The organism is Deltaproteobacteria bacterium HGW-Deltaproteobacteria-18 (assembly GCA_002841885.1).
GTDB lineage: Bacteria > Desulfobacterota > Desulfovibrionia > Desulfovibrionales > Desulfomicrobiaceae > Desulfomicrobium.
On record PHBE01000008.1, the window covers coordinates 1 to 57,671 of the forward strand.

The window sequence follows — 57,671 nt, forward strand, 5'->3', positions numbered from 1 at the left end:
AGGAAGGAATTGTGCTGTCCGATGAAGTCCTGCAGGTAGACCATGAGGGTCTGGGTCTTGCTGCCGATCTGTTCCTGGTAGTTGGTCAGGGATTTGAGGGTGTAGTCCCATTCGTCCTTGCCCAGGATGTAGTCCTTGTCCGAATTCGGGTAGCTGAGATTGCGCTCGTCCATGAAGTCCACGAGTTTCTGGGGCATGGGGTAGCAGTCCTTCCCCTTGGTGGTCGTGCCGCTGATGCTTTTGATGCCGACGCCTTCTCCGTTCTTGCCTTTGTTCTGAAGGTCCCGGGCAGTAGCGATCAAGTCGGCGCAGGCCTTCTGCTCGGCCTGGATGTCCTGGATCTGTTTCATGTAGTCGTTGGCTTGATTCTTACATATCTGAGACTGGGCCATCTGCAGCTTGGCGAACATCATCTGGATGCCGCCGGCCGGACCGAGGTCGATATCCGCCATTATCTGGGACAGGCCTTGAGGACCTGTGACTTGTGACATGTGCGTATCCTTGCTGATATGTGGTTCGATGAATGCGAATGATACCACAATGCCATCAGAGCCGGACAACCCCGCGCCGTCCGGTTCCGGGAGCCTTCGCGCCAGTGACCGGAGCGGGAGCGCTCTGTGCGGAGCGGGCGGCGCCTTCACGCTTGGCCTTGTCCTGGGCTTCGGACATCATTTTTTGTAATTCCGGAGGCTGGTCCGCATCCAGTGCCGCCAGCAGATCGTCTTCCGAGATGCCGAGTCCTTTGAGTTGCGCATCGAACTGCGTGTTGAGCCTGGAAAGTTCTTCCTTCAATATCTGGATTTGCTGCTCTTGTGCATGGAGATCCTTGTCTGAAAAAGCCATGTCGTCCTCCTGTTTTTGTTCGTCGAATAGCAGATGGCGTGCCAAAGTCATGTTTAAGCCGTGAGAGCTGGTCTATAGTAAAGTTAAGGCGTTTTTTTCGTAAACGCCGTGGTCATCTGCGCTGTAAAATGTTTTCCAAAGCGGGTGTTATGTTGGCGGCAACTTTGTAGGCGTTTTTTGCTTATTCAAAGTACTCCAGTTCCTTGATGGAAGCAAGCATTCATCTGTGTTCTTGCGGCATTACGACTCCTGTGATACATTATCAAGCTATTGGCGCGAATATTGGTAGGAGCGCGGAGAGACCCGTTTTCCATCGCAGAAGGAGAGGATCATGAGCGTTGATTTTTCCATCAACACCCAGTTCGCGCGGCAAGGCCAGGACGCCGGAGTCGCTTCCGCCGGATCGGCCATGACCGGGACGTTCATGGGCCGTCAGGCCGCAGCCGTGACTTCGCCCATGTCCCTGCTGGCCGACGCCGCCGAGGAGATGACTTTCGCCGCGGACACGACGGACGAGTTCGAACTGGCCGACCGCAAGGAGCGCAAGAAGACCTCCGAATCCCTGATCGAGCGGGTGCAGATGTATCAGGAAATGATGCACGAGGCCGGCAAGACGCAGGACATGGACGAACTGACCCGCCGATTGCGCCATGGCGGAGGCAAGGATCAGGCCTTGCGTGAGGCTCGCGAGCAATTCCCTGACCCGTCGGACGCCTGGGCGGCCCTGGCCGGGGCCCTGGATACGCTGGAGAGGGAAGGAGTTGACGCGTCGGTGTGCGACGGCATTCGGGCCGCCATGGACGAGTTGCGGGCGCAGGAGGGGCCGGCCATCCACGCCGGCATCCAGGGGGCCCTGGCTGCCAGGGAGTTCGACGGCCTCGGCTCCTCGGACGATCTGCGGGGCATGTATCGTCAGACCGTGCTTGATTTCGGGACCGTCAACGACGTTCTGGCCCATGTTCTCGAACGCCACGGCGACGTCGGCTTCGACAAGGCCATGGATTTTTTGTTCCGTGCCCTGGGCAACGATCTGGCCGCGGACATCCCCAGCATGGACAAGACGCATCTGGAAAGCGTGCACGCAAACCTGGGCCAGGTGCGGCTGCTGCAAAGCGCCCATACGCTGTGCGACAAGATGCTTGAGCGCTGGGAGAACGTGCATGGCGTGCAGGGGGTGCGTGACGGATCCCTGCGGCCCATGGACCTTTTGGGAGAGATCGTGGGGCTGCGCAACGAACGCTTCCTCGGAGCCATGCATATCGATCGGATCACAGTTCGGGCGCAGGCCCCGGACATCGAACACGAGGTTCTTTTTCTGCAGGAAATGCTCAACATGACACGAAGTTTCCCGTCGCAACTCTTCGAAGGCGACCAGGAGCGCATGAAAGTGCTCGATGCCGTACAGGAGCGCGTCGATAACGCCATTGCCCGCGAGGACGATTTTCTCGCGGCCCAGGAAGAGGGCTGACCATGCTTGATCGTGAAATCGCTGAATTCGGTCGCCGAATGGGCATGCCGGGCTTCGCCCTCGTCGGCGGCGATGTCGCCGCCCTGGATGTCGAGAGTCTCGGTCGCGTGTATTTTGAAAGGGGCGAGGGGGAGCTTCTCGTTTACCTCGCGTTCCCGATCCCGGCGCATGATGCAAAAGCCCCGCAACGGGTGCTGGAGCTGTGTGGATATCGCCATGCCCATCCCATGCCCCTTTGCGGCGGAGTGCACGCGGGCAATGCCGTGCTCCTGACCCGGATGGACGAGCGCACCGTTACGGCCGCCATGCTTGAGAACGCCATTGCATTTCTTGGAAAGATGCAGGAACGCATCGCATAATTTCTCTAATTTTTCATTTTCATACCACAAATTTCGATGCCATGAGGAGACGCCATGGAAACGCAGGTCTTTATCGATGCGCTGAGTCAGGCCTTGGGACAGCAAGTGGAAAAGGACGGGGAGGGGGCTTATGCCTTTCTGCTCGACGGCGTGCCGGTGCTGCTGCATTACAGGCCGTCGGATTCATCCTTTTTGCTGCACATGGAGATCGGGTATCCGACAGGTCTGGGCGGACGGATTCATGCCCGCTTGCTCGGAGCGAATTTTCTGCTCTCCGAGACCCATGGTGCAGCCATCAGCCTGGATGAGCGTACGGGCCTGGCCTTTATGGAGTTGGCCTTGAAGCTGAACGGTCTTGACGGGGCCGGTTTTGTGGCCCGGATCGAGGGATTTGTCGCCCTGGCCGATGAGTGGACCAGACGTTTGCAGGAATGGAACGATGAAATCGAATCCCAGACTGGGGGCCGGGTCGAGACCTTTCTACGCGAGTTGGAAAGTGGAGTTCCGGAAGATCAGATCGACGAAGCCAAAGCAGCGGTAATGCCCATGATCCGGGTGTGAGTCGGCGGTTGCCATATTTCAAACTGATTCACGATCATTCGGAGGGTTCATGGCACTGAGCATTGATAATTTTTTCCGTCAGACCGAAGTCGGGGCAACGCAGAACGATCAGAAAGTTTATGTGCGCCAGGACGAAAAACTGGCCAAGAAGTCGGCTTTTTCCGTTTTTCAGGGGCACGCCCGGGCCAGGGAAAACGATACGACGGCCAAGGCCTTTCTTGACACCATCCGCCGCGACCCAGTTTACAGTAAGTATATCGACATTGCCAAAGGAGTGCTCGATGCCAATCGGCAGGAAGGCAAACCCCTGCGCACACGCCATATTTCCATGGTCAGGGAGCAGGTGGATCGCCAATTGTCCCTCGATTTGGGCCAGGCCATCGCTTTCGGCCAGCAGTTGGCCAAAGACGGCGTGATTCCCGATGGATTCGGGACTTCTTTTGGCCAGTTTTGCATGACACATGCCCTGGGCGGCCAGGCTCTTAATGGAGGAGCCCTGCCCGGTGAACTGCTGCGGGACTTTCTCCAGGCCGAAGTGGCGGATCAGCATGTGGCCAAACTCTGCCGGGACAGGGGCATGGGCGATGTCTCAATGCCGGTGACTGCGATTTTAAGCGGTGCGGGACTTGTCTCCGAGGGGATGAACCGCGCCTTCGAAGGTCCAAATCTGGACGCGCGGGCCTTGCGTTTCACGGATGTCATGGGCGTGCTTGAAGGCACTCTGTCCAAGGCTTTCGATGTGTTGCAGGAGTTGCGGGATGACAAGAAGCTTCTGGAGGGATTCACGGAGCGTGAGGACATGCCGCAGCGATTGCAGACCATGATTCAGGCCGTGGACAGCCATGCCATAAGCCGGGATGAACTGGGATCCTTTTATTTCACGGTGAGCACAGCAGAACTGGATGTGCGCACCTCCCTCGGACAGAGCAAGGCCGTGCGTTCTTTTCAGCTCGCCAATCTTGGGACGACCATTTGTGAGAATCTCTTGGCCGAGTTGGGCTTGCCGACGAATCTTGGATCGCCTCTGGCGCATCATCCGGACGTGCAGTCCGAGGCGCGCAAAAATTTGGACAATCTGGTCCCTCCGCCGGCCATGCCTGCCGAGGACCAGGCCAGGACCGCACTGGAAGGGGCGTTGCGGGCATTCATGGATAAAAAATTGCCTGCGGTCAGGGAGTTTGTGGCCATGTCAGCCAACCCTCCTGTTGAAATCAAACCCAAGGCCTTGTCACCCGCGACCCTGCCCAGATTCATAAATGTCCTGTTGGAAGAGGACGCCTTGCTTGATCCTCTCCTGGGAGGAAACATGCCGCCGGACTTTCTGCAGCGGGTGGAACGGCAATGTAATGCTGCTAAATCGTGCGCCCACGGCATGAGTGATTTCGGCGCTGACGATTTTGCGAATGTTCAGAAGGGAGCCATCCACCTGATGCTGGCGAAGCGAGGCGTGGAAGCCGGGCAATACAAGGCATTGCTGCAAGCCACGGTCGACAGATTCGGCCCGTTGGCTTCGGAGTTGGCCAACGTCAGCCAGGCATGCATCGAAGGAAAGCTGGGAGGCCTGGAAAGCGGTTTGCGTGAGACCTCGCAGTGGTTATTCAGCACCCTGAATTCGTATTTTGCCGCTATCATTGCTTTCGTCCCCGAGGACGCATTGGACGACATGGGCGTGCCGGGTGCGAACTTCTTCGAACGCGTCGGCAATCTTTGGAAAGAGAGTTTTGATCGCGAACTGTCTCTGGAGGAATTGTCCGATCCGGTCTGGGCTTTTGTCCGGGAGCAGGAATTGAAAGCGACCCTGGGCGGCATAGACGATCTGCCCGAACCGCAGCGCAAAGCCCCGATTCCCGGTGCCTTCACGCCAGAGCAGAAGGGCGTGATGAAGGACATGGCCATTTCAACGGGACTGCGAGACATAAGTCTGATTACGCGGCTGGCCGATATGGCTCGGAGTAATGTTTCGAGCATTGGGCACATGTGCCGTGATCAGAACACGGTCGCCAACATTGCGGACGCCGTTCTGTACATGACCAGGGAGCTTGAACCGTTGTTCCGCGAGATGAAGGATCATCCCGTGGCCAACCAGGAAGACGCTCTGGTTGGCGTGCTGACGATGGCCATTGGTTTTTCCGGGCAAGAGCCGGCCGAGTTGCGCAACATGTTCGAGAGTCTCAGCGGGGAGCTTGGGCAACAGGTGTCCGGAGCCTTCATGCACGTTGCCGAAATGGACGTTAAGAATCAGCCGCGCATGCTCAGCGCCACCCGGATGATGGAGGAATTGCGTCTGCAAAGTGGCGCCAGGCTTGGCATCAATGTGGAACGCGACCCCTTGCATTTCACACGGAACGTATCCGAAAGGCACCAGATTCCTGGCTTGCTCATGGAGAGAATCAGGACCTATGCTTCAACGGCATTTTCGGACCTGGACATCAGGCTCGGACAGGTCGTGCCACCTCTCGGCCCGACTCAACTGGAGGCACTGCACTCCATCGCCGGTCGGCTTGAAGCGTCGGTGCCGCCACCTCAGCGCGCACTGATTTCGGGGTTGCTGCAGGGTAATGCCCGAAACCTGCTCGCCGCCCAGGAGTCCAATGGGGAGCAGCCGTTATCCGCGTCCCAGATCTGGCAGGTCGTGACAAAACACGCAGTGCCGGAGAACCTTGAGGAAAACGTTTTGGGAGGACGTTTGCTCGATCATGTGGTTTCAACGTACGACCAGGCCCTGCAGATCGCCTGCCCGGACTTGTTCGAGGGACAACGGGAAGCCACGGTTTTCAGCGCGTTCTTTCTCGGTCTGTCGTTTCCCAAGCTCATGGAGCTGACGCTTCCGGGCGCGCGGCTGACGCAGGATGACGTGTGCGTGGATTTGGGCATGTCCAGCCTGCGGGATTACACTCGGGAAAATGCCTACGGCCTGACCACGGACTTCAGGCGTCGCGGTCGGAACACGGTCATGCGCTTTGAGTCCTCGGATGGGCGGGTGCTCAAGACCTCCCCCTTTGGCATCACGGACGCCGAAAACGTGCCCAGTCATCCTCACTTCCGGAAAATAATGGCTCATGCCCAGAGCATGAGCGCATCGCCGGCCCAGAAGGCCAGGATGCTGCAGGCTTTCAGCCAGGCCGCGCTGGTCATGTCCCGGTTGTTGAGCACGACTTTTCCGGGCATCGAGTTCAGCGAGCACGGCAATTTCTCGGTGACAGCCACGCAACGCGACGATACCACCGTCGTGATCAATATCGATTCCGATCCTGGATTGCCGTTGCGCTTTCATCAGCAATACATCATTGAACCCAACGGTGATCACCGCTGTACGGAATTTGTGATGGAGCGCAGGTAGAGACGACTGGGGATTATCCTTCGTCTTTGTGGCGGTTAATGACTTTTGCAAATCGGAGTTTTCATGGTTTCATCCATCAATAATCTGCTCGATCCGTCCCTGGGGATTCAGGATATCCTGGACCCGGGACTTTCCGCCGACGGACAACTGCCCCAGGCCAGGCCGCTGGCTGCCAACGTGCTGCGCGAGGCCGGCCTGGAGGAACTGTATTCGCCCCTCAACGCCGCCAGGCTTGTGGAGCAGGCGCTGTGTCCGGACGTGGGCGACGGCGAGTTGCTGCGGCCCGAGGTTTTCGCCGCCAACCTGCGCGAAAGCTTCGAGGCCTTGAAGGACAGCCAGAATCCTGAAGTGCGGGATTTTCTGAACACGGATCTGCGCCTGTTGCTGGAGAATCGGGACCTTCTGCAGGCCTACACCGGTCTGATGATCGGAGGCTAGCTTGAATCTGCAGCGACAGCACCGCGAGACCCTGCTCATTCTTGGATACATGTATTTGCGCATGGGCGAACTGGAGCGGGCAGGCCGCCTTTTCGCCGCCCTCATCGCCGTGTCCGGGGAACGGACCGGGAGCTCCGGCACGCCGGCCCTGGATTTTCTTGACCGCTTGGCCCACGCCAGCATGGCGATGGTGGATCTGGAGCGCGACGATCCGGGAGCGGCCCTGGACAACCTGCACAAGGCCATGGACGGTCGCGTCCTCTCCTCCCGCGAGGCCGCCCTGCACCTGCTGCGTGCCCGGGCCCTGTGGCGGCAGGATCGGCGCGAGGAGGCCAGGCAGGCGGTGGACGCCTTCATCGGACTGGGCGGACGCCTTGACGGCGGCCAGTCCGACGGGGATGCAAAGTCGGCCCGATCAGATAAAAGCGGGACCAGAGCATGAACGCATTCGCCATAGCCCGCTCGGCCGTGGGCATGATCACAAGGCACAACGACCTGTCCATCGTCGCCCTGCTGGTCATCGTGGTGGGGCTCATGATTCTGCCCCTGCCCACCCCCTTGGTGGATGCCTTCATCGGCCTGAACATGGCCTTGTCTTTCATCATGCTCATGATGTCCATGTACGTGCGCACGGCCTTGGACTTTTCAGTCTTTCCGACCATGCTGCTTTTCACCACCCTGTTCCGGGTGGGTCTCAACATCACCACCACTCGCCTCATCCTCCTTCAGGCCGACGCGGGCGAGATCATCTTCACCTTCGGTGACTTTGCCCTGGGCGGGAATTTCGTTGTCGGTGCCGTGGTATTCCTCATTTTGACCATCGTGCAGTTCCTGGTCATCGCCAAGGGCGCCGAGCGAGTGGCCGAGGTCGGGGCCCGCTTCACCCTGGACGCCATGCCGGGCAAGCAGATGTCCATTGACGCGGACATGCGCGCCGGGGTCATCGATATGACCGAGGCCCAGTCCCGTCGCCAGCGCGTGAGCCAGGAAAGCCAGATGTACGGCGCCATGGACGGAGCCATGAAATTCGTCAAGGGCGACAGCATCGCAGGCATGATCATCGCCGTGGTCAACATCGTCGGTGGGACCATCATCGGCATTTCCCAAAATGGAATGACGGCCGGAGAGGCATTGCACGTCTATGGCATCCTGACCATCGGCGACGGCCTGGTCTCCCAGATTCCGTCCCTGCTGGTGTCCATCTCGGCCGGCGTCCTCATCACCCGCACCGGCGACTCCGAAGTCAACGTCGGCACTCAGATCGGCGAGCAGCTCTTCAACCAGCCCAAGGCCCTGCTTATGGCCGGAGGCCTGGTATTCCTTTTTGGCCTTATTCCCGGGTTTCCAAAACCACAGCTTTTCGCCCTGGCCGCGTGTCTGGGGGGGCTTGGCTACGTGCTGCGCCGCATCAGCCTGCTGCCTCAGACCCATGACGCCCGCGCCGAGCTGACCAGGTCGCTCAAGCCTTCGGCTACGCCCAGAAAGTCGGGCAAGCCCTTGCCGGGCGGACAGCGCGACGAGTTCGCACCGACAGTGCCCATCATCCTCGACATCTCCGAGGACATGGGTGACAGCCTCGACTACGACTCCCTCAACGAGGAGCTGGCGACCCTGCGTCGGGCCCTGTATTTTGACCTGGGCGTGCCCTTTCCGGGCATCAACATTCGCCCCAACCCCGGCCTGGAAGATCTGAGCTATTCCCTGCACGTCAACGAGATCCCCATGTCGCGGGGGAAGCTGGAAAGGGGCATGGTTCTGGTCCGGGATACGCGCGAGAATCTGCGGATGCTTGGCGTGGACGTGAAGGAGGGCGAGCGCTTCCTGCCCGACGTGGAGCCTCTGTGGGTGCCTGCGGCCCAGAGTCCGAGCCTGGCCCGCGTGGGCATCTCCTGCATGAGCCATCCGCGTATTCTGGCCTACCACCTGTCCCTGATCCTTTCGCGCCACGCGTCTTCCTTCCTGGGCCTTCAGGAGACCAAGTACCTCCTGGACCGCATGGAGGAACGCGCTCCGGATCTGGTGCGCGAGGCCACTCGCCTCATGCCTACCCAGCGCATCGCCGAGATATTCCAGCGCCTGGTGCAGGAACAGGTCTCCATCCGCGACCTGCGCGGCATCCTGGAGGCACTGGTGGAATGGAGCCCCAAGGAGAAGGACGCGGTCATGCTCGCGGAGTACGTGCGCACGGCCCTCAAACGCCAGATCAGCTATATGTACTCAAAAGGGCAGAACATGCTGCCGGCCATTCTCATGGAGCCTGCAGTGGAGGAGACTATCCGCAAAGCCATCCGGCAGACATCCGCAGGCGCGTTTTTGGCCCTGGACCCGGAGACCACCCAGCGTTTCATGAAGGCCGTGGGCGAGGCCGCCGGCAGGTACAAGACCAGCACCCAGAAGCCCGTTCTGGTGGTCTCCATGGACATCCGCCGGTATGTGCGTCGGCTCATCGAGGGGGAACACTACGGCTTGGCAGTGGTGTCGTACCAGGAGATCACGCCGGAGATTTCGGTCCAGCCCGTGAACAGGATACGCCTGTAGGGCAAGGCCCCGGGGCCGTCGTCAACTTCCAAAGGAGAGGTGATGGAAGTCACTGCCATTAACTATGCCGTTCAGGCCCTGTACCTGGTGCTCATGCTCTCGTTGCCGCCCATCGTGGTCGCCTCGGTCGTGGGCATCATCTTCAGCCTGATCCAGGCCATCACCCAGCTTCAGGAGCAGACCCTGTCTTTTGGCGTCAAGCTCATCGCGGTCATCGCGACCTTGTTCGTGATGGGTGGCTGGCTGAGTGGTCAGATTTTGCGATACGCTACTGAAATCTTTAATAATTTTTATCTGTTGTGATGGGTAAAAGGGGGGGCGGATGAATCTGGAATCCCTCTTTCAGGAACTCCGCGTCATGGACCATCTGCTGGCTGTGCTTCTGGGCATGCCGCGCCTGTTCATGATCATACAGACGGTTCCGTTCCTGGGCGGCTCCATTGTCACCGGCCAGATCCGCGTGGCCGTTGCCTTTGCCTGCTATATGTTCATCCATCCCATGGTTCTTGATCAGCTTGATGTGCCCCAGGTCCTGACCATGGGCGTCATGGGACAATTGACCCTTGTTTTGCTCAAGGAGAGCCTGATCGGTTTCCTCCTGGGTTTTCTAGCCGGGATGCTGTTTTGGGCCGTGCAATGCGCGGGCTTCTTCATCGACAACCAGCGAGGTGCGTCCATGGCCTCGGGCGCCGACCCCCTGTCCGGGGAGGAGACCTCTCCGCTGGGTTCTCTGCTTTTTCAGTGCGCGGTATATCTGTTTTTTTCCGGCGGCGCCTTCCTGACCTTTCTCTCTCTGGTCTACTCCAGCTACGAGATTTGGCCGGTGGCCTCACTGCTGCCCGCCGGTTTGTTCGAGCGCGGCGCGGATGTACCCCTGTTCTTCGCCGGCCGTGTGGCTTGGCTCATGAGCACCATGATTCTGCTCTCGGCTCCTATCGTTGCCGCCTGCCTGCTCACGGACATGTCTTTGGGCCTCATCAACCGCTTCGCGGCGCAGCTCAACGTGTATATTCTGGGAATGCCCATCAAGAGCGCCTTGGCGGCCTTTCTCCTGTTCGTGTCCTTTGGGCTTCTCATGTCCCAGATCGGAGGGCTTTTCGCCACCATTGGCAACGACCTGGCAATGCTGCGGATTTTGTTCCATGAGTGAGAAGACCGAACAACCCACGGCAAAGCGCCTGCGGGAAGCACGGGAAAAGGGCGACGTCTGCAAGAGCCAGGACGTGCCGGCGGCCATGTCCGTGCTTGCCATCGCCGTGTATCTTTCGGCCATGAGCGACTCCATCTACGAGACCCTCTCGACCATGACGGAGGTGCCCATGATCGTCATGAGCCTGCCCTTCGAGCAGGCCCTGCCCCTGGCCGCCGACGTCACGGTGGCGTGCTTCCTGAAGCTGGTTCTGCCCCTCATAGGCTTGGTCATGGCTACCTCCATCGCGTCCAACCTGGCGCAGGTAGGTGTCCTTTTCGCTTTCAAGGGCGCCATGCCCAAGCTTGAGAACATCAGTCCCTCCAAGTGGTTCCAGAAGGTTTTTTCCATCAAGAACGCCGTGGAGTTCCTCAAGAACATACTTAAAGTCGTGGTTCTGTCCTGGGTGGTCTGGTTGATCATGTCCGAGCACCTGAAGACCCTCTTCACCATCCCCAACGGCAACATCGGGCACCTTTGGTCGGTGCTGGGCGCGGCCATGCACGACCTGCTCTACGCCGCTGCCGGTGCTTTCTGCGTCATTGCCGCCGTGGACTACCTCTTCCAGCGCTGGCAGTACAACAAACAGCACATGATGAGTAAAGACGAGGTCAAACGTGAGTACAAAGAGATGGAGGGCGATCCCATGATCAAGGGCAAGCGCAAGCAACTGCATCAGGAGCTGCTTGCGCAGAACACCTTGGGCAACGTGCGCAAGGCCAAGGTGCTCGTGACCAACCCGACCCATTTTGCAGTGGCCCTTGATTACGAGAAGGACAAGACGCCCCTGCCGATCATTCTGGCCAAGGGTGAGGGCCTGCTGGCCCAGCGCATGATAGAGATCGCCCAGGAGGAGGGCATTCCGATCATGCAGAACGTTCCCCTGGCGCGCGCCCTCTTTGAGACGGGCACGGAAAACGCCTACATCCCCAAGGACCTTATCGGGCCCGTGGCCGAGGTGCTGCGCTGGGTGCAGAGTCTCGGAGCCGGCGGTGCTCGCAGCAGATAACTTAAGGTAGCATTAATGATTTACGAGAAAAAATTTTTGAATACGCTCATTTCCCTTTGCGACGACCTGGCCTGGGGCCGCCCGGCCAGCGAGGAGCAACTCTTCGACCTGACCCGTCCGGGGGCTGGCCCCGAGGACTACGTTCGCCTGGCCGAGGCCTTCGGCATGATGCTCGTCAAGGTCGAGGGGCGGGAATTTCACCGCGACGAACTCATTTCCGAACTCAAGGCCCGTAACGCGGAGCTGGAGGAGACCCGGGCCCTGCTGGCACAGCGCAACCGGCACCTCATGCAGACCGTGCAGGACGCCTACCAGCCCCGGCGGATCATCGGCAGTTCCGAGGGTATGCGCCGTGTCGTGGAGCTGGCCCTGTCCATCGCCAGACGGCCCATCAACACCGTGATCCTTGGCCCCACGGGTGCGGGCAAGGAGGTCGTCGCAAAGATGGTGCACTACAATTCGCCGCGTCGTGAGGGGCCCTTTGTGGCCGTTAACTGTTCGGCCATCCCCGAGAATCTTTTCGAAAGCGAGATGTTCGGCATTGAGAAGGGGGCGGCTTCGGGCGTGGGGTTCAGGCGCGGTCTGGTGGAGGAGGCCAGCGGCGGCACACTTTTCCTGGACGAGGTCGGCGAGATGAGCCTGGCACATCAGGCAAAATTTCTGCGCGTGCTGGAGGAGCAGGAGGTGCAACGCGTGGGGCGCAACAAACCGCTCCCCGTGGATATCAAGGTCATCGCTGCGACCAACGCCAGCCTGGAGGAGGCTGTTCGTGAGGGGCGTTTCAGGTCGGATTTGTACTACCGAATCAGCGTGGCGGAGATTCGTTTGCCTCCCTTGTGCGAGCGCGGCGACGACATACTGCTCCTGGCCCAGCATTTCCTGGAGGAGCATTGTGCGCGTATGGGCCGTCACCGCCTGATCCTGGCCGCAGGAACCCGGGAGGCGCTTCTGGCCTATTCCTGGCCCGGCAACGTGCGCGAACTGGGCAATGAAATGGAACGGGCCGCCTCCCTCACTGTGGGCGACCGTGTTGAAGCGGCGGATCTATCATCCCGCATTACGGCTACGGTTCCTCGCCGTGTTGCTGTGACCTCGCTTACGGCAAACATTTCTGCGGCGGAAAACCCTGCCTGCGGCGCAGTGGCCTTCAGCGACAATGATCCGGCTCCGGCCCAAGGACCGTTCGAAAAAGGCACGGCGGACCTCAACCTGCAACTTGTCGAGCGCTGGGTGGTCACCGAAGCCCTGAACCGTTGCGCGGGCAACAAGACCAGGGCCGCCGAACTGCTCGGCATCACCCGTGAGGGTCTGCGCAAAAAACTGCAGCGCATCGGGATGACGGAGCAGCCATGATCCTGTCCCTGCGCACCAAGCTCTTTTCCCTGGTAGTTGCGGCCATCGCCTTGGCGGCGGTGCCTATCATCCTGCTGACCTTCCGTGAGATCAACGACATGAGCCTGAGGCGCGAGCGGGAGTCCTTCGGCAACGCGGTGGTCCTGGTCGAAGACAACATCGGCTCCCGCTACTTGAGCCTGCTGGCCAATAATATTCTGGGCGTGATGCAGCACAAGAACCAGTTGCGGCAAATGGCCATCCTGACCCGGACCACCTGGCTCGACATGGAAGGCTTGCCCGACGGGGCGGGGGAACGGGTCATCGGCAGTTGGGCTCGTCCCTTGCTCGGTTTCGGCCTGCATCTCGACCTGTTCGAGGCGTCGGGGGCGCGCATCCTAGGCAGCCCCCTGATCCGAGAACTGGCCATGGATCCCGAACGTACGGATCTCAAGGGCCGCCCTATCGCGACCATGATGCGTCATGATCGGTTGCCTGCCGACGGGATGTTCGCTGTTTTTGGCCTGGATCAGGATTTGACGGGCGTGCTGCCAGGCGCTCCCGGCCCGCTGCTCGTCTATTTTCTCCCCGTGCCCGAACGCGAGGCCGTCATCGCGCTGGCCATGCAGCTTTCGGATATGCAAAAAGAGGCGGCCGGCACGGAGCGGCAGATCGCCGACAGCACCCAGGAGAAGTTCGATTCCCTGGAATTGCACGAGAACGGCTTTTTGGCCCTGATTTCCGGCGATAGCCGGATTCTTGCCTTCAAGGGCAATCCCATGGGTCGCGAAGAAGGGTTCATCCCCCGCGAGGGCCTGGATCAGGCCCGGGAGAAGGGGTTTGTGGATTTTACGGATCAGGGGGCGGGGGACGGTTCGCGGGTCTTCCGCATTGCCCACTTCAAAGCCCTGGACTGGTACATTGTGGCTGCCGTGCCCCGGGACGAGATGGAAGCGCCGGCCAGGACTCTGTTGCGTCGCATGGTCGCCTTCGCCATGGGCTCGGCGGTGCTGAGCGTATTGGGCATGCTTTTGGTCACTGCCCGGCTCATCAAGCCATTGCGCACTCTGACTGGCCAGGCCAAGGTCCTGGCCGGCATCGACCTTACCCAGGCCACTTCTGTCCGCGATGCCGGAGATTCACCTCTTCTCGCCCTGGCGCGGGAACTGCCCGTGGGACAGCGCGATGAGGTCGGTACCCTGGCTGCGGCATTTGGGGATATGGGTCGGGCCCTGGATCAGAACATCCGTACTCTCATGGAGACCACCACGATCAAACAGCGCATGGAGGGTGAACTGAACGCCGCCCGCGACATACAGATGGGCATCCTGCCCGCTGCAGATGCACCGGCCCATCCCGATTGCCTGGTGGCCTCGTTTCTGGAACCGGCAAAGGAGGTCGGTGGGGATCTGTTCGATTTTTTCCAGGTGTCGGACGGCAGGCAAGCCATCATCATCGGCGACGTATCCGACAAAGGCGTCCCGGCGGCCCTGTTCATGTCCATGACCGTGACCCTGGTCCGCTTCGCCCTGGCCCAGATCTCGGACCCGGCCGAGGTCATGACCCGCATCAACGACAGATTGAGTGAGAATAATCCGGGCTGTATGTTCGTGACGCTTTTTATCGGTATCTTCGACCCGGCCACGGGTGAGTTGGAATATGCCAACGGCGGGCACTGCCAGCCTCTGGTCACAGGCCAGGACGGATCCGTGCGCGCCATCGAGGGCATGAGCGGGCCCGTGGTGGGCGCCATGGGCGGCCTCCCCTATGAACTGCACCGGACTGTGCTGGGCGCGGGGGAGACCTGTTTGTTGTACTCCGACGGAGTGTCCGAGGCCATGGATGAGGAGCGGCGTCTGTTCGGGGAGGATCGTGTCGAAGCATTGCTCGCAGCGCACGCCGGCGACACCCCGGAAAAGATCCTGCGGCATGTGTACGAGGCCATTGAGGCTCATCGCGGGAATGCAGCCCAGTCCGACGACATCACCATGCTCTGCTTTACCCGCAGAAACTAAAAAGGTTCTGGGACGATCAGGATTGGGGCTTCACTGTCACCCCGTTCCAGCGCGAGGCGAAGCGTTCCAGGGCTGACTCCCAGCCTGGTGTACGTTCCCCGAAGGGGATGTAGTCCTGATACCATGAGGCCAGGCTCAGGGGCAGGACATCGGCCAGGGTCAGCTGCGAGATGCGGTTCAGATGCGCGCGGGTGAGGCCTCCGGCGGCGGCCAGTTCCACGCTGCCGGCCGGGCGGAGGCCCATGTCCTCGATCTGCACGGTCAGGGGCAGAGCCGCCAGGCACCGATCTGGGAGGTGGACGCGCAGGGGCGACCCGGCTACCTCCATGGCCGACGCCACGCCCCGGATCATGGCCGGGAGGTATTCCGCCAGAAAGATGCCTCCGAAGCAGCGCAGCCCATGGTCCAGGGTCAGGCTCATGTACGAAGTGAAAAGGCTCGGCACGATGCTTCCGGCGGCCAGGGCGTCGCGCAGGGCCGCAGGCCGCAGGGGAATGCACGTGTCCCCGAATCCGAGGCCGGCTTTGCCCGAAGGCGTCGCGCACAGACGCAGGGGGCAGCGTCGGCCTTTTTCGTCGGCCATCCAGAAGAAAACCGTGCCGGCCCTGCCCGTGCGCCCAAGGGCCAGACCGTTGATGGCCTCGGTTCGCCAGCATCCGCGCACCCCGGCCAGCGTGCCGAGAATCAGGGTGCGTACCTGCGGGTCGAAAAGAATCCGGTGCATCACCGATCCCTCATCCTCCAGATCCTGCCCGAGCAGCCTTGTCACCAGGGCTTCCATCTCCAGATAGATCACCTTGGCGTGCCTGGCCTGGCTGTAGCGCTCTGCGCATAGCGATGCGTTCACGCTGGCGACCTGTGCGCTGAACGTAGGCTGGTCCAGCACGTCGGGGCGCAGTACGTGCCCGTCCATGATGGCGTCCACGGCTTCACGCTCCCAGTGCAGCAGCGGAGGTCGCCCTTTATGCAGCCACAGGGCGCGCATGGCGCGCAGCTGCTTCATCGTCAGGGCGGGTGAACGGCTGGCCATCACGTCCTGCAGGGCACTGGGAAAGAAGGGCAGGTGTACGTGTGCTATACCCTCGGCGTCCCGGCGCGAGAGCATGAGTCCCCGTGGGTAGGTCTGGCTCTGCAGGGAAACGCTGGAGCAGGACAGGACAGGAACGACCGGTCCGATATCTGCTTCCACCGGCTCGGAAGCGAGATCCCCCAGTGCGAAGAAATGGATGGCCTGGACCATCTCCGGAAAGCACTCCACCCCGTGGTAATTGGCGGCCAGTATCGACGAGTTGGCTGAAAGCCGCTGGGCCAGAGCTCCTGCAGCCGCGTCGCCGAGCACCGGAGCGGTCATGGATCGCGCCGCCGCGAGCAGGGCGCTGGAGACGGTTTGCTGCCCAGCTTGGCCGGACGGGTTTTCTGCAAAGCTGGCTGCGATCTGGCCCAGCGGGGCATCGCCCCACTGGCGCAGCAGGGGGGGCAGGTGCGGGAGCTTGGCCCACAGCGGGGCCATCAGGGGAAGGGAGATAAGTTCGTTCATGGCCGTGCGCCCAGTTCCGCGTTCCTTGACGGCTGATGACGGCTGGCCACGGCGAAGGCCAGGCTCATGGCGGCCAGTCCAATGGCCATGACGCCCAGGCCCGCGTTGCGGCCCCAGACGGCAATGATGATACCGAGGCTCACGGGCCCCAAGACCTGTCCGAGCCGTTCGACGACGTTGTATAAGCCCATGGCCCGGGCCGCGCCGTAGCGCTCCGTGGCGGGCAATTCCAAGGCGTAGGCGCCCTGGGCGTTGGAAAGGATGGCGTTGGACAGGCCGAGCAGCGTGACAGCGAGGGTCGCGGCGGCGATGCCGTCCAAAGCCATGAGAGCCCCTACGCTCACGGCTGCGACGAGCCCGGCCAGGGCCAGGTGACGGTATTTGCGGTCCGAACGGTCCACGATGCGACCGAAAAGAGGGCCGAGATAGACGATGACCAGGGGGAAGATCATGGTCACGCGGCCGATGTCGGCCGGACTGGCCCCGCCCTGGTTCAGGGACACGGGCACGAAGAACTGGAAGAGGCACACGGTGACGAACGCGCCAGGTACGATGTTGAGGAACAGCAGCGCGGCCATGCGCGGATCGGTGATGAAGGAGAGGGTCTCGCGCAGTCCCGGCCCGGAATGCGTCAGGGCTGGGCCCTTGCGCTGGGGAGCGTGCTCCCGGGGCAGGGTGCGCCAGAGGACGATGCCGGTCAGAAACATGAGGGCGGCCGCAACCTGGAAGGCCCCCGCATACCCCAGGCGGTCGGCGATGAGGCCGCCGCTGGCGCTGCCGCACAGGGCTCCGGCAAAGAGCCCGGCGAAGACTGCGGCCAGGTTGCCGGCCCGCTGGTCCGGGCGGGAGTGGGCCAGGACAAAGAGTTGGGCGGAGAGATTGAGCAGACCGTATCCGGATCCGGCCAAGCCGCGCGAAGCGATGTAGAGAAAGGGATCCGCGCTCAGGCCGCTGGCCAGATTGCCCAGAGTGACCAAGGATACGCCTGTGAGCAGCAAAGGCCGCCAGCCCGAACGCTCGCTCCAGAAACCGCCGAGCATGATGGCCAGTCCGACCATGAACATCTCAAAAGAGACGGGCAGGCTCATGACCACGTCCGGAGGCAAGCCCAGCAGATCCGGGCTGAGTTCCCCAAGGCGCAGGGGCACGAAGGACAAGGACAGGTCGATGGCGAACATGCAGACGAAGATGATGGGACGCATGAACCCGGCCGAGGTGGACAGGGGCCTGGGGTCATCGAGTCTTCGACGCTCTTCGCGCATGACCAGAAGGTTGACCAGCTCCATCAGGAAGAGAATGGCGACCACGGTCATGGTCAGGGTGTCCAGCGTGATGGCCCTGATGTTCGCGGCCACGGATTTCGAGGACATGAGCACGCGCACAACGCCCGCCTTGAAGGGGACGTCGGTGGTCAGGGCTGTTTCTTCCACGCGCAGCCAGTCCGCGTCATTCATGCCGCCCCGGGCATCGGCCGCATGGAGGCGGGTTTTGTCCGCGTTGAGGATGGCCAGCCCCTGGGCTTCGGGCAGAAGTCGCTGCAGGCTTGCCAGGTGCTCCGTGATAGGGGGAAGCTGGTTCAGGCTCAGGCCCAGGTCCAGCAGGTGATCGAGTTCACCTCCAAGATGTCGTCCCAGCTGTTCCGCAACGTTGTCCAGGTGGCTCTCGTTCATGTCTCGCAGCGGGGCCAGCATGGCTGCGGCGAAAAGGAGCTGCCCCGCCACCAGAGGCAGGACGAGGCTCGCGTAGATGCGTTTTTTCGGGAAGGCGCCTCCCGGCAAGGGCGCAGTCCGAACCGTCAGGGCCAGGACGGTCAGGAGCAGGGCCGCCGCAGCGGTAATGCCGCCCAGGAGGCGGACATTGTCCCGCAGCACACTCCAGACCTGTTCCGAGCGCCGCTGGTCATCCATGCCCAGGACTACGTGACCCACGGCGCGTCCTTCACGGTCTTTCAGTGGACTGGCCAGCCAGAGGCTTCCGTCTTTTGAGAATTCGACGATGTCGCCGCGCACGGTGTCATGTTCCGCCGGAAGATGGAAAACGCTGTTTCGGGGGCGTCCCCATCCTTCCAGTACTCGACCGCCGGCCCCCAGAACGAGCAGGGTGTCCGAGGCCGTATCCTTATAGGCGGTCAGAATCTGGCCGAGGCGCTGGACGCGCTCCGGTGTCTTGCCCAGGCGGGTCATGAGTCCGAGGCGGTGTCCCAGCTCTTCGCATGTCAGGGCCTGCACGGCCAGCATGGGTTTGACGTATTGTTTGTGCAAGGCCGAGAGGACCAGCACGCCGTATAGCACTTGGGCGCACAGCAGCGCGGCCAGGCCGCCGAGCAAAAATGGCAGCCGACTCCGACGTTGTGCGATGGAGCCGGGTCTGGGACCGGGGGCTGTGCTCATCGGGCCAGGTCAGGGATCTGCTGATGGATTTCGTCGACGGCGGCCAGGATTTCGAAGGGCGGATTCCAGCCGATGAGCATGGCCATCTTCAGATTGATGGCCAGACCCAGCGGGCCTTCGAAGATCTGGTTCACATCGCGCGGCTTGGTGCCGTCAAGAACTTTGGCCACGGCATTGGCCTCAAAGAGCCCCACGTCGTCGAAGTTCGTCTGGGCCAGGCTCATGAGCACGCCGAGTCTGGTCTCGCCTGGCCCGCTTTGGGAAAAGGAGGGGATGCCGGCGGCGATGATGGGCTGCAGCAGTTCTCTGATGCGGTGGCCTTGCATGCCCGTGTTGACGGTCAGGTAGATGGCGTCGCACCGTGTGCTCAGGCTCTCCACGCAGCTCCGCAGGTTTTCAAAGGACTGGTCCAGATCCGGGAGGTTCAGCGTGGTGGTACAGGATACCAGTTCGATGCCCAGTTCCCGCGCGGCTTTCTCCACGGCGGGAATCCCGCTGGAACTGCGGCCGTCGGGGGTGTCCTCGTAGACCACGCCCATGCGCCGGAACTTGAACACGTCGTGGAAAATGGCCACCTGCCGTTCGTAGCGCCCCGGTTCGACCTGGGCGTGGACGTGGTCCAGCCCCGAATCTTCGGCCGAAGCGACGATGCCGGCGTCTACGGCGTCGGTCACGGACATGGAGAAGGTCGGCACCGAGTGTTCGCCTGTGGCCATGTCCTGCCCGGCCCATGTCCCAAAGGCCAAGATGATGTCCACATCACCGCGCTCGTGGATGCGGCGCAGGATGTCGGCCTTGTAGGACGCGCGCAGCTTTTCGTCCCAGTTGGCGCTGTAGTAGCCGTCGGCCAGGAATTCCAGCCTGTCGCCGCCGGCGTTGGCGCACAGCCAATCCCACATTTCCCGCGTGCTTTCGGAGTTTGCGGGTACGGGGACGTCGCCGTTCGCGATGAGCCCCAGCTTGGCCAGTCCATGCACTGTGCCGGCGAATATCTGCTGGTAGTCGGTGTAAGGGCCTCCCTCGACATAGATGACGCGCCATTTTTTCTGGGGATTGGTGGATGCGTCAGCGGACTGCTCGGCCCACGCACGCACAAAGCTCCCTGTCATCAGGATGAAGACCGCGCTCAGCAGAAGGACAGCGGCAAATCCGAAAAGTCGCGGCCAGGGTGATTTTTGACTCGTGGCGACAGACACGGTTGTCTTGGACAGAGAGGGCAGGGGCATGTCTGTTTCCTGGGTTGCATGTGACATGAGCGAAATGCGCTTGAACGAACGGGTCTATGGAGTGCGTCCTGACTACGGGGCTGTCTACGGCAACCTGGGGCCGGGGATCAAGCAGCTTTCCTTGATAAAATCGGAAAGTCCCGGCAAAGCGGGACTTTCCGAGGAGTCTGATGGGCCCGATCAGTTCGGACAGGAGCTGAAGAGTGCGTCCCAGTCGTCGAGTCTGACCACAGGATCGTCGCTGCCGGCACCCTGAATCGTGAAGTCGAGGGACAGGTTGCTCCCAACCTGCTCATTTCCGTCAACGTCGTTGACTTTTTGCGTATTGGTTTCGCAGTGCACGGCCACGCTGTCGCCATGGGTTATTACGGAGAGCATCATTGATGCAGGCTGGCCGGTGTCCGGAGAAACCGCGTTTTGCACATTGCCCCCATGCATGCTGAAGTCCATGAACAGCGGGCTCAGGCCCGGATCCCTCATGCAAGCCTGGCTCATCATGCCCATGAGGCCCTGGTGAGCCACGCGGGCGATCTGCTGAGCCGTGGACAACCCTCCTGCTGCGTCGATGAAGGCCTGGAGGGCCTCACGCTTGGCAGTTTCGGAAATGCCGGTGCCCTGACCCCCGAAGCGTTGACCGTTGACCGAGATGCTGTTTCGGAAAAAATCCTTCACGAACTGTTCATCCAGTCCGGCCGGCTCGCCTTTTCGTGGCGTGCGGACGTCATGGCCCAGTTCCGTGGCGAAGAATCGGCTGATCTGTTCGTGATCGACCTGGCCGCGCGCAATGCCCTGCATGTGGTCGCCCAGGGCGACAATACCCTGGCCGATGAGTGGGCGTATTGTATCAAGGCGCATCAGTCCGACTTGTTGCCCGCCTTGCAGGATTTGCCGGGCATGCTCCTGGTTTGCGCTTGTTTGCGCGGTGCTCAGAAACGCGTCGCTACCGGCCCTGATCAGGATTGGTTTGATCAGAATCATGGCCTGTTGGGTCGCTCGGGGAAGATTTTCATCGGGCAACCCTACTTGACCGCATAGTCCTAGATAGGCGTGGTTGATTTTATGGGCGATCTGCGAGGCGGAGTTGCGGGCGGTTGGGTTCATGGGGCCGAGATTCTCTCCACCAAAGGCCATGACATCGTTGATTGCGGCCATGGCCTCCCTGCATTGGGGTGCGGTCAGAAGATCCCGCAATTGCGCACGCTGGTCGGGAGTGAGGCTCGCGGTAACCTGCTCCAGGGCCGTTCTGATCATGGCGCTGGTTTCATCTCCGCCTCCGGCCCGATCCAGTCGAGTTCCGATCTTGCCGAGCTGCTGGACAAAGGACTCGACCTTGTCCGGAGTGAAATGATCCCGGTCGGGTATTGTCAACAGGGAATTCACCGCCGCGCGCATGGCTCCGTTGATGGCCTGTTGCGGGGCTGGTCCTGCCAGTTCGTCCTGGCTCAATACGATTTCGTTGCCGATGCGCACGTCGAGGTGATCGAAACGCGTGCTCAGTTCGTTGCTCAGGCGTTGCATGGTTTCGCGCGTGGGCTGGTCCAGATCCTGCCTGGCCAGGGCCTCGTTCAGATTGGCGACCATGACTCGAATACCCTGGGAAGTGGCCAGAGGGTCATTTTGGCGCAGGATGCCGGCGATTTCTGCTTTCCCCGACCTGTCCAGGCCTTTCAGGATGGCCTTGAAATCCTTGGCCACGTCGCCGGGGATGCGTTCCTTGCGGGAATCCTTGGCATTGGGAAACAGGAGGCCCCCGGAAATGCCACGCAGCACGGTGCGGAAAAAGCCCGTGGCATGGCCCAGAAACTGGCCGATGTCGCCAAAACGCGCAGGCCTGTCGGGGCGCATGTTCGGATCGCGGTTGGGTGTCCAGCGCGAGGACAGGCGGCAGCCGTGCTCCTCGGTCTTGAGAAAGAGACGGTCTTCGCCCATGCCTTGCACTCCGGCGTTGATGCCGCCATAGAGCAGGGTGGCCTTGCCGTAGGGCAGCGTCACGTTGCCGCGCACGTCTATGCCGCGATGGCTGCCTCCGGGGGCCTGCTGGAAGCCCTCTATGTGAGATGAAGGCCGCTGATAGACTTCGGGGCTGGAATCCAGAAAATCGCGCAGGCGATGGTTGGGGTCGGAAATATTGAATGCGCCTTCGCTGAAACCGTCGCCTTTCTCCATGCCCTTGGCCAGGAGAAAGGTCATGAGGTCGCGCACGTCTTCCATGCTGGCCGGCCCCTGGAGCGTGCCGTTGCTCACGCCCGCCCAGACCCGGTGCCCGCTGTCGACCCGTTCCTGCAGGACACGCGGCATGTCGCGCACCGCGTCCCGGCGTTGATTTTTGGGCAGGGCGTTGATTTCATGCTCGACCATCTTGCCGTCAAGCTGAACGGTCTGTCCGCTGGGGGGGATGGTCACGCCAATGGTTTTCGGCATGCTGCCCTGAGGGGGCAGGGTGCGCTGCCATTGCGCGGTTGCTTGCTGTAGCGCCTGGGTCGAGGTTGATATGGTGGGGCCAAGGGATCTCAAGGGCTGCTGTCCGGTGACCTGGCGTCCCTGCTGCTGTGTCTGGGCGATCTGGGCCGGCTGGACGCCTTGGGGGGCATGTGCGGCTTGCGGCACGCCCTGGCCGGTTTGCTGTAGCTGATCAGGGCCCTGATTGATGGGTTGGGTCTGGGATCCAACGACAAAATGTGACATACTAAGCTCCTTTCTGTTCACGCCAGCTTGGCCGATGGATCAAACGCGAAGCATCGCTTCGGCCGCGGACACGTGGGCTGTCTCGCCAACTCCTGATACAGATGCGGAGAGCTTGTCCCGCCAGTAACGGGCCGCGCCGATGAGGGCGGACAGAGGTTCCTCGATCCAGGCCGGCTCGTCCACAGGCAGGGGGAAATGCTGGTGCAGGGCGACCAGCCCCTCTTCCGAGTCAATGCCGAGGGTGCCGCCGGCGGTGTAGGCCCCCATGTAATTCCCGCACATCATCTCATACAGCAGATTGGAGTCTGACTGATTTATGCGGCCGAGGTAGAGGGTGACAACCAGCATCTTTTCAGCCTCGAGCACACAGAAGAGGCAGACGATGTCATCTTCAATGGTGAGGGATGCCACTCCGTTTTCATCGAGCTTGAGTCCGTCGCCGCTGATGGCCGTGTTGATGTAGTCCATGATGGCCTGTGCGTTGTGCATGATATCCATGTGCGCCTCTCGTTTTTGTCTGTTAAAATTTGTGAGTGATTATATTATTTTTTTGTTTAGCAAATGTCGCTCCACATTGCACTATTCGCAATGGCTCTATTTTTCATTCTTTTTTTTTTCGAAGCTATGCTGGCGCCAATTTATTTGGCGCTGGATGCATGGTTTGTAGGTAACTTAGTAGTCAATTTCAACGCGTGTTGCCTACAAAGTTTTCGGAATAATCAAGATGGTCCTTCCGGGATAACTGTGGGGAATTGACTTCAATAATCCCTAGACGTAAATTTGCACCGAATCGTTGAGTTCCGCCGATGGCGGAAGCGGGGGACCCAATTCATTGGGGCGAATCGCAAACGCGTAGGGCACCTTTCGGCCCGAGCCCGTCAGCTAACCTCGTAAACGTCGAAGGGAGACCTCCATCAGAATGGGGCCTTCCCGTCCCCGCATGTCTGACGCTATTTGGAGGTCTGCTTTATGCATTGTAGCGCTTTAAAAGAGTGCTTCGAATCTGTTGTTCATCGCGACACAGGTTCAATCTCAACAAAATCCCAAACCGCTTCGCTTGCTCTTGCCGCTTTAGGGATCGTCTATGGCGACATTGGCACAAGTCCCCTTTATACAATCAAGGAATGTTTCCACGGCATACATGCTGTTGACGTCACGCAGACCAACGTTCTTGGTGTGCTGTCCATGGTTTTCTGGTCGCTCATGATCGTGGTCAGCCTCAAGTACGTGGTTTTCATCCTGCGTGCCGACAACAAGGGCGAGGGGGGGATATTTGCCTTGCTGGCAATGCTGCGTTCCAGTCCTGCGAGCGCTGGAGGCTACTGGCAGATTACGTTGCTCATGGCTGCTTTCGGGGCCGCTCTTCTTTACAGCGACGGTGTAATAACTCCTGCCATCTCTGTGCTTTCCGCCATTGAAGGACTGGAGGTGGCGACAGCCGCAGCCGAAGATTATGTCGCACCCATGACCTGCGTGGTGATGTTTGGACTCTTCATATCCCAGAAGCACGGCACGGCTGCCATCGGCCGGGTGTTCGGTCCGGTGATGATTTTATGGTTTCTGGTGATCGGGTGCCTTGGCTTCAAGGAAATAATCTCCGAGCCAATGATCCTCTCTGCGCTCAATCCTGTCTGGGCTGTGCGTTTTTTTTCCATTAATCACTTGCATGGAATTGTGGTGCTCGGGTCTGTGGTCCTGTGCATCACAGGAGGCGAAGCACTCTACGCGGACATGGGACATTTCGGTCGTCTTCCCATACGAATTTCTTGGTACTGCGTAGTGCTGCCGGGGCTTGTGCTCAACTACTTCGGGCAGGGGGCGCTCCTCCTGGATCACCCTGAAATGGCCTTCACTCCCTTCTACGCCCTCGTACCCAAGAGTATGCTGTATCCGATGGTCATCCTGTCCACGGCGGCCACCATCATAGCCTCTCAGGCCATGATCTCCGGAGTCTATTCATTGACGCAGCAGGCTATGCAGCTTGGTTTCACGCCGCGTATGCGTATCGTACACACATCATGTCACGCCAAAGGTCAAATCTACCTGCCCACTATCAATTGGATGCTTATGCTGGCTTGCATCGGATTGGTACTTGTCTTTCAAGAATCGAGCAGACTTGCGGCCGCATACGGCATCGCCGTCACCGCCACCATGGCGATCACATCCATTCTCTATTTTGAAGTGTCGCGCATCAAATGGAGGTGGACAATCTGGAAGGCGCTACCGCTTCTGATGCTTTTTTTATTTTTTGACGTCGCATTTCTCAGCGCGAACCTCTTAAAGGTCGTGGACGGTGGCTGGTTCACTTTGAGTCTGGCACTGGCCATTCTGCTTGTAATGGTCACTTGGCGCGACGGGCGAGCCATACTGGCCAAATATTACGGTCATATGCGCATACCAATTCTTATCTTTTTAAGCGATATTGCCGAGTACAATCCTAATCGCATCTCTGGAACCGCGGTGTTCATGTCCATCTCGCCTGAGGGCGTGCCGCATACGTTGCTGCATTACTTTAAACACAATGAAGCACTGCATGAATGCATTGTGATGCTTTCCATTTTGGCGGACGAATCTCCGTTTGTATCCCCAGAAGATAGAATGACCATCGAGGATCTGGGTCAGGGCTTCCATAGGGTTGTCGCCCGTTATGGCTATATGGAATCTCCGCACGTTCCGAATGTTCTGGGACTTGTCACAGAAAAAGGACTGCCTGTGGATGTGTACTCCGTCTCATTCTTCCTTGGCCGTGAGACACTTCTGGCCACTGGGGATGCTCCCATGGCCCGATGGAGGAAGGTGCTCTTCGCCTTTATGTCGCGCAACGCCTGGAACGCCACATCGTTCTTCAATATTCCTCCCGAACGCGTAATTGAATTGGGAAAGCAGGTCGAACTATGAAAAAAGATTTCATAATCGATTCAAAATGAAAACAGTCAAGTATTGCCGATTTAGCGCTGCATTGCCATTTTGGATTGCTTCCATTTCTCGTAACTTAGCTAGAATGGCCGAATTCGTTCAGTCCAGATTTCAAACAAGCAGCATACTATAAACAGTATGGATTTTTGGCAGTGACAAAGCAAATCGCCATTTGGGAGTGGCCTGCTATCCTTTTTTATTGCAAAACGACAGCACCACCGCCGGGAGGACGATCATATCCCCAATCCAGGCCGTTATCATGATCGCCGCACTTAAAAACCCGAAGCTCATGGTCGGCACGAAATTGCTGAACATGAGCACGCTGAATCCGATGAAGAGGATTACCGAGGATGAACAAATACCCAGGCCTTTGTCCATGGTGACGCGTCTCAATGTTTCTGCGATTGGCATTTTCTCGGCACGTCTCAGGTTGTACTCGGTGAGGAAATGAATGGTGTCATCCACAGCGATACCCAGGCCGATCACGGAAATCAGGGCGGTGGATGTATTTAAAGGGATTCCCAAGGCGCCCATTATCCCAAAGTTCAAGATAATTGGAACCATGTTCGGGATAAGGCTCAGAAAACCTATGGCAAGCGAACGCATAGCGAGAAACATGATCAGCGAAATCACCCCTGCGGCCATTGTCAGGCTCTGTATCTGCCCCTGGACCAGGGCGTCGATGGTGTTCACATCCTGGACGGCCCTGCCAGTGACCCTAATCTGCAGGCCATTGTTTTCGTTTTGTTCGATGAAAGTTCGCAGTGCTGTGATGATTCTGGCTTGGCCTGCGGAATTGTGTTCGGAAATGCGGATCAAAATCCGGGCATGGTTGAAATCCGTGGTGACAAAATCATTCAGATCATCGGAGTCATAGAGCAGCAGGTATTGGGAGATCAGTTCCCGGCTGTCGGGGATGCGGTAGAATTCCTGATTTTCATCATGAAAGGATTTGTTCATGTCCTTCAAAAAATCCACAACGGATATGGACCTGTCCACGCTTGGCAGGGTCTTGGCAAATGATTGCACGCGTTCGATAACGGCGAGATTCGCCGGGTCGCGGAAAGCGTCCCGTTCCTGGGTTTTGAGGGATACGTCCACAGTGCCCACGCCGCTCAGTCGCGATTCAACGTGTTCCAATTCACGCCGAAGTGAACTGGAAGGTTTGAAGTATTCAAGGAGGTTGGTTTCCACTTTAATCGTGGATGCGGCCCCCAGTGCACCCAAGAGCAACAATGCGGTAACTATGGAAATACGCCGTGGATAGCTGTGCACAAAATTTGAGAGACCTTTCAGAAAAGCGTTCAAACTCTGCCCCTGGCTGTCATGTATGAAGATTTTTTCGGGCTTGCACAGGAGCAGCAGGGGCGGCAGCAGCATGAAGGAGAAAAAGAACTCGAAGACCATTCCCAGCGAAGCCACATAGCCAAATTCCTTGATTGGCGGAATATCACTCACAACAAGGGACACAAAGCCCACTGCGGTCGTCAGGCTGGTCAGGAAACAAGGGACGAGCACCCGTTTCAGAACAGCCTGCAATGCTTCGGCGGGACTTTGGGTTTGAGCAAGCAGGTTTTTTTCCAGGTGGGAGAAAATGTGGACAGTGTCGGTGAGTGCCAGGGCCATGACCAGGGGTGGGACGATTGCGGTCACGTTGTTCAGGGTGGTGCCAAGCAAAGGGAACAGCCCCATCGTCGTGCCGGTGCAGATGGAAATGTTGACCAGGGCCAGCAGCGTCAGGCGCTGGTTGCGAAAGGTCAGCCAGATGGTCAGGATGATGAACAGGTACGTCAAGGGAATGAACGTGGCCACATCCGAGTTCATGAACTGGCTGAGGCTGAAATTGGTCATTGTCCAACCGGCCAGATGGAATTGATCGACAAAGTCCTTGTGAATGTGCAGCACCGTCTTGGTTTGCTCCAAAAGACGCTTGCGAAAGCTTACGTCCTCGGTCCCGTGCGTTTTGGGAGAGACCACGATGGCCGCGGTGTTCCCATCCGCTGAGATGAGGTTGCCGACATACAGGGGATTGCTCACGGCCTGTTGCCTGAGGACTTTCAATTCAGTGTCATTATCGGGGATGTGTTCGAGAAAAGGCCGCACCTCGAAATATTCCTCGGCGCCGTGAATGTAATCCACATTGGCGAGGCTCTGCACTTCCTCGACTTCTGGAATGGCTTCCAGTTCTTTCGTGATGGTTGCAATCATGCGCAAGACGGGAGGCGTGAACATCTCCGGGCTGGAAAAAGCGATCACAAAGAACTCATCGTCCCCGAAGGTGTCCTTGATGGTTTTGTAAAAGGCGACATCAGGATCGTCTTCGATGGTGAAATAGTCCACATTGTCCACGGTTTGGACATAAGGCAATTGGAGCAGAAACGGAAAGGACAACAACCAGGAGAGGGCCAGACACAAGTGATGGCGACGGGTGACGAGGTGTGAAATACTGAAAATCATGGGTGGTAATCCATCGATTTCAACGGTTCTCGCGGAGCGTTTGTCAGAACCTGATAGAGAGATCCGGGGTATTTTTTTGCTACAATGACAAATTGGCAAAAAATACCAGTTTTGCACAGAAAAATAATCGGATGTCCTCAACATCCATGGTTGGTGTTTATCATGGCAAATCTTTTCATCGCGCCGGAAATCAGGCCTTACAGTCAGTGGACTGTAAGGCCTTTACATTTTGTTTGGGGTTGCTAAACCAATCAAAAGACCTGGTGTCCCATGTAAAAATCGTGTTTAAAAAAAATCATAAGTAAATTACTGTTTAATAAATTATTCAAAAAGCGTCACTAAATCGATATGAGCAATTTTGAATAATTTTATAATAAAATTATTTCGCCACTATATTTTGCATTATCGTTACGAATAATAACAAAAACAAATTATATTATTAATTTTTCATTTTGTTCGTTTTTTCTACAATATCAGCTGGCTTTTCCTCGTTCGATGATGCATCGCTTATGCCTTTTTTGAAATTTATAATAGCTCTTCCCATATTAGATCCGATCTGTGGAAGGTTTTTTCCTCCGAATACAATAAGTGCAATTACAAGCACTACAAGCATTTCTTGAACACCGATTCCAAACATAATATCTCCTTTTAAATACAAAGACATGATTTTTTGAAAATAAACGCTCAATTTAATGTTTAAACATGAAGTTTAGTCCATCAGGATTGTCATCATAAGAACTTCTGCCTTGCTAAGGCATCAGTGCTTTGCCTGCCTGCATGGCCAATTCGTAAACAGGGGTCGGGAGAATACCGAGCAACAGGATTATGGCCGCGAATATCGTGCCCAGAACCAGGCCGCCTTCCTTGGCCGGAGTGGGCGTGGGCGGCGCTTCGTGGGTGTACGCGTGACGCACCAGACTGAGATAAAAGTAGATGGAGATGGCGGTGTTCAACGCCGCGATGATGACCAGCCAGTCATAGCCGTGTCCCCAGGCCGAGGTCAGCAGGAAGAGCTTGCCCATGAATCCGGCCGTTGGCGGCAAGCCGACCAGCGAAAAGGCGGCCACGGCCAAAACGAACGCCAAGACCGGGCTGCGTTGATGCAGCCCGTCCAGGTCCGAGTACAGCATGTTCCGGCCATCCCTGGACAGGTGGCAGACCACCCAGAAGCATGTCAGGTTCATGAGGACATAAACTAGTGCATAAAACGTTGCCGAGGCCAGTCCTGCCGCCGTACCCGCGACCAGACCGATGACGACGTATCCGGCATGGGCGATGGAGGAATAGCCGAGCATGCGTTTCACGTCATCCTGGACAAGGGCCGACAGGTTTCCAAAGGTCATGGATACGGCGGCGAGGATGGCCAGGATGGTCATGCCCGGTTGTCCGGGTACCAACAGGGAGGCCAACCGGACCAAGATGACCACGGCTCCGAGCTTGGGCAGGGTCGCGGCGTATGCGGCTGTCTCGTTGCTTGCGCCCTGGTACACGTCTGGACACCAGAAGTGGAAAGGAAACAGGGCCAATTTGTACATGAACCCGGCCAGGAACATGAGAAGACCGATGAGCGCGCCGGGATTGGTCGCGAAATCCCATTCCCTGGTGGTCAGTTCAGCAAGGAACGTGGTGTGCTGGGCGGCGGTGATATACGCAAAACCATACAGGGACACCGCCGTGGCGGCCGCACCAAAGAGCACATACTTGATCCCGGCCTCTGCCGCCTGCTTGTCTCCGGCCCGCAGGGGGACCAGGGCGTAGAGGGCGTAGGAGGATATCTCCAGTGCGATGTAGATTGTCATCAATTCCACGGAGCTGGCCAGCAGCATGAGCCCCCAGGCGGATATGCACAGCAGGAGATAATAGTCCGTGCGCATGGGTTCTTTGAGGGTGGCCTGGCCTTTCGCATTGGCCACGGCCATGAACAGCCCTGCGGCCACGGCCAGCTTGATGAATTGCGAAAGCGCATCGGTCTGGTATGTATTGCCGAACAACAGGCCCGTTTGGCCGAGACTTGTTCCCGTTGCGGCGAGAAGTCCAAGACAGGCCCAGGGCAGCCACTTGGCTGCCAAATCCTGGCCCGGCCTTGCTATGACCTGGATAAAAAGGATGACAATGAGCCCAAGCAACAGGGCTTCAGGTAGAAGCGTGAGCATCATGGACGTGCCTCCTTGCCGATGAGTGCCAGGTATTGAGTCAGACCGGCGGGCGCGTCGTGCTTTGCGATGGCCGTGGTCTTGGCCGTGAACTCTTTGAGCAGGTTGTCAATGGACGGATCCATGACACTCAGCGTCAAGGTCGGAGCCAGGCCGATATAGAAGACAAAGACCGCCAGTGGAGTCAGGTAGATCCATTCCCTCCGGCTTAAGTCAGCGAACTTCGCCCCGCAGCTTGGCTGGCCCCAGGCCAGTTTCTGCAGGAGGCGAAGCATGTAGGCGGCGGCCAGCATGGCGCCCGGAATGGCCAGACCGCCAACCAGGAGGCTGTCCTGAAAAGCGCCTACGAGAACCAGGGCCTCACCCACAAAGGAGTTGGTGCCCGGAAACCCGAGTGATGAGAGGGCGAAAAGTCCGAAGAAGAACATGTAGGCCGGCAGGAATTTGCCAAGGCCCATGTTGTCCGTGATCTCGCGACTGTGACTGCGTTCATAGGCGGCGCCCACGAGCATGAAGAGTCCGCCGGTGGTGATGCCGTGGTTGAGCATCTGCATGATGGCCCCTTCCACTCCACGCTGGCTGAAGAGGAAGATGCCCAGGGTGACAAAGCCCATGTGTCCCACGGAGGAGTAGGCGATGAGCTTTTTCATGTCCTTCTGGCCCAAAGCGATGACGCCGCCATAGAGAATGGAGGCGATGGACAGCGTGATCATGAGCGGGGCGAAGGTCACGCAGGCATTCGGGGCCAGCGGTATGCAAAAACGCAGAAAGCCGTAGGTGCCCATCTTGAGCAGCACCGAGGCCAGCAGCACGGAACCGGCCGTGGGCGCTTCCACGTGTGCGGCCGGAAGCCATGTGTGGAAGGGGAACATGGGGCACTTGATGGCGAAGGCCAGCGCCATGGCCAAAAAGGTCCAGAATTGCAATTCAGGGCTGAAGGTCTTGGTCATCAGTTCCGGGATGGAGAAAGTTCCTCCCGCGACGTAGAAGGCGATGATGGCAACCAGGAGCAGGGTGGAACCGGCAAGCGTGTAGAGGAAGAATTTGATGGATGCGTAGCGCTTGTTCGGCCCGCCCCAGACCGCGATGAGCAGGTACATGGGCACGAGCATGGCTTCCCAGAAGAGGTAGAAAAGCACGAAGTCCAACGCCACGAAAACGCCGACACAGGCCGAGGTCATGAGCAAGAGAACGATATGGAATTCTTTGATCCGTTTGGAGATGTAGTTCCACGAGCAGAGTACGCACAGGGGCAGCAAGGCCACGGTCAGGAGGACCATGAGCAGGCTGATGCCGTCCACGCCGAGGGAATAGGTCAGGCCCCATTGGGGCACCCATGACGCCTTCTCGACGAACTGGAAAGCGCCCGAGGAAAGGTCGAAGTCCAGCAGCGGCAGAGCCAGCGCAATTTCGACAATACCCGCGATCAGAGTCAGTTTGCGGATGAGATCGACGTTCTTCACCGCCAGGATGACCGCAGTTGCGCCCAGGGGGAAGAAGATGAGCACGCTGAGGATCGGAAAGGATGATGCAGTCATAATACCTGTCCTTAGTTCGAAGTTAGCGAAGCAGGGTGAAAAGCATCACCACGGCGCTGATGCCAAATGCCAGAATCACCGTGCCGCCAATATAGTCCTGAAGCTTGCCGTTGACTGTTGAAGCTGTGCGACGGCCAATGCCGCGCATGCCCATGGCGCTTCCGTCCAGAATGCCGTCGATCACGAGTTTGTCACAATAGTTGGCTTCCCTGGCCCGATTCAGAAGACCAGATATGCCGACCCTGCGATAGACCTCGCTCCACCAGGTATCGACGAGAGCGAACGGGTAATGGCAGATGATCAGAAAAATCCGACCGGCCCAGATGTAGAAGAATTCGAAGTCCAGATTTTGCTTGGCTGCCGGAGTAAGCCGGGGGACCATCAACGCAAAGCCGAATCCTGTGAAGCCGAGCAGAATGGATATCTGCAGCACATGCCAAGGGGTGTAGGGCGCATAATCCACTTTGAAGGGCAGCAGCGAGTAGAGCAGGCCGGGCTGGATGCCGATGATGAAGCATAATGCAGCGCCCATGCCCATGGCCACATACATGTTGGCAGGTATGGGAGTGATGGGCCGGGTCATGTCGTCCGGCTTGGCGTAAAAGGCGAAGTAGGGAAGCTTCAGCCCGACGGACAGGAAGGTTCCAATGGAGGCCAGTTCCAGGCCCAGAGCCAGCCAGGTGCGGTGCGCCTCGGCGGCCCCGGCGATGACCATGGTCTTGGACACGAAGCCTGAGAAGAGCGGCATGCCCGAGATGGACACGGCCGCGACCATGTAAAGCACAAAGACCCAGGGCAGACGGCGGACCAGACCGCCGAGCTCCGAGAGTTTGGCGGTGCCCGTGGCGTAGAGGATCGCGCCCGTGGTCATGAACAGGAGGCCCTTGTAGATGATGTGTGCGTAGGCATGGGCGCAGGCGCCATTCAGGGTCAGCTGGGAGGCGATGCCGATGCCGGCGACCATGTATCCGACCTGGGAGACGATGTGGTAGGACAGAATGCGCCGGGCGTTGTTCTCGATGGTGGCGTAACAGACGCCATAGACGGCCATGATGGTGCCGCCGATGGCCAGCACCTCGAAGCCCGAGAATCCGCGCAGGAGAACATACACGGCCGTTTTGGTGGTGTAGGCGGACATGAAGACCGCGCCGGTGATGGTCGCCCGGGGGTACGCGTCGGGCAGCCATGCGTGCAGGGGAACTACGGCGGCGTTGACGCAGAATCCGGTCAGGATCAGGTAGTCGTACCATTGGGCCGAGGCCGGGATGATGGCTTCAAAGGCGAAGCTGCCGGTGGCCTTGTAGCGGATGAGCATTCCAGCCAAGAGCAAAAGGCCGCCCAGGGTGTGAAACAGGAAGTAGCGGAAGCCCGCGGCCGTGGAGCGTGGCGCGCGATTGAGCCAGATGAGCATGGTCGAGGCGATGCTCATCAGTTCCCAAAAGAGGAACAGGGTCAGGTAGTCCCCGGCAAAAACGCAGCCGAAGCCGCCGGCCACGTAAAGGTTGGCGGACACGTGCTGGGCCCGGTCCTTCAAGTGCATGGCGTAGATGAAGCCGATGACCGCCTGGATGGCGAAGACATGGGCAAAGACGATGGACAGGGTGTCGACCCGGCCCGTGGTCAGGACCTGGCCGAGATAGCTGATCAGCCCGTGCACGCCGTCCGACATGGTCAGGACAGAGCCCACGGCCACCAGGGCCGGGAGAGGCAGAAACCAGCGGTATTTGTCCGTCCTGATGAACGGAATGAGCAGCGCCGCCAGCAGGAATGGAATTGAAGGATGCAGGAAACTAGCGGTCATAGTAGCCCTCCTTTTTGCCCAGAATGGTGTGGGCCGCACCTTTACAGATGCGCACCATGAGCACCGTGGCGATCAGGGCGAAGACAGCCCAATAACCCGGCTTTCCTTCGCCCGGAAAATGGGGAGTGTGGGGATAAATGAGGACGTTCAGGCCTACGAGAAGGATCATGATGGCGTACATGACCTTTTTCCAAAAGCCGAGGTTTTGACGGGCCTTGCCCAGAAGTTCGCCAAGCGTGCTTGTTTCCATGGCTACCCTCGAAATCCCGTGAAAATGTTGATGAAACCGAAGAAGAGTTCTGGATAGAAGCCCAGCAGCACGCTGATGCAGGCCGTGATGGTCAGGGGAATGACCATGGTCATGGGGGCTTCGGAGTAGTGGTCGTAGTCCACCGTCGGGTCGGGGGCCATGAAGAAAGCCCTGTAGATGATTGGCGTGAAGTATCCGGCATTGAGGATCGTGCTGCCGAGAAGCGCGCAGAGTATGATGATCTGGTGAGCCTGCATGGCCCCGTTGATCAGATACCATTTGGACACGAATCCGCAGACCGGCGGCATGCCGATCATGGAGAGGGCGGCCAGGGAGAACATGGCGAAGGTGATGGGCATCTTGCGCCCGAATCCGCCCATGAGGCTGATCTTCTTGTTGTGCGTGGCCACATAGATGGCTCCGGCCGCGAAGAAGAGGGTGATCTTGGAGAACGCGTGGTGCGCGATGTGAGCCAGACCGCCGGTGACTGCGTCGGGTGTGAGCATGGTCACGCCGATGATCACGTAGGAGAGCTGGCTGACCGTGGAATAGGCCAGCCGGGCCTTGAGGTCGTCCTTGGTCAGGGCGATGATGGACGCCACCACGATGGTGAATGCGGCCAGATAGGCCGTGGGAATGCCCAGGTTCAGGTTGTTCATGGTTTCAAGGCCGAATCCGGACAGGATGATCCGGCTGACCGAGAACACGCCCGCCTTGACCACGGCCACCGCATGCAGGAGGGCCGAAACCGGAGTCGGCGCGACCATGGCCGAGGGCAGCCAGTTGTGAAAGGGCATCAGCGCCGCTTTGGCCAGACCGGCGATATAGAGCACGTAGGTCAGCTGCACCATGAAGGGATCGGCGTCGGCGGGGAAGATGCCCTTGACCACGTCGCCGAGTTGGAAATCGAGGGTGCCGCAGAGCACGTAGGTCAGCACCATGGCCGGAAGCAGGAAGAGCTTTGAGGTACCCATAAGGTAGACCATGTACTTGCGCGCGCCGCTGAATCCCTCTTCATCCTGATGATGCGCGACCAGCGGGTACGTGAAGATGGAGATGATCTCGTAGAACAGGTAGAGTGTGAAAATGTTCGCGCTCATGGCCACGCCCACAGCCCCGAAGATGGCGATGGCAAAGCAGAAGTAGTAGCGGGTCTGGGCGTGTTCATTCAGGCCGCGCATGTAACCGACGTTGTAGCTCGTGGCCAGAAACCACAGGAAGCTTGCCACGATCCCGAAGATCATGGTCAGTCCGTCGGCGCAGATTTTTACGGTGATGCCGGGCAGGATGGTGAACAGTGTGTACGTGTTGATTTCACCGCGGAGAACTCCGGGTGTTATCCAGAGCATGAAGAGGAAGGTCAGGGCCGCGGAGATGAAGGAGACTGCTTCACGGGTGTTGGGGGTGCTACGGAATATCCAGATACCCAAAGGGGCGAGGCCGGTGATGATGAGGGGGAGAAGGAGCGTTGCGTTTTCCATTTAGTCCCTCAGCGTTGCGATGGTATCGGTTTCCACGGAGCCGAAGCGCCGCAGGACAACCAGGATGATGGCCAGAACAAGGGTCGCCTCGGCGGCGGCCAGTCCCATGATCAAAAGCGAGGAGAGCTGTCCGAGAACATCGTCCGCTGCGGTCAGTTTGGCCGAGGCGACGATGGAAAGGCCCGCACCATTCAAGAGCAGTTCCACGCTGATGAGCATGCCCACGAGGTTTTTGCGTTGGACCAGACCGAAAAAACCCAATCCAAGCAGCACGAGCCCCGCCAGATGAAAGAGGAAGAGTGAGCTCATGCTTCCTCCCGTCGTTTGAATCCAAGCAGCACCGCCCCGGCCATGGCCACCAGCAGCACCACGGAAATGAGTTCAAAAGCGAGGCCATAGGTGCCCAGCAGCCCCAGGCCTAGTTCCATTATGCCGGTTTCGTCGGGCACGGCCACGGTCTGCTTGAAGGCCTTGAAACAAATCACTCCCAAGAGCGCCACCGGTGCCGCCGCAGCCAGGATGGCCATAGGCCTGCGCGTGGAAGGCGTCTGCTCCTCGCCTCCAGCGGGAGGCCGGGTGAGCAAGATGGCGAAGAAGATGAGGACGCTGATGGCACCGACGTAGATGAGCAGTTGCATGAGGCCGACGAAAGGGGCGTTCAGCAGGAAGTACATGCCTGCGACCCCGAACATGGCTGTTACCAAGCCGACCAGGGCCCGGACCAGATTTGTATTGGTCACGGCCACGAAGCCGCCGATGGCAATGATGGCCAGATTGAGGGCGTAGGCGAAAAGTGCGAGTTTTTCCATGATCAGTCCGCCTCGTTGGTGGTTGTGAATTTTCTGGAGCGCAATCGGGCCAGAAGATCGAAATGAAAGTCCTGGCGGGAAAATCCGGCGAGGTTGATGTTTTGGGAAAAACGGATGGCATCAGCCGGGCACGAGGATACGCACTGTCCACACAGCGAGCAGAGGGTGAAATCCAGTTGAAAGAGCTCCGGGTCCTTGGGTGCCTTGGGCTTGATGCCTTGCTCGGTCTCTTCGGGAGTGGGCGCCGGAGCCTTTTTCTTGCTCACCGTGATGCAGTTCGAGGGACACGCCTTGGCGCATGTGCCGCAGGAGATGCAGCGCGGGGTAAGCTTATCGCTGTCCTCGGGCACAAGTTCGATATGCCCGCGGAAGGTGGCCAGATTGGTCACTTCCTGGCGAGGATAGTGAATGGTCACGTTGGGTTTCAGAAAATACTTGCCGGTGATGTTCAGGCCTACGATCAGCGACCACATTCCCCTGGCTGCGTTTGTTATGTCTTTAAGTCTGTACACTTACGCCTCCTGGAGCTTGATGATGATGGTGACGTACACGAGATTCAGCAGCGCCAAGGGCACGAGCCATCTCCAGCACAGATTGAGAAGCTGATCGAAACGTACGCGCGGATATGTCCAACGGATCTGGATGATCAGGAAGATGAGCGCGTACATCTTGAGCAAAAACCACCACCAGCCGGGAGCACCAGGGCCGTTCCAGCCGCCCAGGAAGAGGACCGTGGCCACGGAGCAGGCCACGATCATGTTCGCGTATTCGGCCATGAAGAAGAGGCCAAAACCCATGCCCGAGTATTCGGTGTGGAATCCGGCGGTCAGTTCGCTTTCGGCCTCAGGCAGATCGAAGGGGGCGCGGTTGGTTTCGGCCAGGGCGCAGATGAAGTAGATGATGAATCCGAGCGGGTTGAGCAGCACATTCCACTGCCAGGGCCATGGGCCTTGACCTTCTGTGATCGTCGCCAGATTGAGGCTGCCAGTCATGAAGGCTACGGAGAGGACGGCCAGCAACAGCGGGATTTCATAGGCCACATTTTGGGCCACGGCTCGGGCTGCGCCAAGAAGGCCCCATTTGTTGTTGGAACCCCATCCGGCCAGACAAATGGATAGAACGCCCAGGCCCGCGAAGGCCAGGATAAGCACCATCCCGAGATTGAGGTCCAGAGCTATCAGGTCTGGACCGAAGGGGATGGGGAAAACGCACAGGGCCACAGGCATGAAACAGAGAATCGGGGCCAGCCAGAAGATGACCGGATCCGCATCACGCGGCGTGGTGAGCTGTTTGCCCATGAGTTTGAGGCCATCGGCCAGAGGTTGCAGGATTCCATGGGGGCCGACTTCGTAGGGTCCGGGACGGCGTTGGACATGGCCGGCGATTTTACGTTCGGCGTAGACCAGGGCCAGGGCGTTCAGGGCCACGAAGCCCAGAATGCCAACCAGGGCAATGAGAATGCGGAGCAGTTGCGGGTCTATCATCGGTCAATCTCCGGGATGACAAGGTCCAGGCTGCCCAGGATGGACACGGCGTCCGCCAGAAGCGTGCCTTGGCTCAATTCGCCGAAAAGACTCAGATTGGAGAAACTCGGTGCGCGCAGTTTGATTCGATAGGGGCTGCCTCCGCCATCGCTTTGCAGGTAGCATCCGATTTTTCCTCGTGCTCCCTCCACCGCGAAATACACTTCGCCAGCCGGAATTTTTGGTTTTTTGGGCATCTTGGCCTGGATTTCGCCTTCGGGAATCTGCACAAGCGCCTGTTCGATAATATAGAGGCTCTGCTCCAGTTCCTGCATGCGCACCAGATAACGTCCCAGCGCGTCGGTACGGTCACTCGTCGGGACAATGAAATCCAGTTCCGGATACACCGAATATGGCTCGGCCCGACGCACGTCGTAGGCTACGCCGCTGCCGCGCAAAACCGGACCTGTGACGCCGTAGCGTACCGCCATGTCTTTGGAGATGTTGCCGATATCTTCCACGCGTCCGAGCAGGATGAAGTTGTCCGTGACCAGGGATTTGTACATGGGCAGGCGTTCGCGCAGGCGCTCGATGAAGCGCTTAATGCGAACTTTGAGCGCTTCGTCCATGTCCGCCACGACGCCACCAAAGGTGAAGGAGGCGTAGGTCAGCCGCGAACCGGTCATGTCCTGCATGATGTCGAGGAGCTCTTCGCGGTCGTCGAATGCGTACAGGATGGGGGTGAAGGCTCCCAGATCCAGCAGGTACGCTCCCCACCACAACAGATGGGAGGAGATGCGGTTCAGTTCGCAGGTGATGACCCGCAGGTATTCCGCGCGGTGAGAGGGTGGGGTACCGCCCAGTTTCTCCACGGCGCCGACGAAGGCCCAGTTCCAGGCCAGGGCGTGGAGGTAATCAACCCGGCCCATGTTGGTGATGAACTGGGCGTAGGTTTTCACTTCGGCCATTTTTTCGTGCATGCGGTGGATGTAGCCCAGAACCGGATCGGCGCGCAGAATGTATTCGCCGTCGATTTCCAGCATGACGCGCAGCACTCCATGCGTGGATGGATGCTGCGGACCCATGTTCATGATGAGCGTGTTTTCCTGTTTTCCCTGCTCAAAATACTGCGTGTAGAATCCTCGCTCGGCTATCTGTTCCTTGGTGAACATCATGCCTCCTCCTTCTCGATTGCCGGGGCTGAGGCCCAGGGAAAGAGGGTGGCCAAGGCAACCTTGCTGTTCTCGGCTTTCTTGAGCGGAGGTACTTCCACGTCTGGCGGCAGCAGCAGAGGAAGCAGGTTCGGATGCCCGGTGAAAACCGTGCCGAAGAAATCGAAGCATTCCCGCTCGTGCCAATCGGCTCCGGCATGGATGTCCGAGACCGTCTCAATGGAATTGGTCGTGGTCACAGTCATGACGCAGAGCCGTCCCGGCGCATCGAAGTGGTCATAATGGTAGAGCACCAGCGTGCCTTCCTGGACTTCGCTGACGCTGACGTCTTCGAGATGGTATCCTTTTTCCCGGCAAAGGCTGGCTGCCTGACGGACATGTTCTGGAGCCACGAGGACAGAAAAGGTCAGGCCGGATTTTTGATGGTCTTGAGCGGTGGCGAAAAGGTGGGGAAGAGTGGCGAGAAAATGTCCGCTCATGGTTCGATCCCTCCCAACGCCTCGGGCCACCAGCGTTTACCGGTGATCTTTTCCTGGAGCAGGAACAACCCTTCCAGAAGTCCCTCGGGCCGCGGCGGACAGCCAGGCACATAAATGTCGACGGGGATGAGCATGTCCACACCTTCGACGACGTTGTAGTTGTGTTCGCCTGCAAAAGGGCCGCCGGAGATGGCGCAGTTGCCCATGGCGATAACGTACTTGGGTGCGGGCATCTGTTCGTACAAACGGACCAGGGCCGGGGCCATCTTGTGGGTCACGGTACCGGCAACGATCATCAGATCCGATTGGCGAGGGGATGGCCTGAATACTTCAGCTCCGAAACGGGAAATGTCGAAGCGGGCCATACCAGCGGCCATCATTTCAATGGCGCAGCAGGCCAGACCGAAGGTCATGGGCCACAGCGACATGGCCCTGCAAAGATCCAACACCTGTTGCGCAGGCTTGAGATTGACCAGGGGCGGCTCAAATCCTCTTACTGCCGACTGGGTACGCGAATTCGTCTGGGCCATGAGAACACTCCTTTGCTGGAAAAGTAAAAAATCGCGATAAATAGTACGGCGAGGAAGACGAGGACCTGCCAGAACGCAGACCAGCCGACAGTCTTGGAATATGCGGCGGCAACCGGGAACAGGTAGAGAACGTCCACGTCGAACGCGAGAAAGATGAGTGCATAGAAATAAAAGGTCAGTCCGAACTGGACCCATGCCTGGCGTCCGTGGGTCGGGATGCCGCATTCATAGGACTCGGAAAAGGCTCCCCCTTTGGATTTTGGAGCGAGAACGAGCGAAACGACTAGTGGCCCGACTGCGAAAGCCAATCCTGCCATCAGAAACGCGAGAATAGAAAAATTCATCCAACTGAAGACCATACGCACCACCCAATTTAAGTAAAAAGGTGAATGAAAGATCAGTCAAATATACGAATATGTGTAGATGCAACGGGAATACAGCTGCCTACAGTGTTGAAAAATTCGAGATGTCCGGGGGAGAGAAGGGAGAGTAGATTTATTGGTCTGGATGACCGCCGCTGCGCATGTGCAGTGGCCTCAATTCTTGGAATGATAGAGGACTGATTGTTGTGATAGAAATGGAGGTGCTATTCAAAGCTGTGGGATAAAGCGAACGGGTTGAGGATTTCTTACAGACAGTGTCTGAGTCGTGATGAACTTGCGATTTTTCTCTCAAGAAGTAACACATGACGGCAACCTCCCTAATAGCTCAGTGAATAAACTGGAAGGCCCCACACATGATGGAGTTCTCCCTTCGACATTTACGAGGTTAGCTGACGGGCTCGGGCCGAAAGGTGCCCTACGCGTTTGCGATTCGCCCCAATGAGTTGGGTCCCCCGCTTCCGCTCTCAGCGGAACTCAACGTTATTAATGCAAAAATAATTTTTGTGTTTTTTATTGTCAAGCAGTATTTCTTCATAGAAATAAAATTTATTTTCAAATTAAAAAAATTGAAAAAAATTAAATGTATAAATTATCAAAATTATGAATTTTTTTTCGTAACAAAAAATATTTCGTTCATATTTTTATATGAACGAAAATTAATTATAGTTTATTTAAAAAATACAAGAATCAATAATTTCGTTATTTAATTTTGTATATATAAAAACATTTATTTATATTCAAAAAACATTTTTTTTTCGAATAAAATATGAAAGATACTTCCTAAGAAGATTTTCGCTTAAATTATATATTTTGTATTGTTTGGTATTTAAATCACTTTGCCCTAAGTTTTTGTTTTATTTATACGTTGATAGTCGCGACAAAATAATGCGTTTAATTTCAGTTAAGTAGATTAAAGAGTTGGATGTTAATACTTTTAAAAACAAAAAAGTAATGAAACGTCATTTCCGAGTTTGATAAAGTATTTACTGTGAATAACATTTTTTGAATGTACATGATTAGTCTCTCATTAATTCGATATATAATTTTACTTGCGGGAGAGATCTTCACCCGCAATTAAAATTATCGAAATACAACAATGTGTTTGAGCTAGTAGGCTAATATGATTCAAAAAACCAAAGCAATAAAAAAATAATTCCCGTAATAGAAAAATATTTTAATATTATTAGGATGCTTTCAGTAGAAGTGTATGTTTTCGGAGAATAGTCGATTTCTGATTGTGGCGAATCGGACTTGACGCAATCGTGGTGCAAATTTGGATTTACCATAAAAACTCCATTATCTAATTAAATAAGGATCACTCTATACAGAGTTCTGTATTGGTGATAAGACGGCTTATTTAGATAATGGACGCAGGAGGGGCTCTATTTGCGGTCGCAGACAGCCAAATTTTATTGGAGAAATGGTCAATATCTTCGAGAAAAAATGAAAATTGCTGCTGGGTTAAAGTTATTAGCAGTTGATCTGAAATCAATGCATATTGGAAGTATTTGTCGGGTGATTTATGGTGTTCTCGATGGTTTAGATTAAATATTCCAATTGAAGATTCCAGAATAGCCGGCGCAAATTGAGCCAATTCAGAACTATTTTGGAACGATTGTAAATTAGTCTGCTCGTTTTTATTGAGCGCTGGTTGGCAGCAGAATACCAGCAATAAAGGTATAACCAGTCGTAATAGGCTATTTACGCTTTTGATCATTGTTTTCAAAAGTAAATATTGCGAACTGGTTGTTGATGGATGCATTCTGTTCTGATGACATTTTGACTAAGCATTCAATTCTGTGATTTTGCCGTACGAATACATTTTAAATTATGATTTTTCGGATCTGAACCTTTTGGTTCTGTTTGTCAATATTCGCGGAAATGGGGATTCTCAGCTGCGAGTCTCCTGATCAATTCGGCTCGGATGAACGATATTCTTCAAGTTTCGGCTGGTCTGAAAAGTGCCGAGCAGGTCAGGTTCCCTTTGAAGGCTCTAGTTTCATGTTTGTTTCTGAACAGCTGCAAATATATTGAGTTATTTGTGACTTTCAGATAGATAATTTTCTTTGGGTGATTTGATATATGATCGAGTTCAAACATGTGAAGAGAGTAGATTTTTTTGAATAAGTAATGTTTTTTTATTTTATGAATCGTTTTTTTTGATTTATAAATAAGTGCAAGTTTAACTCTTGTTTTCGAAAAAAAAGCAATTTTTTGTTTTTTTATATCGCATTTTATGCAATACGTACTTTTTTGATTCTTTAAGTCGATAATACATTAGGGATAAAGTTTTTTATGAATAATGAAGGTATTGATTGGGAACAATTAGACTGGAAAAAAGAATTAAATAATAACGTTGTAAGTATAAGCCAGCTAAAAAAATATGTAGATTTTAGCGATGAAGAAGAACAAAAACTCTTAGAAATTTCAAGAATCCATCCGATAAATATACCTAGATATTACTTAAGTCTTATGCGCGCCGATGATCCGTGCGACCCTGTACGGAAAATGTGCTTTCCGAGTGTCGACGAGCTTGTGATTGATGGGTCGATGGGGGAGACTACTTCTGATCCGTATGGGGACGACAAGCACGACAAGGAAAATGGAGTTCTGCACAAGTATGATTACACGGCTCTGCTGGTGGCCAATGAGTACTGTGCGATGTATTGCCGCCATTGCTTTCGTAGGAGGTCGGTCGGGCGACCCCGGGATCAGGAGGACAGGCGGGTCGACGGGGCTGTAAAGTATATTTCGGAGCATCCGGAGATAACGAATGTGGTTATCTCCGGTGGAGATCCGCTCATGCTCCCCAATTCCGTCTTGCGCCGCCTGCTTATGTCTCTTGCCAAGATAGACCATCTGGATTTCGTGCGCATCGGAACGCGAGCGCCTGTCACCTACCCCATTCGCCTTTTCGATGACGATCTCATTGAACTCCTGCAGGAATTCAATGAAAAAAAATCGCTCTACGTACCGACACACTTCAATCACGTGAACGAGATCACCTCCACGTCTGCAAAGGCTGTTTACCGGCTCAGACGAATCGGAATTACCGTCAACAACCAGGCCGTACTGCTTCGAGGCGTCAATGATACTTCAGAAGACATAATAAATCTCATGCGTGGACTGCTACGCATCGGAGTCAGTCCTTATTATCTTTACCAGTGCATGCCTGTATCCAGAGTGCGGCATCATTTTCAGATTCCTCTGAAACGAGGAGTGGAAATCGTCGACCGGGCCAGGCAGGAGCTTGATGGTTACGGGAAGCGTTTTAAGTTCATAATCGGACACGATATCGGGAAACTTGAAATCTGTGGTATGTTCGACAACAAGATAGTTCTCAAACAATTGCATGCAAGATCAGGACATGGAGAACAGGCTTCAAGAATCATTATGCAGGAATTAGACGATAACGCAGGTTGGGTGGATCTGTAGGAGCTCTCTGCGACTCGGCGCGACATAGGTGATTTTCTTTTCTTGGCCTTGTTCGTATTTATTGCATTGATTTTTTGTGCATAATAGATATTTTATTTTTAAAAAAAGCGATATTCATGACATATTCTCTTAATACAAAGCTTTTTTGTATTCCCCATGCAGGGGGAAGTGCTACGTATTATTCTCGATTCAAGGATTTCTTCTCCGAAGGAATTGATGTTCACCCTTTGGAAATGGCGGGCAGGGGGCGGCGTTGTCGTGATCCGCTGTCAACCAGCATGGACACGATAAGCGAGGATCTTTTTACGCAAATCGAACCGGTCGCCCGTTCATGTCCTTACGCCCTGTTCGGGCATAGCATGGGGGCCTTGCTGGCTTTGCTGTGCGCGCATCGGGCCCGGGAGAAAGACATGCCGCTGCCGGAAGCGCTGTTTGTTTCCGCGTGCGCGACTCCGGACAATTTTCTGACCAAATCGTCCGCTCCTGTTTCGTCGTTTCCGCCGGACCAGCTTTGGCGGCATATCAGGGATCTTGGAGGGCTTCCTCCGGATGTCGCCATGTCCAAGGAGTTATGCCAATATCTGGAGCCGATTTTGTATGCGGATTTCACAGCCCTTGACACGTGGAATCCGGCCGACATTGATCCGCTGCCCGTGCCCATCACCGTGTTTCTTGGAAACGAGGACCTGCTTCGGGAGTCCAAGGCCTGCGAGTGGAGCAAGCTGACGACCCGGGAGTTCTCGATTCATTCATTTTCAGGCAATCATTTTTATCTGCAGGATAATTGGGCTGCACTGGCTGCGCTTATCGAGCAAACTCTCACGCCTTCCGGCTGGAATGCCGCGCGATCAGCCAAGTTGCCATGTAGCCTTGGGGATGATCAAGCATGATCAACGGTGCGGATATGTTGCGGAATAGACTTTCATGGAGAACGCTATGATCAGCGATGAGCTGAAAATTCTTTCTTTTACGAGTTGTCAGAAAGAAATATGGCTATCCGGTCAAGCATCGGCTTCAGATTATAACGAAGTATCGATCAGGGGAATATTTTGGGTCAGCAACAGACTTTGCCCGAAGATTCTTCAAAAATCCATTGATATTGCATTGCGGCAAAATCCACTGCTTGGATGTTCTCTTCATCTTAATGAAAAAGATCCATACTTCGATATCAACGAATGTAATGGTGTTGTTTTAAATTTTTATGATGCCTCATCACATCACGATCCATCCTCATCAGCTAAGAAATATCTTGATGAGTTTTTTGAAGCTCCTGTGGATAAACATCCATCTCGTTTTGCGCTTATTCATATTGGTCAGTCAGAGTGCATTTATGCAATAAAATTTTCTCATCTTGTCATTGATGGGCTTGCCTCTTTTTTTCATGTGGATTTGATCGCAGAAATATACAGCTCTCTTAAGCGTGGAGAAGACGTATCTGTCGAAGATTATGACTTTTTTTTGAAAAATTATGCACAGGACAAAAAGCATTTCGAATCGTCGAAATTAGCCGGCGATCTGAAATTCTGGAAAAACCATCTGGAGGCGATGCCGGAGAAAAGAATTTTCAGGTCCCTTCCGGGCCATGCGGATGTCCTGGGTCATTCCCGGCATAAGAAATTTGTGCTCTCCGACGACGTCTCGAAATCCATCGACACGGTCCTGCGCAAGCACGCCGTGGGGCCGGCGGCGTATTTCACGGCGCTCCATGCCCTGATCGTTTCCTTCATGTGCGATGAGAAGCAGCTCGCCATCCAGACACCCATCGCATTTGGAGAACGCAAGTCGATCCGCGCAAGGCAGGGCGCTCAGATTGCAACTCCCCCCGTGTTTCTTGATCTTAGCCGACTTGACACCCTCGAATCCGTGATGAGGGAAGTGGGCGCGCAGAGCATGGCCTTTTTTCGTCACGTCCGTACTCCGTATCAACTTGCGATGCGCGAGATGGGCCACAAGAATTTCGCCTTTGTTGCAGACACGTTCGTGAACTTCCTGCCCAGCATGCCTGCGGGGAACCCTGACTTTCATATCACGACGGTCGTGCAGCACCACAGCGACCGGGAACCCATTCTGTTCGGGATCCTCATTCTGCAGGAACGGGAGATGGAGGGGTATTCCCTTACCGTGCGCAGCAGTTGCAACCATTTCAGCGAACGCGATGTCGAGAGGTATGTACGGCGTCTGGAATACCTGGCGATCCAACTGGAGCAGTGCTCCGATTTGTCCAGCCTTGATTATCTGCTCGATGAGGAGAAGCAGGAACTTTCGCGCCGGCAGCGGGGCGAGAGGCGAAGCTACGCGAACAGGCCGATACCGGAACTTTTTGACGATACGGTCCTGGCTTTCCGCGATGCACCGGCGGTTCGCGACGAATCCGGGGCCGTCTTGACCTATGCAGCGCTGCAGGAGAGGTCATTGCGTTGTGCCGCGTGGTTTCTGGGAAAAGGGGTCGGAAAGGGAGACATCGTCGCCGTCCTGGCCAAAAGAACCATCGCCCTGCCGGAAATCATTCTCGGGATAATGAGGATCGGAGCCGTCTATCTGCCGCTGGACCCGAAGTCGCCCACGGAGCGTATCGGGCACATCGTCAGCGACGCGCAGGCGGCTTTTACCATTGATCCGGACGACATGTTCCTTGACGATGCCCCGTGCAGCACGGCGTTCGAGCAACTCTCACCGGGGGACGCGGCCTATGTGATCTATACTTCCGGTTCCACGGGCAAGCCCAAGGGCGTCATTATCCCTCACGAAGGTTTCGTGAACATGATCCAGGGGCAGATCGAAATATTCGGACTCTCCTGTGATGATCGTGTTCTGCAGTTCGCTTCCCCTGCCTTTGACGCCTCTTTGTCCGAGATTTTCATGGGCCTTCTGTCCGGAGCCTGCCTGTATCCCGTGACGGACAAATACCGGCATGATCCGTGGGCCCTGAAGAAATACATGGAAGAAAACGCGGTATCCGTGACGACATTTCCGCCCTCGTACCTGCATCTCTTCGACAAGGATGAAATTTCCGGCCTGCGTGTTCTCATAACCGCAGGAGAGCCTCCCATCGCCAGGGACGCGCTGCATTACGCGGCGCGACTGCATTATTTCAACGCATACGGACCAACCGAAGCATGTGTCTGCGCTTCCATCAAAAGAGTTTTGCCGGGGACCAGCCTGCCCATCAGCTCCGGAACGCCCATCCCAAACGTCAATGCGTACATCTTGAATTCGGACAAATCGCCGCTGCCGCCGGGCATGATCGGAGAGCTGCACATCGGAGGGGCGAGCCTGGCCCTTGGTTACCACGGGAACACGGAGATGACGCAGAGTCGTTTTCAGACATTGCCCTGGGCGAATGGAGAAAGGGTTTACGCCACAGGTGACCTTGCGAGCTGGTCGGAAGATGGTGAAATCATACTCGCCGGAAGAAGCGACGATCAGGTCAAAATCAGGGGAAACCGTGTTGAACTGGGCGAGGTGACGTTTTTGCTCGAAAAGTGCGAAGCCGTCAGCCAGGCCTTCGTGTTGGCGACCAGGGATGCGTCGGACCAGCCCACGCTTGCCGCTTTTCTGGTCCTGCATGGCGGCGGTACGGTCGAAGCCGTGGTCGGCTGGAGCAAGGAAAACCTGCCTGCGTACATGATTCCCTCAATCTGGCGTCACGTCAGCGCCATGCCGGTGACCGTGACCGGAAAAATCAACCGCGACGAGCTGCTCAGGATCGCTCAGGACAAAACCCCGGTCAATGCCGAGAAACCGGAGATCAGCCCCGAGCTGCTGGGAATCTGCGAACGCGTGCTCGGCAAGCCGTACGCCCCGGATCAGGATTTCTTTGTCCAGGGCGGGGACAGCCTGAAGGCCATGACCCTGCTCCATGAGATCCGCGGCACATGCCGCGTCGAAATCTCTTTTCGCGATTTCGTGAAGTGCGCAAACCTGTACGATGTGGCAGCACTCTTGCGCGACAGCGAGCCGCAGGCATCATCGAGCCGGTGCGACAAGGCTCCGCTGAGCCGTGGTCAGTTCCAGCTCTGGGCCTATCAGCAGGCTAACGAGGGCACCGTCGACTACAACATGCCTTTTTTGATGGAAGTGAAAGGGGAGAGGGCTCAAGGCTTCGTCGATGCGCTGTGCCGGGCGCTCAAGGATCAGGAGCTTTTTTCCTGCACGCTGGACGGGGAGATCGACAATCCCTTTTTCCTGAGAAACGAGGCGGTTCAAATCCCCGTGCGCCAGACGGATTTTCCGGATTCCGTCACCGCGAAGCGGTATTTTGGTGAGCGTATCCACACTCCCTTCGACCTGCGCACCGAACTTCCGGTCCGGGTGGAGATCGCCAGGCTTGCAGGCAGCCTGCAGGTTCTCCTGCTGGTGCATCATATTGCCGGTGATGCGGAGAGCATCGAGATTCTGCTCACCAATGCCTTGCAATACGTGCGCGGGGGAGTGGGCGCCAAGGGGCTCCTGGCCACGCAGGCGGAGTTTTGCCGCCGGGAGGACGCGTACCTGCGGTCCGCCGAATTGAAGATGGACCAGGCCTATTGGGACAGGGTCTTTGCTCCGCCAGCCACGGCCCTACATCCATCCCCGCGAAGAAAGGGGGCCATGGCCGCCATTGAGCTGCCGCCGGAGCTTCAAGCCAGCCTGCAACGCCTGGCGGAAAAAGCTGGCACCACCCTGCTGTGCTGCTTCGCCACCCTGCTTGGCGGTTTTCTGCGCAAGCGGCACGGCCTCGGGGAAATCCTTGTCGGCGTTCCCGTGGGCCTGCGCGAAACCCGGACGGAATTCGAGACCACGGGTTTTTATGTCGGCACCATAGCCCTGCGCCTCCGGGAAAACCGCGAGGAAGGTCTGGTCCCGGCGGTACGGGCCGTCGCGGCGCAGTTCAAGGAGGCGATCTCGCACAGTCGCTGCGGGAGTCCGGTCACGGACATTCTTGCGACCCATGCCCATGTCGAGAATATTGAGGCGCGAGGGCTTGCCGTCCACTCGCTGGAGCCGGAACTCAAGGCCAGCAAGTTCACGGGGAGCTTTACCCTCGAGACCGGCGTGCGCTCCAGGGTCGTTCTCGAGTATGATGAACTCTTCTTTCGAAACGGCCAGTCGCTCCTGTGGGAGTTTTCAAAGCACATCGCCACGGAATGCGGCGACGTCTCGCAAAGAGGGAATCTGCAGATCCTGGCGGATGCCTGGACGACGATTCTTGGTTCCGAAGCCGGCGACGGAAGCGAATTTTTCATGGATGGCGGCGATTCCATCAAGGCCATCCAGATTGTCGGCCTGTTGCACCGAGGCAAGGTCACGGCGCTCTCTGCCGCGGATTTCCTGCGCATACCGCGTTTTTCCGATCTTTGCCGGTTGCTTGAAGAGATTGGCGGCCCTGCTGACGCCCAAGCCCCTGGCTACGCACCCGTAGCGGCCGGGCAGCGGGTCCCGCTGCTTCCCTTGCAAGCCTTCTTCCTGCGTAGCCACCCCGGCCATTGGAAAAGCTTCTTCATGACGCTGCCCATGGAAATGGGGCCCGGCGTCGATCGGGCGAAGATCGAGGACTGGCTCGGGACTTTGCCGGGAAGGTACGAGGCGCTCAGGCTCTCCTTTGCCGACGGGTACGCCGTTGTGCTCCGGGATCCTCGGACGATTGCCCTTGCGAGCTGCGCCTTTGACGCGGGCGCTGAGCAGCGGGACGTGCTGCGTGAGGTCGTGCGGACCGTCATCGCGGGCCTTGATCCGGAACTGGGCGCGACCCTGGCTGCAGGTCTGGCGGAGCTGGGCGACCGGAAATTATTGGTGCTTGTCGGGCATCATCTGGTGCTCGACGCCGTTTCCCTGGACATTTTGCGCCAGGATCTGATCGCCTTCTGCCGGGGCGGGGAAAGGCCCGGCGAAGTCCACGGCGTAGCTACCAGGGCCGTCGAAGTACGGAAGTTGGTGGACGAGGGAACCTTTCCCTCCCTGGATGACCATGCATTTTGGAGAGCGGTTTGCGCGACAGGCACGGGCGCGATTCATGCCCTGCGCGATGAACGCAAGGACCTGGCTTCGGAGAGGGGATTCACGCTCAAGCAGCTCCAGGGCTTTCGCCCCGATTATGCGCGCTCCGTGCGGTCGGAGCTTCTGTGGTCCTTGTCCGTGGCGCTCCATGCGCAGGGTCAGCGGGAAACGGTATTCGTCACCCTGGAAAGTCATGGCCGGGACACCCTGCTGCCCGGATTCGACATGAGCAGGAGCCTTGGCTGGTTCACGGCGGTGTGTCCGCTGCCCCTGCGTCCCGCCGCAACCGTGGAGGAAGCCGAGCGGGTGATGGGCTTTGACATGACGCGGTTTTTAAGCCCCCTGAGCTGCAACGCCTACGGATATCTCAGGGACGCGCATCCCGAAGTTTTCACCTGTGATTCGCAGATAAGCTTCAACTACTTCGGAAGATTCTTCACTGAAATCGGCCAGGATTTCACGCCGCTTCCTGTTTTGGCCATGCCCGGAAACATTCCGGAGCTGTTGCATCCCGACTTCGAGCCAAAGAACCCGCTTGAGCTTGTCGTGTTCTTCGACGAATCGGGCGCGCTCAACCTCGGCGCGTATTTCAGCGCGCAGGTTCTGAGTCCCGATTGGGTGGAGGGACTGCTCGACCGCTGGATGACCGTGCTGCGGACACTCCCGGCCTGCATCCCGGTCCTGCCGGAAGATGTCCGGGAGAAAATCCTTGAGATCAGCTGCTGCGAGGATGCGGACATAGGCGACATCCTGCCCCCCGATGCGACCCACGAACCCATGCTGTACCAGTACCTGTCGGAGGACAGGAGCGTTTACACGCAGCAGATCGAGTTTCGTTTCAAAGGCCCCATCGACGATTTTTTGCTCATGAAGGCCTGGACCATGGTCGTTTCCAGGCACGAGAACTTGCGCTCCCTGTTCCCCATGCCCTGCGAAGGCGAGTTCTACCGCCTGGTGCTTCTCAAGGCCCGTGCGACCGTCGAATATTCCGATCTCTCCCATCTCCCGCATTCCCTGGCGGTGGCGAAAAAGGAGGACATGTCGGCTCTGGCGCGTACGCGCGGCTTTGATCTGAATACGGGCCCGCTCCTGCGCATGCAGCTTTGCAGGCTTGACGGCGAGACTTTCGCGTTTGGTTGGTGCTGTCACCATCTGCTCATGGACGGCTGGTGCATCGGGATACTTCTGGAGGAGCTTTTCACCGTTTATGACAGCCTCGAAAACGGCTCGCAGTTCACGCTGCCGGACCCTGTCTCCTTGTCGGGCTACAGGCGCTGGCGAGCCCGCTTCGACGAAATTTCCGCCAGGAAATACTGGGAATCGCTGCTGGAGGGTTTTGGCCCTCTGACGGGAATATGCAAAATAAAACCGTCCGGGATTGTCGTCGATCCTGTCGCCGTGGAATTGGTCCTGGACGCGGATCTCAGCCGTAAACTGCGCATGGTGGCCAACTCCCGCTCCGTGACCCTGCCCGTGCTGATCCAGTCGCTCTGGGCCATCGTCCTCAGTGCGGAAAACGGCCTTTGCCGGGATGTGGCCTTCGGCGTCGTGACCTCCGGCCGTCCGGCAGATCTTGCGGGCATAGACAGGACCGTGGGCCTGTTCATCCAGACCTTGCCGTTGCGGGCGCGATGGACGCGGGCAAATTCCTTCGGGGACCTCCTGGGCACGGTGAAGGACCAGGGCCTGAACCAGATGCGGCATGGCTATCTGCCGCTGGCCGAGATCGGCCGGGATCTGTTCGATCATCTCATGGTTTTCGAGAACTATCCCTTCGAAACCCGGCTTCGGGACGGGCAGCTGGAGCTTCTGGGGGTTCACGGCTTCGAAAAGATACCTTATCCGCTGGGCATTTCCGTCATTCCCGGCGAAAGAATCCGTTTTCGCTTCCTCTACGATCCTTCCAGGATGGAACACGAGCGGGTCAACGGGCTAAGCGACGGGCTGCATGCCCTGATGCGCTTCCTTTCCGTGGATGAGGACGTTTCGTGCCGAGTCCTGGAAGACTGCCTTGAAGGTGCTGGGACAGTGCGGACCGGGTCCTGCGTGCATGCCCCGGTGCCCGGGCCGGACCGGCCCCTCGCCGCTTTTTCCAAATTTTCACCGGCTGCGCATGAACCAAACGATGACATCGAAGGCGTGGTCCTTGAAATATACGAGTCCGTCCTGAAGTGCGCGGTCCCTTCCCCGGAGGCTGACTTCTTCCGGCTTGGCGGGCACAGCCTCCTGGCCATGCGTGTGCTGGCCCAGGTCAGCAAGAGATTTTCCGTGCAGGTCACCATCGAGGACATCCTGTCGCACCCAAATGTCAGGGCTCTCGCCGGTTTTGTCCGCTCCGCGTCGTTTTCATCCGTCCACATGCCCAAGGTGGCCTCCGGGAAGCGGTTTCCCCTGTCCGCCGGGCAGAGGCGAATCTGGTTTCTGCAGAGACTGCACGGCGACAGCCTTGCGTACCAGATTCCGTTTGCCGCGCGAATCGGCATACCCGTGGACACCGATGCACTGCAAAAGGCGCTTTTCCTGCTCGAAAGCCGTCATGATGCCTTGCGGCTGCGCGTTTTTTCCGACGAACCCGAACAGACGCTGGTTTCACCTGGCAGCCTGAAGCTTGAATGCATGGAGCGTCCTTGGTCTGCGGAAATGCTTGCGGACGAAGCCATGGATTTCGGCCCGGAGGAGGCTCTGGTCCGTGTTGCGCTGTTTCATGACGCCCCGTCCGGAGACGTCCTGCTGCTCCGTTTTCATCACATCATCTTCGACGGCTGGTCGGCGGAAATTTTCCTGAGGGAGTTGAATCAGGCCTACGCCGCCGTGCTAGGCGGCTCTTCGCCCGGCTGGCAGCCGCTGGACCTTGACTTTGCCAGCTACGTGGATTGGGAGCGCAGACAGGAGTTCACAGGGCTTGCGGCGGTGGCAAGGAACCTGCTGCCCCTTCCGGAAAGCCTGAAATTGCCTCTCGATTATCCCCGACCGGCCGCGCAGAGTTTCGAAGGCGCGGTTGTGGTTTTCGATCTGGACGCAAAGCGGAGCCAGGGCCTTAAATCCTGCGCGTCGCAACTGGGGGTGACGCTTTTTCCGGTGCTTTTGGCCCTGGTCAAAACGTTTCTGTACCGCCACACCGGCCAGGCCGACCTGGTTGTGGGCTGTCCAGCGGCGAACCGTGAGTCGGTGCAGGTGCAGAACATGATCGGACTGTTCGTCAATACCCTGGCCGTGCGCACGACGCTCAGGTCGCAAGCGGGATTTGAAGCGCTCGTGCGTGATGTGCAGGGGATTTTTCAGCATGCCCTGGCTGCGCAGTCCTGTCCTTTTGAAAAAGTGCTTGATGAGCTTGCGGTGGACAGAAATCCGGCTCGCAACCCCCTTTTCGACGTGTTTGTCGCCCTGGAGGACGCGGGTTGGTCCAACTACGGCCAGAAACCTCTTCACATGCAGCCGCTGGAGTTGCCGCACGCCAGGAGCAAATTCGACCTCAGTTTTTACTTCAAAGAGCGGCAGGATGGGAGTTTCGCGGTGCACATGGAATATTGCACCGCGCTGTTCACGGAAGAGAGCGTAAGGCTCATGGGCCAGCGTCTCCTGCTGCTTCTGGATGAAGTGCTGCGGGGCGAAGATGTGCCCTTGTCCGATCTGGGCATTCTTCCGCCAGACGAGCAGGCCCGCATCGACGCTTTCAACAACACGGCCGAGCCCTTCGATATACAAGGCGACGTGGACGGCCGCTTCCGCGCCCAAGTCCGCAGGAGCGGCGGCGCCGTGGCTCTGGAGGAGGTTTCCGGCCGGTCCTGTAGCTATGATGAGTTGGACGCGAAGGTATCCGCCCTTGCTGCGCATCTGAGGGCGGCCGGACTTTCCCGGGGGGATTACGCCGGGGTCTGCTTCGAGCGGTCGTTGGAGATGATGGTCGCGATTTTTGCAGTTCTGCGTGTCGGAGCAACGTACGTGCCCCTCTCCGTCACGCTCCCTGATGACCGTCTGTGCTCGATTTTCGAGGATCTTGGCAGATGCGTGGTCGTAAGCGCCCCCGGGTTTGCGGAAAAGTTCGCCGGTCTGGGCCAACCCGTGCTGACACCCGACATGGGCGGTTGTCCGGCCCGGAATTTTGAAGCGGCGGGCACTGGGTCCGATGACATCGCGTACGCCATTTTCACTTCCGGTTCCACCGGCCGCCCCAAGGGCGTGCCTATCAAGCACCGCAGTCTCATCAACCGCATACTCTGGATGCAGTCGCGATTTCCCATTGGCGAAGGCGATGTCATTCTGCAAAAGACCACGGTCTCTTTCGATGTGTCCGTGTGGGAATTGTTCTGGTGGTCATGGGTCGGCGCGCGTCTTGCCTTGCTGGAACCGGACGCCGAAAAGAATCCAGGAAAAATTGTCGAGGCCATTCACGCCCGCAAGGTCACTGTTCTGCATTTCGTGCCGTCCATGCTGCGGGCCTTTCTGGATCATCTCGAATCGCGTCCGCAAGACGCGAACAAGCTTGCGAGCCTCAGGTACGTGTTCACCAGCGGGGAAGCCTTGACCTGCGATCTCGTGACGCGTTTCAGGGCCGTGTTCTCCTGCGAGCTCCACAACCTTTACGGGCCCACCGAGGCGACCATCGACGTGTCCTGGTATCCGTGCCGGGAACATGCCGGAAGCGTCGTGCCCATCGGGCGGCCCGTGAGCAACACCCGGCTCCACGTGCTTGATGGGCAGGGGCGGAGGGTGCCCATTGGGGTCGTTGGGGAACTTTTTATCAGCGGTGTCCAGGTCGCTCCCGGATACGTGAACAGGCCGGAACTGACTGCGGCGAGCTTTTTGCCCGATCCTTTCCATCCGGGCGACCGCATGTACCGTACCGGCGACCTTGGACGCTGGCTTCCAGACGGCAATGTCGAATACCTGGGCAGAAACGACGATCAGGTCAAGATTCGTGGTTTCAGGATCGAGCTTGGAGAGGTCGAAGGGGCTCTGAGCCGCTGCCCGGACGTGTCCCAGGCTGTAGTCAGGGTTGCCAGGATTGGGGAATACGATGCCCTGGAGGCCTTTTTGCTTCCGCACCCGGGCAAAGTGCCGGTGCTGTCTGAAATCCGGGGGGAGCTTGGGGCGCTGCTGCCGGATTACATGTGGCCCTCCATCTTTCGTGTGATGGATGAAATTCCGCTTGGCCCGTCCGGCAAGGCCGACCGGAAGCGGCTCCAAGGCAGAAGGCTTGCTTCGGAGCCACGGGGCGTTGGGGAGGTCACGGCGCTGCATGAAGAGATCAGGGGAATCTGGCGTGAGGTCATGCCTGAACTGGAAATCCTGGATATCGATCAGGGATTTTTCGAAGTGGGCGGCAATTCCCTGCTGCTGGTCAAACTGCACGCGCTCCTGGATCTGAGATGGAAGGATGTTTTCACGTTGGCTGGACTTTTTTCGGAGAGCACCATCCGGGAGCAGGCCGAACACATTGCGAAAATTCGGAAAACCGCGGAATCGGATCTTCCCAGGGCGGCGCTTGACGCCCCTGTGGCCATCATCGGGATGGCTGTGCGCCTTGGGGACTACGAAGACCTGGAGAGCTTCTGGGCGGATCTGGCCCAGGGCATCGACAAGACCATGCCTCTGCCCGCCAGGAGACAGACCGAGGTGCGGCAGATTTTCGAGGCTGTGGGCTTTGCCTTCGATGCCGCAAGGCTGCGGGAAGCAGCCTACCTGTCGGACATTTCGTCCTTTGACTACAAGCGTTTCGGCATGTCCCCGGGCGATTCGGCCATGCTCGAACCTCGGCAGCGCATCTTCCTCGAAACGGCTCTGCAGGCACTAGACGACGCCGGTTACGGCGGGGCGTCTCTGGAAAACAGGAACGTTGGAACCTTTGTCGGCGCAAGCCCCTACCGTCTCTTTCAGGACGCCGTCACCCGGGCGTTCCCGGACCAGGCCGAGCAGACGTATCTTTTGAACGTCCCCTCCAACGTGGTGGGCAGGATCAGCTATCTCAAGAACTGGACCGGCGCGGCGGCGACCATCGACACAGCCTGCTCTTCGGTACTGACGGCGGTCCACGATGCCTGCCACTGTTTGCGCACGGGGGAGAGCTGCGTCGCCCTGGCCGGAGGAGCGCACATCATAGACCTGCCGGTAAAGGGCGACGCGACCTTCACCATAGAGTCCGGCTCGGGCCGGACCAGGAGCTTTGACGCCAAGGCTGACGGCGTCGGGGCAGGGGAAGGCGCCGCTGTTTTTGTGCTCAAACTTCTCGAGCAGGCCCTGCGGGACAACGATCCCATTCATGCCGTCATAGTCGGCAGCGCCATCAATCAGGACGGAAAATCTTCAAGCATGGCCGCGCCCAACCCCGGCGCTCAGGCGGAAGTCATCGCCCAGGCCGCCAGGAGTGCCGGCCTTTCCCTGACGGAGGTGGATTTTTTCGAGGCCCACGGCACTGGCACGGTCCTCGGCGATCCCGTGGAAGTGGAGGGGCTGACACAGGCTTTTGCCTTCGAAGGCAAAGAGCAGGCCGAAAAAGCGCTCATCGGTTCGGTCAAAGGCAACATTGGCCATCTTGACGCGGCGGCCGGAGCCCTTGGCCTGGCCAAGGCCGTCATGAGCCTGAAAAAGGGATTTGTCCCGCCGCAGCCTCATTTCGAAACCCCCAATCCGCACATCGATTTCGCGGTCGCGCCCGTGCGCGTGGCGCGAACGCTGGAGTCCTTGCCGCGTTCCGGTCGACCCCTGGCCGGTGGGGTCAGTTCTTTTGGCTTGAGCGGAGTCAACGCGCATGTCGTGGTCAGGGAACATGTCCCGGCAGACCTGCCCGAGGACGACGGCACATGGCATTGCATCCCCCTATCCGCGTCCAGTGAGGACGACCTGAGGAAATACAGCCTGCTGGTTCGCGATGCCGTGGCCGGGAACTCCGGGTGGCCGCTGCATGCCATTGCCGGCACTCTTGTCGCGGGCCGGGAGCATCTGGAGGTGCGGACCGTGATTGTGGCTTCGTCGAGAGAGGAGCTCTTTGACCAACTCGGCGGGGAACTGACGCCCGTCAGGGTCTCGCGGCCCCTCAAGACCGGAGTGCCCGGCGCGGCATTCCAGACACGCGCCCAGGCCGAGGAGGCCGGGATGGAGTTTTTGCGTGGCCAGAGGCTGGTGTGGCCCGAGGACAGACTCCTGCACAGAATCCATCTGCCCGCGACCCCGTTCTCAAGAAGCACGCTGTGGCCCCGATTCAAGACCGCCTTCCTGTCCGGCCCGGTGGCAACCCCGGCCGGAACAGCCTTCTCCGTGTCCTTGGGACGACCCGACTTCTGGCCTGTGGCAGAACATGTCCTGGGCGGCGTTCCGACCCTGGTCGGCATGGGAGTCGTAGACCTCATCTGCGAAGCTGTCAGAGATGTGCCCCCCGGCATCGATGATCTGGTCTGGCACAGGCCGGTGAGCTGGGCCGAGGGGGATCAGGCTGTCCTGCTCCTGGAGGAGACGGACCAAGAACGCGTGGTCCGATTGCAGCATTTTCACGCCGGGAAATGGCATGTGGCGGTCAGCGCCAAGGTGCCGAGCAGGGAGACGGCCGGAGTGCATGCCCAGCCTCCCGGGCTCGATATCGCAGCCCTCCGCGATGCCATGCAGTCCGTTGCGGGGGGAGCAGGGCAGTCGATCATCAGCATCAGCAGAAGATGGGACTGCCGCGAAGCTCTCTGGGTATCCGGCAACGGCAGGGAACTGCTGTCGCGGTTGACCCTGCCCGACGAATTCCGGCAGGACCTGAGCACCTTCAAATGGCATCCCGCCATGCTGGATCTGGCCGCGAGCCTTGCCTTGCATGAGGTTTCTGGTTTCGTGCCGGCGCGCTGCGGCAGTATCCGACTATACAAACCCCTGCCGCCCGACATCTTCGCCCAAGTCGTCGTGCAGGAGAAGGGCGCGCA

General features: G+C 57.7%; 38 protein-coding genes (1 of these 38 running past the window's edge). 16 read left to right on the forward strand and 22 right to left on the reverse strand.

Annotated elements, in window-relative coordinates; translation table 11 throughout:
* Together CVU60_08665 and CVU60_08670 are read right to left on the reverse strand one after the other, a co-directional pair.
* The coding region (locus CVU60_08665) for a USH1C-binding protein 1 (GenBank protein PKN41821.1) at positions 1 to 491 on the reverse strand (491 nt) is incomplete at its 3' end.
* Between the two features lie 55 nt (positions 492 to 546).
* Positions 547 to 843 carry a hypothetical protein gene (locus tag CVU60_08670; protein ID PKN41822.1) on the reverse strand — a complete coding sequence of 99 codons (297 nt, stop codon included), beginning with the start codon at positions 841 to 843 and terminating at the stop codon, positions 547 to 549.
* Between the two features lie 331 nt (positions 844 to 1,174).
* Here CVU60_08670 and CVU60_08675 point away from each other — a divergent pair, with 331 nt between their 5' ends.
* The 12 genes from CVU60_08675 (at position 1,175) to CVU60_08730 (ending at position 15,092) form a co-directional block, all read left to right on the forward strand.
* Positions 1,175 to 2,311, forward strand: coding sequence for a SepL/TyeA/HrpJ family type III secretion system gatekeeper (locus CVU60_08675; GenBank protein PKN41823.1), 1,137 nt, complete (start codon positions 1,175 to 1,177; stop codon positions 2,309 to 2,311).
* A 2-nt stretch (positions 2,312 to 2,313) separates the two neighbouring features.
* Entirely contained in the window at positions 2,314 to 2,670 is a 357-nt protein-coding gene (gene sycN, locus CVU60_08680; GenBank protein ID PKN41824.1) for a type III secretion chaperone SycN, read from the forward strand.
* Between the two features lie 54 nt (positions 2,671 to 2,724).
* On the forward strand, positions 2,725 to 3,231 hold the full coding sequence (locus CVU60_08685) for a hypothetical protein (protein ID PKN41825.1): 507 nt from the start codon (positions 2,725 to 2,727) through the stop codon (positions 3,229 to 3,231).
* 49 nt (positions 3,232 to 3,280) lie between these two features.
* Complete coding sequence (locus tag CVU60_08690; protein ID PKN41826.1) at positions 3,281 to 6,571, forward strand: hypothetical protein; 3,291 nt, start codon at positions 3,281 to 3,283, stop codon at positions 6,569 to 6,571.
* Between the two features lie 63 nt (positions 6,572 to 6,634).
* Positions 6,635 to 7,009: a type III secretion protein gene (locus CVU60_08695; protein PKN41827.1), complete on the forward strand. Its 375-nt coding sequence runs from the start codon at positions 6,635 to 6,637 to the stop codon at positions 7,007 to 7,009.
* 1 nt (position 7,010) lies between these two features.
* Complete coding sequence (locus CVU60_08700; GenBank protein ID PKN41828.1) at positions 7,011 to 7,451, forward strand: hypothetical protein; 441 nt, start codon at positions 7,011 to 7,013, stop codon at positions 7,449 to 7,451.
* On the forward strand, positions 7,448 to 9,547 hold the full coding sequence (locus tag CVU60_08705; protein PKN41829.1) for an EscV/YscV/HrcV family type III secretion system export apparatus protein: 2,100 nt from the start codon (positions 7,448 to 7,450) through the stop codon (positions 9,545 to 9,547). Before CVU60_08700 ends, CVU60_08705 begins: the two co-directional genes overlap by 4 nt.
* Positions 9,548 to 9,589: 42 nt before the next feature.
* A complete protein-coding gene (locus CVU60_08710) occupies positions 9,590 to 9,850 on the forward strand; it encodes an EscS/YscS/HrcS family type III secretion system export apparatus protein (protein ID PKN41830.1) in 261 nt (86 codons plus the stop codon).
* A gap of 19 nt (positions 9,851 to 9,869) precedes the next feature.
* Positions 9,870 to 10,697, forward strand: coding sequence for an EscT/YscT/HrcT family type III secretion system export apparatus protein (locus CVU60_08715; protein ID PKN41831.1), 828 nt, complete (start codon positions 9,870 to 9,872; stop codon positions 10,695 to 10,697).
* Complete coding sequence (locus tag CVU60_08720) at positions 10,690 to 11,745, forward strand: EscU/YscU/HrcU family type III secretion system export apparatus switch protein (GenBank protein ID PKN41832.1); 1,056 nt, start codon at positions 10,690 to 10,692, stop codon at positions 11,743 to 11,745. The genes CVU60_08715 and CVU60_08720 overlap by 8 nt, the downstream gene beginning before the upstream one ends.
* 15 nt (positions 11,746 to 11,760) lie before the next feature.
* Entirely contained in the window at positions 11,761 to 13,098 is a 1,338-nt protein-coding gene (locus CVU60_08725) for a sigma-54-dependent Fis family transcriptional regulator (protein ID PKN41833.1), read from the forward strand.
* The gene (locus tag CVU60_08730) at positions 13,095 to 15,092 is read left to right on the forward strand and encodes a hypothetical protein (GenBank protein PKN41834.1); all 1,998 of its coding nucleotides are present in this window, start codon (positions 13,095 to 13,097) and stop codon (positions 15,090 to 15,092) included. Before CVU60_08725 ends, CVU60_08730 begins: the two co-directional genes overlap by 4 nt.
* 16 nt (positions 15,093 to 15,108) lie before the next feature.
* Here CVU60_08730 and CVU60_08735 read toward each other — a convergent pair whose 3' ends face one another.
* The 5 genes from CVU60_08735 to CVU60_08755 all read right to left on the reverse strand — a co-directional run bounded on the left by CVU60_08735 (position 15,109) and on the right by CVU60_08755 (position 23,428).
* Positions 15,109 to 16,629, reverse strand: coding sequence for an ATP-binding protein (locus tag CVU60_08735; protein ID PKN41835.1), 1,521 nt, complete (start codon positions 16,627 to 16,629; stop codon positions 15,109 to 15,111).
* Complete coding sequence (locus tag CVU60_08740) at positions 16,626 to 18,956, reverse strand: MFS transporter (GenBank protein PKN41836.1); 2,331 nt, start codon at positions 18,954 to 18,956, stop codon at positions 16,626 to 16,628. The genes CVU60_08735 and CVU60_08740 overlap by 4 nt, the downstream gene beginning before the upstream one ends.
* Positions 18,957 to 19,015: 59 nt before the next feature.
* Positions 19,016 to 20,245 (reverse strand): ABC transporter substrate-binding protein, encoded by a 1,230-nt coding sequence (locus CVU60_08745; GenBank protein ID PKN41837.1) that lies wholly within the window; start codon positions 20,243 to 20,245, stop codon positions 19,016 to 19,018.
* A 180-nt stretch (positions 20,246 to 20,425) separates the two neighbouring features.
* The gene (locus tag CVU60_08750) at positions 20,426 to 22,930 is read right to left on the reverse strand and encodes a hypothetical protein (GenBank protein PKN41838.1); all 2,505 of its coding nucleotides are present in this window, start codon (positions 22,928 to 22,930) and stop codon (positions 20,426 to 20,428) included.
* Positions 22,931 to 22,969: 39 nt separating this feature from the next.
* Entirely contained in the window at positions 22,970 to 23,428 is a 459-nt protein-coding gene (locus CVU60_08755; GenBank protein PKN41839.1) for a hypothetical protein, read from the reverse strand.
* Positions 23,429 to 23,899: 471 nt separating this feature from the next.
* Here CVU60_08755 and trkD point away from each other — a divergent pair, with 471 nt between their 5' ends.
* On the forward strand, positions 23,900 to 25,828 hold the full coding sequence (trkD, locus tag CVU60_08760; protein ID PKN41840.1) for a potassium transporter Kup: 1,929 nt from the start codon (positions 23,900 to 23,902) through the stop codon (positions 25,826 to 25,828).
* A 204-nt stretch (positions 25,829 to 26,032) separates the two neighbouring features.
* On the opposite strand, the gene CVU60_08765 is transcribed toward trkD, so the two are convergent.
* The 15 genes from CVU60_08765 to CVU60_08835 form a co-directional block, all read right to left on the reverse strand.
* A complete protein-coding gene (locus CVU60_08765) occupies positions 26,033 to 28,300 on the reverse strand; it encodes an RND transporter (GenBank protein PKN41928.1) in 2,268 nt (755 codons plus the stop codon).
* 442 nt (positions 28,301 to 28,742) lie between these two features.
* Positions 28,743 to 28,940 carry a twin-arginine translocase TatA/TatE family subunit gene (locus CVU60_08770; protein PKN41841.1) on the reverse strand — a complete coding sequence of 66 codons (198 nt, stop codon included), beginning with the start codon at positions 28,938 to 28,940 and terminating at the stop codon, positions 28,743 to 28,745.
* Between the two features lie 112 nt (positions 28,941 to 29,052).
* Positions 29,053 to 30,459 carry an NADH-quinone oxidoreductase subunit N gene (locus tag CVU60_08775; protein PKN41842.1) on the reverse strand — a complete coding sequence of 469 codons (1,407 nt, stop codon included), beginning with the start codon at positions 30,457 to 30,459 and terminating at the stop codon, positions 29,053 to 29,055.
* Positions 30,456 to 31,994, reverse strand: coding sequence for an NADH-quinone oxidoreductase subunit M (locus CVU60_08780; GenBank protein ID PKN41843.1), 1,539 nt, complete (start codon positions 31,992 to 31,994; stop codon positions 30,456 to 30,458). Before CVU60_08780 ends, CVU60_08775 begins: the two co-directional genes overlap by 4 nt.
* Before the next feature lie 22 nt (positions 31,995 to 32,016).
* Entirely contained in the window at positions 32,017 to 33,795 is a 1,779-nt protein-coding gene (locus tag CVU60_08785; GenBank protein ID PKN41844.1) for a Na(+)/H(+) antiporter subunit D, read from the reverse strand.
* On the reverse strand, positions 33,785 to 34,045 hold the full coding sequence (locus tag CVU60_08790) for a hypothetical protein (GenBank protein ID PKN41845.1): 261 nt from the start codon (positions 34,043 to 34,045) through the stop codon (positions 33,785 to 33,787). Before CVU60_08790 ends, CVU60_08785 begins: the two co-directional genes overlap by 11 nt.
* 2 nt (positions 34,046 to 34,047) lie before the next feature.
* The gene (locus CVU60_08795) at positions 34,048 to 35,526 is read right to left on the reverse strand and encodes a cation:proton antiporter (protein ID PKN41846.1); all 1,479 of its coding nucleotides are present in this window, start codon (positions 35,524 to 35,526) and stop codon (positions 34,048 to 34,050) included.
* On the reverse strand, positions 35,527 to 35,835 hold the full coding sequence (locus tag CVU60_08800; GenBank protein PKN41847.1) for an NADH-quinone oxidoreductase subunit NuoK: 309 nt from the start codon (positions 35,833 to 35,835) through the stop codon (positions 35,527 to 35,529).
* The gene (locus tag CVU60_08805) at positions 35,832 to 36,335 is read right to left on the reverse strand and encodes an NADH-quinone oxidoreductase subunit J (GenBank protein PKN41848.1); all 504 of its coding nucleotides are present in this window, start codon (positions 36,333 to 36,335) and stop codon (positions 35,832 to 35,834) included. Before CVU60_08805 ends, CVU60_08800 begins: the two co-directional genes overlap by 4 nt.
* Before the next feature lie 2 nt (positions 36,336 to 36,337).
* The gene (locus tag CVU60_08810; GenBank protein PKN41849.1) at positions 36,338 to 36,808 is read right to left on the reverse strand and encodes a [Fe-S]-binding protein; all 471 of its coding nucleotides are present in this window, start codon (positions 36,806 to 36,808) and stop codon (positions 36,338 to 36,340) included.
* A 39-nt stretch (positions 36,809 to 36,847) separates the two neighbouring features.
* On the reverse strand, positions 36,848 to 37,819 hold the full coding sequence (locus CVU60_08815; protein PKN41850.1) for an NADH-quinone oxidoreductase subunit NuoH: 972 nt from the start codon (positions 37,817 to 37,819) through the stop codon (positions 36,848 to 36,850).
* A complete protein-coding gene (locus CVU60_08820; GenBank protein PKN41851.1) occupies positions 37,816 to 38,973 on the reverse strand; it encodes an NADH-quinone oxidoreductase subunit NuoD in 1,158 nt (385 codons plus the stop codon). The genes CVU60_08815 and CVU60_08820 overlap by 4 nt, the downstream gene beginning before the upstream one ends.
* Positions 38,970 to 39,449 (reverse strand): hypothetical protein, encoded by a 480-nt coding sequence (locus CVU60_08825; protein PKN41852.1) that lies wholly within the window; start codon positions 39,447 to 39,449, stop codon positions 38,970 to 38,972. The genes CVU60_08820 and CVU60_08825 overlap by 4 nt, the downstream gene beginning before the upstream one ends.
* A complete protein-coding gene (locus CVU60_08830) occupies positions 39,446 to 39,979 on the reverse strand; it encodes an NADH-quinone oxidoreductase subunit B (GenBank protein ID PKN41853.1) in 534 nt (177 codons plus the stop codon). Before CVU60_08830 ends, CVU60_08825 begins: the two co-directional genes overlap by 4 nt.
* On the reverse strand, positions 39,943 to 40,338 hold the full coding sequence (locus CVU60_08835) for an NADH-quinone oxidoreductase subunit A (GenBank protein ID PKN41854.1): 396 nt from the start codon (positions 40,336 to 40,338) through the stop codon (positions 39,943 to 39,945). Before CVU60_08835 ends, CVU60_08830 begins: the two co-directional genes overlap by 37 nt.
* Before the next feature lie 2,319 nt (positions 40,339 to 42,657).
* Here CVU60_08835 and CVU60_08840 point away from each other — a divergent pair.
* From CVU60_08840 to CVU60_08850, 3 genes are all read left to right on the forward strand, one after another.
* Entirely contained in the window at positions 42,658 to 43,797 is a 1,140-nt protein-coding gene (locus tag CVU60_08840) for a KamA family radical SAM protein (protein PKN41855.1), read from the forward strand.
* A 116-nt stretch (positions 43,798 to 43,913) separates the two neighbouring features.
* Positions 43,914 to 44,687 carry a thioesterase gene (locus CVU60_08845; protein PKN41856.1) on the forward strand — a complete coding sequence of 258 codons (774 nt, stop codon included), beginning with the start codon at positions 43,914 to 43,916 and terminating at the stop codon, positions 44,685 to 44,687.
* Positions 44,688 to 44,721: 34 nt separating this feature from the next.
* Positions 44,722 to 57,671, forward strand: the 5' portion of a protein-coding gene (locus CVU60_08850) for a hypothetical protein (protein ID PKN41857.1). Its footprint extends 3,391 nt past the window's final position; only the first 12,950 of its 16,341 coding nucleotides appear in the window; the start codon lies at positions 44,722 to 44,724; the stop codon falls past the right edge of the window.

Coding starts and splice junctions, on each gene's coding strand:
- CVU60_08670 (PKN41822.1), bottom strand. CDS start 843: ATGGCTTTTTCAGACAAGGATCTCCATGCACAAGAGCAGCAAATCCAG.
- CVU60_08675 (PKN41823.1), top strand. CDS start 1,175: ATGAGCGTTGATTTTTCCATCAACACCCAGTTCGCGCGGCAAGGCCAG.
- sycN (PKN41824.1), top strand. CDS start 2,314: ATGCTTGATCGTGAAATCGCTGAATTCGGTCGCCGAATGGGCATGCCG.
- CVU60_08685 (PKN41825.1), top strand. CDS start 2,725: ATGGAAACGCAGGTCTTTATCGATGCGCTGAGTCAGGCCTTGGGACAG.
- CVU60_08690 (PKN41826.1), top strand. CDS start 3,281: ATGGCACTGAGCATTGATAATTTTTTCCGTCAGACCGAAGTCGGGGCA.
- CVU60_08695 (PKN41827.1), top strand. CDS start 6,635: ATGGTTTCATCCATCAATAATCTGCTCGATCCGTCCCTGGGGATTCAG.
- CVU60_08705 (PKN41829.1), top strand. CDS start 7,448: ATGAACGCATTCGCCATAGCCCGCTCGGCCGTGGGCATGATCACAAGG.
- CVU60_08710 (PKN41830.1), top strand. CDS start 9,590: ATGGAAGTCACTGCCATTAACTATGCCGTTCAGGCCCTGTACCTGGTG.
- CVU60_08715 (PKN41831.1), top strand. CDS start 9,870: ATGAATCTGGAATCCCTCTTTCAGGAACTCCGCGTCATGGACCATCTG.
- CVU60_08720 (PKN41832.1), top strand. CDS start 10,690: ATGAGTGAGAAGACCGAACAACCCACGGCAAAGCGCCTGCGGGAAGCA.
- CVU60_08725 (PKN41833.1), top strand. CDS start 11,761: ATGATTTACGAGAAAAAATTTTTGAATACGCTCATTTCCCTTTGCGAC.
- CVU60_08730 (PKN41834.1), top strand. CDS start 13,095: ATGATCCTGTCCCTGCGCACCAAGCTCTTTTCCCTGGTAGTTGCGGCC.
- CVU60_08735 (PKN41835.1), bottom strand. CDS start 16,629: ATGAACGAACTTATCTCCCTTCCCCTGATGGCCCCGCTGTGGGCCAAG.
- CVU60_08745 (PKN41837.1), bottom strand. CDS start 20,245: ATGCCCCTGCCCTCTCTGTCCAAGACAACCGTGTCTGTCGCCACGAGT.
- CVU60_08750 (PKN41838.1), bottom strand. CDS start 22,930: ATGTCACATTTTGTCGTTGGATCCCAGACCCAACCCATCAATCAGGGC.
- CVU60_08755 (PKN41839.1), bottom strand. CDS start 23,428: ATGGATATCATGCACAACGCACAGGCCATCATGGACTACATCAACACG.
- trkD (PKN41840.1), top strand. CDS start 23,900: ATGCATTGTAGCGCTTTAAAAGAGTGCTTCGAATCTGTTGTTCATCGC.
- CVU60_08770 (PKN41841.1), bottom strand. CDS start 28,940: ATGTTTGGAATCGGTGTTCAAGAAATGCTTGTAGTGCTTGTAATTGCA.
- CVU60_08775 (PKN41842.1), bottom strand. CDS start 30,459: ATGATGCTCACGCTTCTACCTGAAGCCCTGTTGCTTGGGCTCATTGTC.
- CVU60_08780 (PKN41843.1), bottom strand. CDS start 31,994: ATGACTGCATCATCCTTTCCGATCCTCAGCGTGCTCATCTTCTTCCCC.
- CVU60_08785 (PKN41844.1), bottom strand. CDS start 33,795: ATGACCGCTAGTTTCCTGCATCCTTCAATTCCATTCCTGCTGGCGGCG.
- CVU60_08790 (PKN41845.1), bottom strand. CDS start 34,045: ATGGAAACAAGCACGCTTGGCGAACTTCTGGGCAAGGCCCGTCAAAAC.
- CVU60_08795 (PKN41846.1), bottom strand. CDS start 35,526: ATGGAAAACGCAACGCTCCTTCTCCCCCTCATCATCACCGGCCTCGCC.
- CVU60_08800 (PKN41847.1), bottom strand. CDS start 35,835: ATGAGCTCACTCTTCCTCTTTCATCTGGCGGGGCTCGTGCTGCTTGGA.
- CVU60_08805 (PKN41848.1), bottom strand. CDS start 36,335: ATGGAAAAACTCGCACTTTTCGCCTACGCCCTCAATCTGGCCATCATT.
- CVU60_08810 (PKN41849.1), bottom strand. CDS start 36,808: ATGTGGTCGCTGATCGTAGGCCTGAACATCACCGGCAAGTATTTTCTG.
- CVU60_08815 (PKN41850.1), bottom strand. CDS start 37,819: ATGATAGACCCGCAACTGCTCCGCATTCTCATTGCCCTGGTTGGCATT.
- CVU60_08820 (PKN41851.1), bottom strand. CDS start 38,973: ATGATGTTCACCAAGGAACAGATAGCCGAGCGAGGATTCTACACGCAG.
- CVU60_08825 (PKN41852.1), bottom strand. CDS start 39,449: ATGAGCGGACATTTTCTCGCCACTCTTCCCCACCTTTTCGCCACCGCT.
- CVU60_08830 (PKN41853.1), bottom strand. CDS start 39,979: ATGGCCCAGACGAATTCGCGTACCCAGTCGGCAGTAAGAGGATTTGAG.
- CVU60_08835 (PKN41854.1), bottom strand. CDS start 40,338: ATGGTCTTCAGTTGGATGAATTTTTCTATTCTCGCGTTTCTGATGGCA.
- CVU60_08840 (PKN41855.1), top strand. CDS start 42,658: ATGAATAATGAAGGTATTGATTGGGAACAATTAGACTGGAAAAAAGAA.
- CVU60_08845 (PKN41856.1), top strand. CDS start 43,914: ATGACATATTCTCTTAATACAAAGCTTTTTTGTATTCCCCATGCAGGG.